Below are 57,671 nucleotides of genomic sequence, written 5' to 3' on the forward strand. Positions count from 1 at the left end.
AGACTCCATGGGAAATCCAGAATCGCTTCAGTTTTTCAAAGAATTAGCTCTCGAGTTGAATGAGAAAAAAATATTCTGACATCCCAGGCGGAGCAAAAAGCTCCGTCTTTTTTATAAGACTTTATGAGTTTATTCTCATAAGGTCTTTTTTTGTTTCTGGAGGTGATAAATTTCTAAATATAAAGGGAAAGACCAAGTTCAGCATATAGAAATTGCTAGAGATATTGCTGAAAGTTTCCATCATAACTATGGGGGAACATTCCTATTACTAGAGTACAAAATACAAGAAGAGACTGCTGTATTACCTGGATTAGATAGTCGGAAAATGAGTAAAAGGTATTATAATATAATTCCATCCATTGAAGAGCCAAAAAGTTACAAAAACTCATAAATAAAATCAAAACTAATTCATTACCAAAAGAAACACCAAAAGATCCCGATACATCTATTATATTCACATCTTATACTGAAACTGAAAAGATAAAAGAGCAAAATTTACAAGGAATTGGCTGAGGTGAAGCCAAAAAAGAATTGTTTAATGTAATGAATAGATTTAATGAAGTATCGCGCGAGAAATATAATGAATTAATGTCTTCTCCAAAAACTCTGGATAAAAATTTAAAAGAATGAACAGATAAAGCAATAGAAATTAGTGTACCATTCTTAAAAGACATTAGAAGTAAGATTGGTATCAGGTGAGAAATTTGACTTATAAGGTATTTTGGACAAATGTACTAAACTAGCGGTAGCTTTTCTTTATAAGGGGAAAGCTTATAAAAAGGCAGGTTAGTGAAACTTCCCTGAGTAATTGATAAACTTAAAACACATTTGAACTAAAGTTTACTCATTATGGAGAGCAGGGATAGATCATCTTCACTTTTATTTATTTGGAAGAGACACTGGAATAATCAAATTTACCTTAGAGATATTCAGATGCTTTTAAAAAAACTATTATCAATTAAAGGTTAAATTATCTAAAACATTCATTCTTGACATATGATCTTATCCTGAAAAAAAGACAAGTTGGTCGTGGATTTTATTCATTCCAATCAGGTATGTTATCACTTGGTTATTAGTAGCCGTGCTTGCGATGATTCGTGTTGAAGAGTAAAAATTACAAAATTTGGACTTGGAATTTAATATTATCTATTATCTATTATCTTTTTGGTGCCAAAAGATGCCGGTAAAACATCTAATGCTTCTAAAAAATCACCGCTGGTAGTAAGCGGAACCCTATTGCAGAATAATTAGCAGTTGGAAATGTAAAACGCTACATATAGTGGCGTTTTCAAAAAATAATGAAGGAATGAAGAGATTATGAGAAGTGAATTAATGGAAATTCTAGAATCCCGTAAAGAGGAAATGATTAAAATTCGTAGGCACCTACACGAAAATCCTGAGCTTTCTTTTAAAGAAGAAAAGACAGCTCAATATATTATTGATTTTTATAAAGAAAAGGACGTAGAAGTTCAATCTAATGTAGGTAATGGATACGGAGTTATCGTGACCATTAAAGGTGGAAAGCCTGGAAAAAACATCGGTCTTCGAGCTGATTTTGATGCACTTCCAATCGTTGAAGAAACGAATATAGCCTTTAAATCAAAAAATGAAGGCGTTATGCATGCGTGTGGTCATGATGGACATACTGCCTACTTATTAGTCTTAGCCGATTGCCTCATTCAATTAAAAGATGAAATTCCAGGTACAATCAAAATTATTCATCAGCATGCGGAGGAAGTTCCGCCAGGCGGGGCAAAGAGTATTGTAGAATCCGGGGTGCTTGACGATTTAGATAATATATTTGGCATCCATCTGCTGCCAATGGACGAAGCAGGAGTTGTTGGTTATCATGCTGGATATTCTTTTAACGGCAGGGCTTATTTGAAATTAAAAGTTCAAGGTAGAGGTGGACACGGTTCTTCACCACATCTAGCGAATGATGCCATTGTCGCTGGTGCTCATTTTGTTACCGCTGCTCAAACGATTATTAGCCGTCGATTAAGTCCTTTTGATATTGGTGTGATTACGATTGGATCTTTTGATGGAAAAGGAACATTTAATATAATTAAAGACAGCGTAGAGCTTGAAGGCGATATTCGTTATATGACTGTTGAAACAAGAGATAAAATTGAAAAAGAAGTTAAACGTCTTGTAAAAGGACTTGAAGAAGAATTTGGTGTAACATGTGATCTAACTTATACGAATGACTATCCACCTTTATATAATGATCCTGAATTAACAGGAAAGGTTGCCGAGTCACTTAAGAATGCAAATGATAAAGATATTAAAGAAGTAAAGGAATTTCCAGCAATGCCGCCATCTGAAGACTTTGCTTACTATGCTGAAAAAATTCCTTCCTGCTTCTTTTACATTGCTTGTACACCTAAAGGAGTAGAAAAACCTTATTTTAATCATAATCCTAAATTTGATATCGATGAAGATGCCCTTCTCGTGGCAGCAAAAGCAGTAGGATATGTTGTTTGTGGTTATTATGAGTTAGATTAGGAAAAAGAATAGAATATTTGTAAGACGTGGTACAGATGATGACATGCTTTGCTGTATTAGATAATTCTATTGATAATAAGCAACTGATACCGAGAAAGGCTAAAGAATGGGTTGTAGCTGATAGTCGGATCTCTCCGTGTGAAGGGAAACTTTCATGCATGGTGGATGGAGTGGCTAACGGGAAAAGGCAATGATAACTTCGAATTTTCACCTATTTTTATGAATGGGAATACAAATAAATCATCCCCTTTTATAAAAGAATGCTTCAATTGAATTTCTATAAGGGCGTGTTTTGATAAATCTAAACACGCCCTTATAATCTGTTATTTTATCAGGGTAAGGCATAGATTTGATCATACTTTATAGACATGTTTTAAAAGGTGCCTGCTAACCAAATTAAAGTCCCATTTTGACGCTGGTAAACAGTAATGGAAAATCGTTTTGTGAACACGTCAAGTATTGTAGAATAATTATTTACCTTTGGGTTTTTTGGCCGAAAAGATAGATGTGGTTCAATACCAAAAGTTATAGTTTCAGCTCCTAAATACTTGGTCTTTTCTTTTTAATCTGGACAAAACTGTAAACTATACTACTTAGGAGTATTCATTAACTCCCTTTCATGCGAAATTCCAAATAAAGGATTCTTAAATCCTCCTTTTTTGTATTTGGTTCGAATACATAATGATTTAACAAAGAAAGTGAAAATAAATACGTGATGATAAATATAAACCTTATTGATCTAAATTATGTTATTCTATTTCTGTTTACAACAGTCCGTCTGCAAAACTGAAATGGGGGTAAGAGGTAAATGGATAAGGAAAAGGAAATCAAACTAAAGAAACCAAAGAAGTCGTGGGTATGGGTTCTAGCAATTATCATCATTGCTAATATAGCAGGTGGTGGGGGCAAAGAGGAAGTTGCAAAAGAGAAAGCTTCTGCAACTACTGCTGAACTTAGGGAGGAAGCTTCTAACCAATCTTTACTGCTGCAAGCATTCTCGCGTGTCGCGAATTTTCTCTTTTTCCATACATCAATTATGTTAAAACTATAGACTTATGTAATTTCCTATCTTGAAAATTTAGCCTTATAGTCAATCGGAAAAATGTAAAAATGTTTCGCTTATACATAAGCTTGTTTGGATTCCTTGCAAATGGAAAAGCAGCTAATAAGTTTGATTTTTCGTAGCTAATAACTTCTAAAATATATACTGTTCATAAAGTTGAAAATTGTCTGTGGTGAAATTTCAGAAAATAAAGTTTTTTCAGATAAGCGTTGAAATGTCCATTAAAAACCGATAGTATACAACTATTAAAACAACTTTATATCAGCGGATGATGATTGTGGGAGAGACTAAACATTGTTTAGCACCGAAGGAGCAAACCCTAAAAAGCAGGGGACTAATCTCTCAGGTAAAAGGACTACAATAGGACGCGTCTCTGAAGAGAGCCATAGGCCACCGAAGGAGTTAAACTCTCAGGTAAAAGGACAGAGGAAGGTAGGAAAATCCCTATCTTTCCTCTGTCCTTTTTTTATTAGGAAAGATAAAAAGAAAGGAGGTGCATTAAGGTCTGTGATAAATGAGTCTATCTTTTGATTTGTACAATTAACGCTATATTTTCAAAAAGGTTGGTAGATCTATTTCACTATATCTAGTACCTATCCAAGAAAGCGCTTACAGTGGTGGACAGTTTCCCAGTACGCTAATAATTCACACTCATTGAAAGACAGACTCTTTATTGGGAAAAAATCCAAGTATCCTATAAAAGTAGAAAGTGGGAATTCGTATGCAGGAACAAAAGTTAGATAGAGGGCTAAAAAACAGGCACGTACAACTCATCGCTATTGGTGGGGCAATCGGAACGGGATTATTTCTTGGAGCAGGAAAATCTATTCATTTAGCCGGGCCATCCATTTTAATTGCTTACATGATTACAGGCGTCATTTGCTTTTTAATCATGCGCGCACTTGGAGAACTACTCTTATCTAATTTGCACTATCACTCCTTTGTCGACTTTGTAAGAGACTATTTAGGTAATATGGCGGCATTTGTAACCGGCTGGACCTACTGGTTTTGCTGGATTTCAATCGCAATGGCCGACTTAACAGCAGTTGGTCTTTATACTCAATACTGGTTTCCCTCTGTACCACAGTGGATGCCAGGATTAATTGCACTTGTCATTCTGCTATTTATGAATCTTGCAACGGTAAAACTTTTTGGCGAAATGGAGTTCTGGTTCGCATTAATTAAAGTCATAGCTATTCTAGCACTAATTGTTATCGGTATTTTCATGATTATTAAAGGCTTTTCCACTGATTCAGGTTCAGCAAGTTTCACGAATCTATGGAGTCACGAAGGTATCTTCCCAAATGGAATAAATGGTTTTATCCTCTCATTCCAGATGGTAGTGTTTGCGTTTGTTGGCATTGAACTTGTAGGACTAACAGCAGGTGAAACAGAGGATCCAGAAAAAGTTATCCCCAAAGCGATCAATAATATTCCTATTCGGATTATAATTTTCTACATTGGCGCACTTATTGTCATTATGAGTGTTTATCCGTGGAACGCAATCATCCCAACGGAAAGCCCATTCGTCCAAGTATTTGTGGCTGTAGGTATCGCTGGAGCTGCTGGTATCATCAATTTTGTCGTCTTAACATCGGCGGCTTCGGCATGTAACAGTGCAATCTTCAGTACAAGCCGGATGGTATACTCACTTGCCAAAGATAAAAATGCACCTGTACCGTTTGCAAAACTTAATGACCGTAAAGTACCTTCCAATGCATTGGTCTTTTCAACGGTTGTCATTTTAATTTCCGTTGTTTTGAATTATTTAATGCCTGAAGGAGTATTTACCTTGATTACAAGTATTTCTACAGTATGTTTCATTTTTATTTGGGGAATTACAGTCATCAGCCATTTGAAATATCGTAAAACAAGACCAGATCTAGTGAAAATGAACAAATTTAAATTACCACTTTATCCATTTTCCAATTACTTGATCCTTGCTTTCCTAGCGTTCGTCCTTGTTGTTCTTGCACTTGCGAACGATACTCGTGTTGCCTTAATCGTAACTCCTGTTTGGTTTATTATGCTGGTTGCGATTTATAAGATGCGCAAAACGCAGGTAGATCAGGCGAATCAGAGAGAGGCAGCGGGGAATTAGTGGCAAGAAACCCTTTGATTCCATTAACGGTGTTTGTCCAGATAGCTGCCGCTCCATATTTTCCAACTCGGTGAGTAAAAAATCTGCCCGTTATAAAAAGCTTAAGATATCTGGATGATCATATTAAAATTCAAAAAAATATCTCAGAATATCATTGTTAGCGCTTTCAAAAATGCTTGACATAATTATTATCAACAACTATTCTAAATGTATCAAATTGAATAAGCGGATGACAGTTGTGGGAGAGTGCAAAGCGACAAGCCACCGAAGGAGCAAGTTCCAAAAAGACCCTTGGAACAAATCTCTCAGGTAGATGGAACCACAAATGGACGCACCTCTGGAGAGCGCGTATAAACATTTACGCCACCAAAGGGGAAAGGCTCTATTAAAAATGGAGCTAAACTCTCAGGTAAAAGGACAGAGAAGGGTAGAGAACGCTACGACCCTTTTCTGTCCTTTTTTGCGTGCAAAAAAGGGTGTAAAGCATACTGTTATTAACAGTTTTCATAGAAAAGTAGGCCTGTAGCGGGAAAGAAACTTAATTGTCTAGTACCATATTGAAATTCAGAATTAAGTAAAAATTCAGAATTACGCGAAAACATTAGGAGGAAAATAAAATGAGTTTACAACAAAATGATTTTACCATTTTTGATGCGATTGAGAAGGAAGGACAACGTCAACATGAAACACTGGAATTGATTGCATCAGAAAACTTCGTTAGCCCTGATGTATTAGAGGCCATGGGAAGCGTGATGACAAATAAATATGCAGAAGGTTATCCAGGAAAGCGCTATTATGGCGGATGTGAATTTGTCGATGTGGCAGAACAAGCAGCTATTGAGCGCTTAACAAAGCTTTTCGGTGCCAAATATGCAAATGTTCAGCCTCACTCAGGTGCACAAGCCAATTTCGCAGTTTTTTTCGCACTGCTTCAGCCTGGTGATAAGGTGATGGGAATGAACCTTTCACATGGTGGCCACTTAACTCATGGAAGTCCAGTCAGCGTTTCAGGAAAATGGTTTGAAGTTGTGTCTTATGGAGTTAGAGAAGATACACAGCTAATTGATTATGATGAGTTGGAAGCTATTGCAAAGAAAGAAAAACCTAAATTGATTATTGCTGGGACAAGCGCTTATCCAAGAACGATTAATTTTGCACGATTTAGAGAAATTGCCGATCAAGTTGGTGCAAAACTTATGGTGGATATGGCTCATATAGCCGGGCTGGTAGCTACTGGTCTTCATCCATCCCCAATCCCATATGCAGATGTTGTTACAAGTACAACTCATAAAACATTAAGAGGACCACGCGGGGGGATCATTTTAACGAACGATGAAGTAATAATCAAAGCGATTAATAAATCCGTATTCCCGGGAATTCAAGGCGGTCCACTAATGCATATCATTGCAGCAAAAGCAGTTGCTTTCAACGAGGCTTTACAACCAAGCTTTAAGGATTATGCGAAACAAGTCATTGAAAATGCTACAACACTTGGCGAAACATTAAAAAATGAAGGTGCAGCCCTTGTTTCTGGCGGAACAGATAATCATATTGTCCTTTTGGATTTACGTCCGTGGAATTTAACAGGAAAAGAAGCAGAGAAGTTATTGGAAGACGCGGGCATTACCGTTAATAAAAATACGATTCCCTATGACCCAGAAAAGCCATTTGTTACTAGCGGTATCCGAATGGGGACAGCAGCTTTAACAACTCGAGGCATGAAGAAGGAAGAGATGGTGAAAATTGGCGAAGTGATTGCAACGGTTCTAAAAAGTAAAGGGAATAAAGCCGTTATTGAGAAAGCAAGAGTAACAACTAAAGAGATTTGCGGTGTTTATCCGTTATTTCAAGAGCCAACGACTGTGTGAGCAATTATGCCTTTACTGAAACCTGAGCAACAGCCATGGCAGCGAGATATGTCTTTTGGAATCATGGCAATGAAAGAAACCGGTAACAGGTGAAAGAACATCTATTTTACAAAAAATCATAATTGGGGGTAGATCATGGGTATTGAAACAGCATTAAAGCAAACACCGCTTTTTGAAGTATATAAAAAATACGGAGCAAAAGTTATAAATTTTGGTGGCTGGGCTCTGCCGGTTCAATTTACTAGCATTTTAGAAGAGCATGAAGCTGTTCGAACTGAAGCAGGACTTTTTGATGTTTCTCATATGGGAGAAGTACTTGTGGAAGGGAAAGATGCCGAGAGTTATATTAACTACCTTGTTACAAACGATGTAACAAAGCTTAGCATCAATCAAGCACAGTATACCGCAATGTGTTATCCAGACGGTGGAACCGTCGATGATTTATTAGTTTATAAATTAGGGAATGAAAAATATTTACTCGTCATTAATGCCGCAAATATTGAGAAAGATTACGAATGGATGAAGCAGCATGTAAAAGGAGAGATGGCACTCCAAAATATTTCGGAAGACATCGCTCAGCTTGCCATCCAAGGACCAAAGGCAGAAACCATTTTGCAAAAGTTAACGGAAATAGATTTATCAGAAATTGGTTCTTTTAAATTCGCCCAACATGTCAACATCTCGGGGATTACCGATGTACTTGTATCCCGTACAGGTTACACAGGAGAAAATGGATATGAACTTTATTTATCTGCAGACAAAGCGGAAGTACTTTGGGAAAAGATCTTAGAAGCAGGAGCCACGAATGGATTAAAACCATGCGGACTTGGTGCACGGGACACGCTTCGGCTGGAAGCACGTCTTGCACTCTATGGCCAGGAACTAAGTAACGATATCAGCCCGCTGGAAGCAGGAATCGGCTTTGTCGTAAAGACGAATAAAGAAAGTGACTTTATTGGAAAATCTGCTCTTACACAACAAAAAGAAACTGGATTAAAACGAAAATTAGTAGGGATTGAAGTAATAGGCCGGGGAATTCCGCGTCATGGTTACAAGATAATTTCTAAAGATGGAGAGGAAATAGGTATTGTGACATCAGGAACACAATCACCATCTTTGAAGAAAAGCTTAGGTCTTGCCTTGGTATCAGCCGATCAAGCTGAAGTAGGGACGCCGATACAAGTGGAAATCCGAAATAAACAGATTGAAGCCGTTATTGTTAATGCACCATTCTATAAAAGGTAAGCGGAAATATTTTAATAGAGTTATCGTGCAGTTTTCAGGAGTCGATTTCGGTTACCTTGCATGCAGCCTTGAAATCGGCTCATATGGGTAAAATCACCCAATCTATATTCTGGATTATGGCAATAGTGAAAAAACCAAAAGAAAAGGGGAAAATACAATGACGAAGGTAATATCAATTTTTAGATATAGCAAAGAACATGAGTGGGTACAACAATTAGAAGGAAATCGTGTACGTATTGGAATCACTGATTATGCACAAAAGGCGTTAGGTGATATCGTCTTTGTTGAAAACCCAGCGATTGATGATGAAGTAGCTGTAAATGAATCGATGGGAACGATCGAGTCGGTTAAAGCAGTTTCCGAACTTTACTCACCTGTTTCAGGTACGGTAGTTACTGTAAACGAAGAGTTAGAAGGCGCTCCAGAGACGATTAACGAGCATCCATTTGAAGCAGGGTGGTTAGTCGAAGTAGAAATGTCCAATCCAGAAGAGTTAGACTCGCTTCTAAACGAAGATGAGTATCAAGCATTTACTAATGAAGGAGAGGAATAATATGGCAGCCAATTATAGATACCTTCCTGATACTGAACAAGACCAAGACGAGATGCTCACATTTTTAAATATTTCTTCGATAGATGAGTTATTTGAAGATATTCCAGCTGAAATCAGATTGCAGGGTGAGCTAAACATCCCAAAGGCGGTTCCTGAACCTCTGCTTGTGAAAAGAATGAACCAGCTTGCTATCAAAAACAAAAATGCGAATCATTACCCGACTTTCCTAGGTGCGGGTACATATGATCATTACATTCCAAGTGTGGTAAACCATATGATTTCACGCTCCGAATTTTACACAGCCTATACACCTTACCAACCGGAAATCAGTCAAGGTGAATTACAAGCAATTTTTGAATTTCAAACGATGGTTTGTGAGTTGACAGGTATGGATGTGGCTAATTCTTCCATGTACGATGGTTTTACATCGCTTGCAGAAGCTGCATCACTTGCTGTTGCATCTACAAGACGTTCGAAAGTTCTTGTATCCAAAGCGGTACATCCTGAATCCAGGGCAATTTTACATACAGTAGCAGGAGGCCCGGGATATACAGCCGAGGAAGTAAACCTAGCAGATGAGGTTACAGATTTAGGGAAGCTGCAAGAACAAATAGATAAGGACACTGCTGCCGTAATTGTTCAATATCCGAATTTCTTCGGTTCTATTGAGGATATAAAAGCAATTAAGAAAATTGCGGAAGAACATGGTGCCCTTTTAATCGTAAGCGCCAATCCTCTTGCACTAGCACTCCTGCAGACTCCTGGGAAACTTGGGGCAGATATTGTAATCGGTGATATGCAGCCATTAGGAATCCCAATGTCCTTTGGCGGTCCGCACTGCGGCTATTTTGCGGTAAATAAAAAACTCATGCGCAAAATCCCAGGACGCATTGTAGGCCAAACAGCAGATGAAAAAGGACAGCGTGGATTTGTGTTAACACTTCAAGCACGTGAACAGCATATTCGCCGTGATAAAGCCTTATCCAATATTTGTTCCAACCAGGCATTAAATGCTCTTGCCTCTTCTATTTGTATGACATCACTTGGTAAGCAAGGGATTCGTCAAATGGCACAGCTAAACATTGAGAAAGCTGATTACATGGCGAAAACTCTAGAGCAGAAGGGCTTTACCATAATCAATGAGGCTCCATTCTTCAATGAGTTTGTTGTCGAGCTTCCTCGTCCGGTAAAGGAAGTCAATGCAAAACTTCTTAAGGCGGGTATTATCGGTGGATTTGATTTAGAAAGTGATTACGGTTTTGAAAATAAAATGCTGCTAGCTGTGACTGAGCAGCGAACAAAAGAAGAAATTGACCAATTTGTTGATGCTTTGGAGGCGATTGTAAATGGTTGAATATAATGAGTTAATTTTTGAAATAAGTCGTCCAGGACGGGTAGGTTCAAGTATTCCGGATAGTGACGTTGACTATGTTGATATAAATGAAAAATTTCCAAAGCATTTAATTCGTGACGAACCGGCGGAACTGCCAGAAGTATCAGAGTTGCAGCTTGTCCGCCACTACACAGCGCTCTCAAATAAAAACCATGGAATCGATAATGGATTCTATCCACTGGGTTCTTGTACGATGAAGTACAATCCGAAAATAAATGAAGATGTGGCACGGTTGGAAGGCTTTAGCCGCATTCATCCATATCAGCCCGTTGAAACAGTACAAGGTGCATTAGAAGTTTTATATGAATTACAGGAAGAGCTAGCCGTCATTACAGGAATGGATGCTGTAACATTACAGCCATCCGCAGGGGCTCAAGGGGAATGGACAGGTTTAATGATGGTTAAGGCGTATCATGCTCAAAAAGGTGAAACCAGAACGAAAGTACTTGTTCCAGACTCAGCGCACGGTACAAATCCTGCAAGTGCAAGTGTTGCTGGTTTTCAAACGATCACGATTCCATCCGATAAAAATGGATTAGTTGACCTAGAAGAATTAAAGAAACATGTGGGATCTGATACAGCTGCGCTAATGTTGACGAATCCGAATACCCTTGGACTTTTTGAAAAAGAAATTGTGGAAATTGCTCAGGTTGTTCATGAAGCAGGGGGCCTATTATACTATGACGGAGCGAATGCCAATGCCATTTTAGGTAAAACAACACCAGGTCAAATGGGCTTTGACATCGTGCACTTAAATCTGCACAAAACATTTACTACGCCTCATGGAGGTGGCGGCCCAGGGGCAGGTCCTGTCGGTGTGAAAGAGAAACTTATTCCTTACTTGCCAGTGCCTCGCATAGAAAAAGAATGTGATAAATATGTGCTGAACGCTAATTATCCGCACTCTATCGGAAGGGTAAAAGGGTATTATGGAAACTTCGGAATTCTCTTGCGGGCGTATACGTATATTCGCACGATGGGTCCAGAAGGGCTGCGCCAAGTATCAGAAAGTGCCGTGCTTCATGCTAATTACCTTCGTAAAAGATTAGAGCCATACTTTGAATCGCCATATTCACAAATTTGCAAGCATGAATTTGTCCTATCCGGATCCAGGCAGAAAAAGCTGGGTGTAAGAACACTTGATATGGCAAAACGTCTGCTGGATTTCGGCTACCATCCGCCGACCATCTATTTCCCGTTAAATGTAGAGGAATGTCTGATGATTGAACCGACAGAAACAGAGTCGAAAGAAACACTCGATGCATTTGCGGATGTAATGATTCAAATTGCCAAAGAAGTAGAAGAAAACCCTGGGGTTGTTTTAGACGCACCACATACTACGGTGATTGGGCGATTGGATGAGGTCCAAGCAGCTAGACAACCAATCTTGCGTTATTCCAAAGAGGAAGTAGTAGAGGAAGCAGCGATAACGTCATAAATGAATGATTGAACATGGACCACCAAGGATGGATTATAAAGAAAAGAATCTCAATATTTCATTCTAGGTGGTTTCATAAGCGTGTTTAAAAAGGATATTGAGAACTAAAAAGACAGAGCAATGGAGAAACTCAATCGGTCTTTTTTTTAGCCCTATTGACCAACCTATTTAAAGCTAAAATTACATCTGCTCATAGGAGTGAGAACTAAAATGTCCATCACTGATCTTCGTAAACCAGAATGGCTTAAAATTAAATTAAATACGAATGAACAATATACAGGCTTAAAGAAAATGATGCGTGAAAAAAAACTTCATACTGTTTGTGAAGAAGCAAGATGTCCTAATATTCATGAATGCTGGGCGGTACGAAAAACGGCAACTTTCATGATCTTAGGAAGTGTATGTACGCGGGCTTGCAGATTCTGTGCAGTTCAAACAGGGCTACCATCAGAGCTTGATTGGGAAGAGCCCGAACGTGTCGCAGAATCAGTAAAGCAAATGAACTTAAAGCATGCGGTGATTACCGCCGTTGCTCGTGATGATTTAAAAGACGGCGGAGCAGAAGTATTTGCAGAAACTGTAAAGGCAGTGAGGCGGCAAAATCCATTTTGCAGCATTGAAGTTCTCCCCTCCGATCTGAATGGGGAATATGACAACTTAAAAACATTAATGGATGCAAGACCAGACATTTTGAATCACAACATTGAAACAGTAAAACGCTTATCCCAAAAAGTTCGTGCACGTGCAACATACGAACGTTCATTAGAGTTTTTAAGGCGGGCAAAGCAAATGAATTCCACCATCCCTACTAAATCAAGCATCATGATTGGTCTAGGAGAAACAAAAGAAGAAATTATGGAAACAATGGATGATCTTCGAGCTAACGATGTAGACATCATGACTATTGGTCAATATTTGCAGCCTACTAAACGACATTTGAAGGTCGAAAAATATTGGAGCCCAGAAGAGTTTGAAGAACTGAAAAACATTGCCATGTCAAAAGGATTTAGTCATTGCGAAGCCGGTCCGCTTGTTCGCTCCTCCTATCATGCAGATGAACAAGTCCGTGCAACTAAGGTTAATGCGTAATCATTTTTCAATAAACCATTAAGAAAGGGGAGAATCAGATGATAGTCAAAATAAAAATAACAGAGGCAGCCATGAATAAACTGAAGGAAATGACATGTAAGGGTGCGCAAATTCCTCGCATTGACGCTGATATTGCCGGTGGCTGCGGGCTGTCGGTGAAGTTCTCCCTCTTATTGGATGAACCCCGCCGAAATGATGCAATTATTGAATATGAGGGACTTCAGCTTAGATTAGATCATTTTACAAAACGCTATTTAAATGAAGAAACACAAATTGATTATATAGAAGATAGTGGCTTTATTGTTGAAAAAAGCTTTGCATCCAGTGCATGTGCCATTGAAATAAATTAAAGAATCGTCACGGCTTACCTATTAATAGAATAGATCGTGTTTAATATGTTGTTTTTCTTACTCTATCCATATATTCATGGTTATGAAAACAAAAGGGGGATGTATTAGGTGAATCAAAAATATGACGTTGTTATCATCGGTGGCGGCACCGGTGGATATGTTGCGGCCATTCGTGCGTCTCAATTAGGATTAAAAACGGCGGTAGTTGAACAAGGAAAACTTGGTGGAACATGCCTTCATGCAGGTTGTATTCCAAGTAAAGCATTATTAAGAAGTGCAGAGGTATATTCGAATGCAAAAAATGCAGATAAATTTGGTGTTATTGCACCGGAAGTTGGACTGGACTTCTCAAAAGTACAGGCCAGAAAAGAAGAAATAACAGAACGCTTATTTAAAGGTGTACAACATTTAATGAAAAAAGGGAAAATAGATGTGTTTGAAGGGAAAGGAAGTATTTTACAGTCGAAAGATGTTTTAGTGAGACTGATTAATGATGAACGGGAAACAATATTAAACCCTCGACATATTTTAATAGCTACAGGATCTCGTCCAAGGACATTACCCGGCCTAGAAGCAGATAGCGAATATGTAATGACATCGGATGAAGCGCTATATTGGAATAGAATGGGCTTCGATGCTTATTGACTTTGGATTAGAAGTGACTGTGATTGAGTATGCCGAGCGCATTTTACCGACAGAAGATAAAGATATTTCAAAGGAAGTACAGCGACTAATGAAGAAAAAAGGTGTGAAAATCGTAACAGGGGCAAAGGTACTTCCAGAATCGTTAGAAAAAGGTGACGGTGTCTCTATAAAGGCGGTATATAAAGGGAAAGACACGACATTTTCAGCAGAAAAATTATTAGTATCTGTCGGAAGATTAGCAAACATAGAAGGCATTCACCTTGAAAATACCAAAGTTGAAGTCGAGAGTGTTATTCAAACAAATGAGTATTATCAAACGAATGAGCCAAACATTTATGCAATTGGAGATGTGATCGGAGGATTACAGCTTGCCCATGTTGCTTCACATGAAGGGATCATCGCAATTGAACATATGGCAGGAGAAAACCCTGTGCCACTTGATCAAACTCTTGTTTCAAAATGCATATATAGTAACCCAGAAGTAGCTAGTGTAGGCTTAACAGAAGAGGATGCGAAGGAGAAAGGATATCAAGTAAAAACAGGAAAGTTCTCCTTCCGTGCGATTGGAAAGGCTCTTGTTTTTGGTGAATCAGATGGTTTTGTCAAACTCGTTGTTGAAGAAGAGTCTAGTAAGTTGTTAGGAGCGCATATGGTTGGGCCACATGTAACAGATATGATTTCAGAAGTTGGTCTTGCACGAGTATTAAATGCAACAGCTATGGATATTGCGCATACGATACACCCTCACCCTACATTAGCGGAAGCAATTGGGGAAGCTGCCCTAGCTGTATATGGTAAGGAAATACACTCATAGATATAAAAATATTAAAAGAAGAGTTGAATACTTCTTCCTTAAGGGGAGGCGAGCCATATGATAGGTGGGAGAAGTTCGATATTAAGTATCAAGTAGTTTCACTATGAAAACCGGAGATGTTAAATTACGGAAGCGGAAGCGTCTGTCAGTAAAAAAATTTTAAGGTCTATCGTCCCTCTCACCGTAGTTCAAGATTGCTAGAAATGAAAGTGTAGTAACGGTTTTGTTCGGACACCTATAGCGGTAGAGTTTAGCCACCCTTTCTGAATTCGAAAGTTTTTACATATTTTAATTACAAATCTAAAGGATGGTGAGAGACCATTGTATAAAGAAGTGAATGTTAACCGTGCTAAATTATTAATATCTTGTCCAGAGAAACCAGGTATTATCTCAGCTGTATCTAACCTTTTATTAGAAAGCAGAGCAAATGTTGTTCATTTTGACCAACATACGACGGATCCACAAGCAGGTATGTTTTTTATGAGGATCGAATTTGATTTAAACGACTTTGATGCTTCCTATGCAAAACTTGAAGAGGACTTACATGTGCTGGCCCAGGCCTATGCGATGGAATGGAACTTAAGCGGTAATAATAAAAGAAAACGAATGGCTATCTTTGTATCCAAAATGGATCACTGTCTTATGGAGCTTATATGGCGTTGGAAATCGAATGAACTTCCAGTGGAAATTCCGATGGTGATCAGTAATCATCCAGATTTTAAAAAAATAGTAGAAAGTTATGGCATCCCTTATTATCATATTCCTTTAGCTAATGAAACGAAGCAACAAGCAGAACAGAAAGCACTGGATCTATTGAAAGGGAAAGCAGACTTTATTGCCTTGGCTAGATATATGCAAATTCTTTCCCCTACATTTGTATCGGAGTTCCCAAATCAAATTATTAACATCCATCATTCTTTCTTACCGGCGTTTGTCGGTGCAAATCCTTATGCGAGGGCCTATAACCGTGGTGTTAAGTTAATTGGAGCAACTGCTCATTATGTTACGAATGATCTTGATGAAGGACCCATTATTCAGCAAGATGTAAAGCGGGTTAATCATAGACATACAATCGAAGAATTAAAGGTTACCGGAAGTCATGTGGAAAGACAGGTTCTTGCCCAAGCTGTTTCTTGGCATATTGAAGATAGAGTTATTATTCATGGTAATAAAACAATCGTGTTTGATTAAATACAATATTATGATGTTCAATGATAGGAGATAACTTTAATTTTTAAAGATAATTGAGGAATTTATTATTTTTCCAATATCTTTAAAGATTTTTCTCTACTAATCTATTAGAGCAGACAAAATACTCGTCCTTGGTAGTATTTTGTCATATCTCAACGGGACATCATTACTATTTTTACCTATTCCTATATTAATGCCCACATCTCAATCTCTATTATAATTAAAATCAATTCCATAAAAGTTTTGCCACGTTTACTTAAACGAAAAACAGCTTGATTCATTTTGTGCATTTGCTGATTGAGGCGATTCACTGCTAATTTCTGAGCATTATAAATATAAATAAGCATCGTAAAATCGACATGTATTTTACCTTTTTAGCCTGTTCGATAACTGAAATTATTATAGTTAAAAGAACTCTTTTTAAGCATTGACTTGCTCAAGGGAAGTTCTCGTCTTGTAGAGCTTTTTCCATACTTTTTGAACATGTAACCGGGACGGGCCACACCAATCGCAGGGCTGGAAGTTATGTGTGGCTTCCATTATCCTGTAAAGGCAACGATCACATCTGGGCTATGTACAGTTGTGGGAGATGCGGTAGGTTTCCTTTGCTAATCGTGTTCAGAATTAAAAGATTAGGACCGTTTGACAAATAAGGGTGAATGAAGAGCAAAAAGCGGCATAATGAATGGCTGTTAAAAAAATCTATTGCCAGGAAAGGGGCATTGAACAATGAAATACAGATCTGCATTCGATATAATCGGTCCCGTCATGATTGGACCTTCGAGCTCACATACAGCAGGAGCTGCCAGAATCGGCAGAGTAGCACGGACATTATTCGAAAAGCAACCGAAGAAAGCCATCATTTCTTTATATGGTTCTTTTGCAAAAACATACAGGGGACATGGTACGGATGTTGCTGTCGTAGGCGGAATTTTGGATTTCGATACGGATGATGAACGAATTCCCACTTCATTGACGATAGCGGAAGAAGCGGGTATGGAAGTTACCTTTATAATCGAGGATACGGTGATGGATCATCCTAATACAGTCAAAATCAGACTGTTCGACGAAAGTAAAGAATTAGAACTTGTTGGGATCTCGATAGGCGGCGGAACGATAGAAATAACAGAGTTGAATACGTTCAAGCTAAAATTGTCAGGTGAAAACCCAGCTATTTTAGTGGTACATAACGATGTTTATGGAATTATATCTTCCGTTTCAACGGTTTTAGCCAATCATGAAATTAATATTGGGCATATGGAAGTTTCACGAAAAGAAAAAGGTCAAATGGCTCTCATGGTGATTGAAGTCGATCAGAAAATCAAGAGCGATGTCATGAAGGAAATTGAAAGTTTGGAAAACGTGTCGCAAGTCATAAGGATGGTTGAATGATTAAAAGTGTGGGCACAGATATGGAGGTAAAAACATGTTCCGAAATGTAGCAGAGTTGGTTGAACTTGCTGAAAGTAAAAATGTAAAAATCGCGGAAATCATGATTTTACAAGAAATGGAGTTCTCAAGCCTGTCGAGAGAACAGGTCATTGAAAAGATGGACAGGAATTTGACAGTGATGGAGCAAGCGGTTGAGAGAGGTCTTAAAGGGGTGCAATCCGTTACAGGTCTAACCGGCGGGGACGCCGTTCTTTTGCAAAATTATATCAAAACAGGCAAGGCACTCGGGGGCAACTTGCTACTGGATGCCGTCAGTAAAGCGGTTGCGACGAACGAAGTCAATGCAGCAATGGGAGTGATATGTGCAACTCCAACTGCCGGTTCTGCTGGAGTGGTTCCCGGTACGTTATTTGCCGTGAAAGAAAAATTACACCCAACCCGAGCTGAGATGATTGATTTTCTTTTCACTTCCGCTGCCTTTGGATTCGTGGTTGCAAACAACGCTTCCATTTCTGGAGCGGCTGGTGGCTGCCAAGCAGAAGTGGGCTCGGCAAGTGGAATGGCGGCAGCTGCGATAGTTGAACTTGCCGGCGGTACACCGAGCCAAGCCGCGGAAGCGATGGCGATCACATTGAAAAATATGCTTGGACTGGTTTGTGATCCAGTTGCTGGATTGGTCGAAGTTCCTTGCGTGAAACGAAACGCAATGGGTGCTTCCAACGCGATAACGGCAGCTGATATGGCACTTGCAGGCATTACGAGCCGCATTCCATGTGACGAAGTGATCGACGCCATGTATAAAATAGGATTGACCATGCCAGTTGCACTTCGTGAAACGGCAGAGGGCGGCCTAGCTGCGACTCCGACTGGGCGTAGATTGGCAAAGGAAATTTTCGGTTCATATAAATAAACCTACACCCTAAGCTCAGTTATGAAATCCTTGTCCTCAAAAGTTCTCTGTATTGCAATACATTGGAGAAATAACAAAGTCACCTCTAGGTACAAAATTGAACCCTGTTCATGACTAACCAGGGATATAAGGTGAACCCTAGCTTCAGTTACGGAGCCTTCAGGTTTCAGAGGACTCGCATTGTAGGACTGAAACCCTTTGATTTTCAAACCTTGATGACGGAATCCGATCAAAATCGTATTACTTGGTGGATGAACTTTTTCTGGTTTTGGACACTGATTAAATTTGTCCCTTTTTTATCATATGCATGGCCTCAGACTACTCAATATAGAGGTTACTGTTTGAACCCTAACATAGAACGCACGCGCTTCTTAATAAAACGAAGATTTTGTTCCACTTTAACTAACTTGCCCCATAAGTAAGTACGAGCATCTAAGTAAATGGTGCATAAAGAGCTTGTTCCTTAAACAGACTGCTTCCACATTCAAACCATCTTTTCACTTCAGTGGTAAGTGAATCGGGATAATATATTTTTAAAAAACGAGACAAAACGAGACAACAATCTCATTTTGTCTCGTTTTGTTTCGACTGAAAATAGAAAAAGTCCTAATTTACCGAACTTCCATTTTGGCACACTATTTGCAATATAGATCATTGACTCATTATTAATGATTGGGGGCTGAAATATGGAAACGGTTCAAAAGAATGAAATGAAGTTATCACAAGACAAAGCTTATTGGATGTACAAAAAAATGCTGGAAATAAGAAAATTTGAAGACCAGGTTCATGAATCATTTGCAAAGGGGATTTTACCAGGGTTTGTCCATTTGTATGCCGGGGAAGAAGCGGTAGCTGTAGGAGTATGTGCACACCTATCCGATAAAGACAGCATTACAAGCACTCATAGGGGGCATGGCCACTGTATTGCAAAAGAATGCGACCTAAACGGGATGATGGCTGAAATCTATGGGAAAGTGACAGGGCTATGTAAAGGAAAAGGCGGTTCCATGCATATTGCCGATCTCGATAAGGGGATGTTAGGCGCGAACGGGATAGTCGGTGGAGGCTTTCCGCTCGCATGCGGTGCAGCATTGACGGCCAAATATAAAAAGACTGATCATGTTAGTGTTTGTTTTTTTGGTGATGGTGCCAATAATCATGGGACATTCCATGAAGGCATAAATCTGGCGGCAATCTGGAAGTTACCCGTTATATTCATCGCTGAAAATAATGGGTATGGGGAAGCAACGCCTTTCAACTATGCTTCCAGCTGTAAAACGATAGCCGATCGTGCGATTAGCTACAATATTCCAGGTGCCCGGGTGGATGGGAAAGATGTAATGGCTGTGTATAAGGTTGCTGAAGAAGCCGTTCAGAGAGCTCGCAGGGGAGAAGGACCCTCATTAATCGAATGCGTTACTTATCGTAATTATGGACACTTCGAGGGAGATGCACAGAAATATAAAAATGAACTAGACAAAAAGGAGCATAAACAAGAGAAAGATGCGATTGCCCTGTTTCGGAATTACTTACTGAATCAGAATTTGCTGGGGGAAAAAGAATTGGTTTCTCTTGAGAGTGCCGTTGAGGAATCTATTAAAGAGGCAGTAAAGTTCAGTGAAGAAAGCCCGTATCCAGAGGAATCCGATTTATTAAAAGATGTGTATGTATCCTATTAAACCAAAAAAGGAGGAATTTTAGATGAGTAGAAAAATCAGTATGTCACAAGCGATAAATGAAGCAATGGCCATTGCAATGAGAAAAGATGAAAATGTCATCCTTATGGGAGAGGATGTAGCGGGCGGTGCTGAAGTTGATCATCTGCAGGATGACGAAGCATGGGGTGGCGTTTTAGGTGTCACAAAGGGATTGGTTCAAGAGTTTGGCCGGGACAGGATCCTCGATACACCCATTGCAGAAGCAGGCTATATGGGAGCGGCAATGGCAGCCGCCTCAACAGGTTTACGACCGATCGCCGAGTTAATGTTCAACGATTTCATTGGCAGCTGTTTAGATGAAGTATTGAATCAAGGTGCTAAGTTCCGTTATATGTTTGGGGGGAAAGCACAAGTTCCTGTGACGATCCGTACGATGCATGGTGCAGGATTCAGGGCTGCAGCTCAGCATTCACAAAGCCTTTATGCCTTGTTTACAAGCATTCCTGGATTAAAGGTGGTCGTTCCATCTTCCCCATATGATGCAAAAGGGCTCTTGCTATCAGCGATTGAAGATAATGATCCAGTCATCTTTTTTGAAGATAAAACGCTATATAACATGGTAGGAGAGGTCCCAGAAGGCTATTATACAATCCCGATCGGCAAAGCGGAAATTAAAAGGAATGGCGCGGATTTGACGGTCGTTGCCATCGGTAAACAAGTTCACACGGCAATGGAGGCTGCTGAAAAACTTGCAGCGAAAGGAATTGAAATTGAGATTGTAGATCCAAGGAGCTTGTCACCGCTGGATGAAGATTCGATCCTCTCCTCTGTGGCAAAAACAAATCGTTTGATCGTGATGGATGAAGCGAATCCTAGATGCAGCATGGCAACGGATATTGCCGCATTGGTTGCGGATAAGGGATTTGACACGCTCGATGCGCCAATAAAAAAGATTACAGCTCCACATACACCTGTACCTTTTTCTCCTCCGCTAGAAGATATTTACCTTCCAACATCGGAAAAAGTGATACAGGTCGTTTCGGAGTTATTGGGGGAGCCATCCATTCTTGGGGTGTAATTCAATAGTATGATGCTCCAGCTTTTTAAGCCGGAACAAGCAAACCAATAATGGACACAGAAACCAATCCGAAGGGAGAAAAAAGATATGGCGGTCGAAGTGGTAATGCCAAAATTGGGCATGGCAATGAAAGAAGGCACTGTTTCGTTATGGAGTAAGGAGGTTGGGGATTCGGTCGAAAAAGGTGAAGCAATAGCCAGCATCAATTCGGAGAAAATAGAAATGGATATCGAATCTCCAACGGAAGGTACCATTCTGAACATAGCTGTTCAAGAAGGACAAGGTGTACCCCCAGGAACCGTTATCTGTCACATTGGAAATCCGAACGAAAAAATTATGATCAAAGAACCTGTTGCTGAAAAAATCGATTTGGAAATTGATGAACAAGAAAAGCCGAAAACCAAAGAGTCACCCATTTTGCCACAGGGGGACCGATTATTGATCACCCCAATTGCACGAAAAATGGCACAGGCAGCCAATCTTGATATTGAGAAGATACAAGGTACAGGACCAGGCGGAAGAATCACTAAAGATGATGTACAGAAAGAAATGGAGAAAAGTGATTCCAAGTCAGTAAATAAAGAAGAAAGAATAGTGGACCCCCAACATCCTTTAGAAAGTCCACAGCAAATTCCAGTGTCAGGAATGAGGAAAATCATTGCCAAGCGTATGAAGGAGAGCTTGCAAAACAGTGCCCAATTAACTCTCACGATGAAGGTTGATGTCACCGATTTAGTCATACTGCAAAAACAAGCCAATGAAATCCTACAAAGACATGAATCAACTAAACTGACGATAACGGACTTTGTTGCCAAAACTGTCGTACTTGCACTAAAAGAGCATCCTAAAATGAATAGTGCTTATATTGAAGATAATATCCATTTGTATGAGCATATACATCTTGGATTAGCAGTGGCCTTGGAGAAGGGGCTTGTTGTTCCGGTCATAAGAAACGCCGAAAGTTGTACCATAAGACATTTATCGAAAAAGGGTAAGGAACTGGCTAGGCGTGCACGTGACGGTCAATTGCCTAGTGAAGACATGCAAGGGTCAACTTTTACCATCAGTAACCTGGGGGCATACGGAGTTGAGCACTTTACACCGATTCTGAATACACCGGAAACAGGGATACTTGGGATTGGATCTGCTTACGATACACCGCTTTATATTGGCGATGAATTGGAAAGAAGAACAATTTTGCCACTCAGTTTAACTTTTGATCACCGAGTACTCGACGGAGCACCTGCTTCTGCCTTTTTACAAACACTAAAAAGGTATTTAGAAGAGCCGATCACCGTGATTTTATAGAAAGGGAGGGAAAGCGCTTGAATCGTATAGCCATTATAGGCGGAGGTCCGGCTGGGTATGTAGCGGCAATCACTGCTGCCCAGCACGATAAGGAGGTCATATTGGTAGTCGACGGGCCATTAGGTGGAACCTGTTTAAACGAAGGGTGCATGCCAACGAAGTCACTATTGGAAAGTGCCGATACGTATGAATTGGTGAAAAATGCTGGCCAAATGGGAATTCGGCTCTCCCCCAATTCGATTGAAGTCGATTGGGAAACCGTTCAGGAACGTAAAAAAGATGTCGTATCTAAACTGGTGAATGGCATTCAATATTTAATGAAAAAGAATAAAATAAAAGTCATTCAGGGAAGAGCGTCAATCCTTTCGAGCCATCGACTGAGGATCGAGAACGGAAATAAGAATGAAGAGATTGAAGCTAGTAAGGTCATCATTTCAACTGGGTCTGAACCGATTCCATTACCTTTTGCGCCGTTTGATGGAGAATGGATCATCCACAGTGGTCAAGCCATGTCACTTCCTGCTATTCCCGCTTCGTTACTAATTATCGGAGGCGGAGTCATCGGATGTGAATTTGCCAGTATTTATAGTAGGATGGGCACCAAGGTAACCGTTATCGAGATGGGGGAAAAGCTGCTTCCAGAGGAAGATGATGATATCTCGAGCATCTTGCATAAAGAATTGAAAAGCCAAGGCGTGACAGTCCATACCTCCACATCTGTAAAAAATATCAATTCAACTAGTAAGACGGTGTTTTTGGAGAAAAGCAATGGGGAATTAGAAGATTTTCATGCTGATTACGTACTCGTATCAATAGGGAGAAAGCCAAGAGTCCACGGGATGAACCTAGAGGGAAACGGTATTGATTTTTCCCGAAATGGCATCTCGGTGAATGATCGAATGCAAACAAGCAATCCATCAATTTATGCCTGTGGTGATGTGATCGGGGGCATACAACTTGCCCATGTTGCTTTTCATGAAGGGCGGGTGGCGGCTCTGAATGCCTGTGGTCAATTTACACAAGTTAATTACCGGGCAATCCCTCGCTGCATTTACACCTCCCCGGAGATTGCCAGTGTAGGCTTGACGGAAAGAGAAGCGCGTAAAAAATATGGAGGGATTAATGTTGGGGAGTTTGCTTTTTCAGCAAATGGGAAAGCCGCCATTTCCAATAAACTGGCAGGAAAGGTCAAAGTCCTTGTAAACCCTCAATATAATGAGATTTTAGGCTTTTCCATCGTTGGTCAACATGCAACGGAATTGATCGGTCAAGGAACAATCATGCTGCATTCGGAAATAACGGCAGAAATGATGGAAGATTTAGTGGCGGCGCATCCAACCTTGTCGGAATCCATCCATGAAGCTCTTTTAAATGTTGTAGGTCAAGCAGTACATTCTTAAAACTATTCATGTAACATAAGGGGGATTTTGTATGGCTAGCGGTCATCGGACGGCGGTAGTCACTGGTGCAGGACGTGGTATCGGACGTGCCATTGCTTTAAGATTAGCTCAAGATGGATTGAATGTGGTGATTAACGACGTCAATCTGGAAACGGCAAAATCGGTCGTAAATGAGATCAGGGAACTTGGACGTGAAAGCCTTGCCATTAAAGCAGATGTAAGCAATAGACGGGAAGTATTCGAAATGGTTGATCAAGTGGTGGAACGTTTTGGACAACTGGATGTAATGGTTTCAAATGCAGGAATTGCTCAAATAAAGCCTCTATTGGAAGTAACTCAAGAAGACCTTGAACAGATTTTCAAGATAAATGTCAATGGTGTCCTTTATTGCCTGCAAGCCGCTGCTGAACAAATGAAAAAGCAAGAAGGCGGGAAAATTATTAGTGCTGCCAGCATTGCCAGTTTTAAAGGCTTTAGCTTGCTTGGTACATACTCAGCCACAAAATTTGCCGTGAGAGGCCTTACACAAGCGGCAGCACAGGAATTGGCCCAGTTTGGCATCACGGTGAATGCATACTGTCCAGGTATTGTCGGGACGCAAATGTGGGATTTAATCGATGAAAAAATGGGGCATTATATGAATCTTGAAAAAGGGGAAACATTTAAAAAGTTTACTGATTCCATAACCTTAGGACGCTCCGAAACCCCAGAAGATGTTGCCAAGTTCGTATCATATCTTGCTTCACCTGATTCTGATTATATGACAGGTCAATCCATCATGATTGATGGGGGTGTCCTTTTTTCATAAGCTAGCAAATAAAGGATCGATAGTGAAGCTTCATGTGAATAATCACATGAAGCTTTTTTAGTAAACTCAATCTATATATTGTAAGCGGATACATAATCTACTATAATTAAATGGACCTCGATTAACATCCTTTTTTATAACTCCATGGTATTTTCCCGCTAGATTTACTAAGTTTATTTTCATTTTTGAAGGTTCAAACCAAATGATTAGAGGAGGATTATATGCTGTCCACTAGTTGTTATCTACGTACATGGGAACGCTTTATCAGTGAAGGTGTTCTAGATTCAAATCGTCTGAACAAGCGAATAATGGAATCTTGGCATCGTTGCAAAAAAGATCAAGTCAACCCGTACCTTAATAAAGGCAAGCACATATTGACAAGTGAATTATTGGACATTCAAAAGGAAAAAAACTCATTCCTATTAGAATTGGCATCACCCCAATTATCAAGGATGAATCAATCTATAAAAGAATCGGGAATGATGGCTTTATTAGTCGATCCCGATGGATATGTCCTATCACTTTCCGGAAACGAGAAAATCCTCAATGAGGCAGGCAAAATAAATTTTGTGGAGGGTGTACGCTGGACGGAGGGTGAGGTCGGAACGAACGCAATTGGAACAGCTTTGAAAACGGGTGAAGCCGTCATGATCCAAGGTACTGAACACTATTCCATTGCTTCGCATAAATGGAGTTGCTCTGCTATGCCCATTTTAAATGAAGACGGGAAGATATTAGGCGTTTTGGATATATCGTGTCCAGTAGAATATTCCCATCCTTCCATGCTGGGGATGGTAGCCAATTTTGCGTATACGATCGAACAGGAAATGGGAGTGCGTTCCTATAAAAAGGAGCTGGAACTGATCAAGCACTCGATAGAACTTGCAGAAACCTATCCAGATCGTTTCTTTATCGTTTGTAATCATAAAGAAATGATCATATCCGCCAGCAAACTGGTTCGCAAAAAAATCCCTCAATCCATCGGCATGGCATTGGCCGATCTATTAAATCATGGCTATCGAATCGTTAAGGAAAACCTGCTTCTATCTAAAGAAGATAATAGGATTTCCGGTAAGTGTTTATTCTTATCTGAAAATCATGGTCATAAAACCAATAGGCTTTTTCCTGCTTCAATGCCATCTGAAGTGTTTGACTTCAAGGGAGAAAGCGGGATTAGCGAATCCTTTCAAAACACATTGCAGAAAATGAAGCTTGTTGCACCGACAGAAGCTAATGTGTGCATATTTGGTGAAACTGGGGTCGGAAAAGAGCTTATTGCCATGGCTATCCATGAAAATGGCTCTCGAAAAAATGGACCGTTCATCACTATAAATTGCGGAGCCATCCCTAAAGATTTAATGGAGAGTGAACTATTCGGTTATGTTGATGGTGCATTTACAGGGGCTAAACGGCAAGGGCACAAAGGGAAGTTCGAGCAGGCGAATGGAGGGACCATTTTTCTTGATGAAATTGGGGAAATCCCACTAGCTATGCAAGTTGCCTTACTACGTTTACTTCAGGAAAGAAAAATCGTTCCGATCGGTGGTACCAAAAGCATTTCATTGGATATTCGCATTATCACTGCAACACACCGTAATCTTGAAGAGCTTGTCAATGATGGGTCCTTTCGTCAAGATTTATATTATCGATTGAACGTTTACCCCATTCATGTACCCTCCTTAAGGGAAAGAATCGAAGACATTCCTTATCTAGTCAACTACTTGTGTTTAAAGAATGATTGGCATATTCCATTAACGGAAGAGTTATTGAAGCGATTAAAGGATTACAATTGGCCAGGCAATATAAGGGAGCTACAGAATGTACTCCAGCGATTGACCATCTTACTCGCGGAAGGACCTCTGGATTATATTCAAGTGTTGAATTCCATGCATTCACTGCCCATTGCCCGGCATGATGATATCCCTTCATTGAAGGAAGGCGGTAAAAAATGCATCAAGGGGAATGAACTGACGACCCGTGAAAAAATCCAACGGGATCTAATGTTAGAGGCATTACAAAGATCAAGAGGAAATGTCACCGCTGCAGCAAAGTTTATGGATATACCAAGAAGTACATTTTACAAGCGGCTCCATAAGTATGGTTTATAGACAGGGCAATGTACATTATGTAAGAAAGGATTAAGTAAATCCGTGAAAATTGAAAGGGGTCAATTAAACGAGAATGACTGAATTATTCTTTAATATTTTAATAGATGAAGATTTGAAAATTATCGAAACGGTTGAAGAAGTCAAGAGAGTTTAATGCCCAAACTCAATGAGCACGGCTTTACCTTGATACATAAGAGTGTCAAAAAAAGCAATGCCGGCAGAGAAGTTGGGGGTCGTTTCCAGTATTATTGTCGGGAATGAAACAGATGGACACCCTGTCATGCTCCCTTGAGCCATTGACACCTGTAATAGCAGGCGGGGGATTTTCGAATGGCAGAGGCCTTATTAGTGCCTTATCACTCGGGGCTGAAGGTATTGTCATGGGAGGAACTCGCTTTATGGCAACGTGAAGAACTGGATGGTACCAGTCAATGAAATGGATACGGTTGTCATTCAACGGAACATAGGCAGTCCTTAGCGTATAGCATTAAATACCGTCAGTAAAGTAGAGGACAAACTTGAAAGTGGGACTGATAAAAAAAGTAATGGCCGTCAAAGAATTTTTAAAACAAATCGTCCAAGAAGCAACAATCTCGTTTGAATTCATCCAAAGCCGGATCAAATCCATTTGAACATGAATTTCCCATATTTCAAAATGGAACATGAGATGACAAGTGATTCCATGTTCCATTTTTTTCTGATGTAGATTGTTCTTAGGCTTCTAACGACATACAGCTACGTAATTGATGTAATGAATGTGAAGGATCTACCAACAATCTTCACTACCTTAATGTAAAACATAACATTTATATGGAGACTCCTAAAAAGCATTAAATGTCGTGCAAATTCAATTTAAAAGCTTCTCAGTAACTTTACTGGTCCATAAATAAAAGGGAATATATTAATTATGCCAATAACCTTGCTATTTACTTAAATAAGGAGGTCCTAGTTATGTAACTGAGCTAGCTATGTATTAATCCGATGTATGCAAGCAAATATCTAGGCAAGTAAAGACCAATTGTAATATATAATCACTCACTTAAAAATAAATGGTGCACAGTTTAAAATAGCTGCCAATTATCATTTTGCCAAGATAAATGTGCTAGAACTTGTTAAGTTAATGGATCAAGACTGTCATATTAATCTTACTATGCTCTTTAAGCTGCTGAACTTTATCCTAAATAAAAAAATGAAATTAATCGTAACGGAAATACACGATATAAATTCCATTTGAGTAAGTATGGAATTAAAGCTGTATGTAATCTTATTAATAACAGAACGGATTCGATATTTAATGGCTAATTCTTATATTTTAACGACTGGAGGGAATCATGTGGCTATAGACGACCTTATGATTATTTTTGGTAGGAAAGCGGTACATTGGAGAGATTTGTCGTAAAATTAAATTATATTTGTATAATTTAATCAGAATGTAACCCCGTGATTTTTCTCATTTCTCCATTATATTTATATATCAATATAATAAAACGAGGAGCGGCAGGATGGTTATATAGGAAATGTACCGTTTGCATAGAATATGTAGATATTGAATCGTATTTCTCGGCTTAAAAAAGGGTCTATGAAAGAAAAGGATAAGCAAAATGAAGGAAAAGATTGGTTGGACACTAGCTATAGCTGCGCTTTTGATAGGTGGGGGAATAATTTATAATCTCATTAATTTATCACTATACGAAACTACAGAAGGTTTATATGAGTTCCCTGTACTGGAAAATGAACACGGGAAAAATTTATGAGTGGTCAAGGTCGTCGGAAAAAAACGGCATACCATATGGTTATGAATAAGTCCTTAAAGCGAATGGGTTGAAAAAGGGAGAAAGAGAAGGCGTTTCCGTTTTCTACACAAAGGGACAGCATAAAATAGATGTAATTTCTATAACGAAGCATTTAGATATCCAGAGAGTGAATTGACTTGTATGTATTAAATAATTCTTCGCGAAAAAATTACATTATAATATATCAATTAACAGAAAATTATAAGGAACAACTAAAAAATAGCCAATTAAAAGACATTGAATATAATTAATTTAATTCATTATAAACCGTCAATTTTTAATAAAGATTAAAAATCTTTTTAAATTAGATAAGATAACGACAGTCATTTAAATTTTTTTGCTAAATTTAATTCGTAATTAGAATAAGATGAAATTTGGATTGTTAGAATCGAAAATTCAATATTCGTCTCACTAAGTTAAGTATTCTTAAGATATGAGATACAAATAATAATTAAAATACAACTTCCTATAATATATATTATGTAAACTAGAAACAAACATAAAAGTACCAAGTGGTCACAGCTTCAAGTTCCCATAAGATTCATTCCTGTCCCCTAACTTGGTTCAAGTTGACTATAATATTCAATGCTATTTCTAATAACACTCGGGGATCTTTCTATAAGTCGGCTAGGTCTCATAATTAATGGTTTCGAACATACTTCCTTGGGTTGGACTGAATAATTCCCAGTAGGTCTGATAATTTTGAATTACGTTCAAGCTTCGGATGATTATCTCATGTACTTAGAAGTTGAGAAAAATTACTCCTTGAACACATTAACTAGTTGCGCATTCGATTTGAAGCTCTAAGGTGAGTTTTTAACTGCTAACAACCGATCATTGGACTTAGATGATCTCACATCGTCCAGTGTGCGGCGTTTTGTGCAAGATCAGGTCATTAATCATGGTATTAAGCCAAGAACGCTACAACGCCGCATTTCGTGCTTAAAATCATTTAGTGAATATTGTTTAAAAGAAAATTACATGAAGTCTGACTTCACAGCAGGTATTCAAGTACCTAAAGCAGATAAGAAATTACCTAAATATATGACCTTACAGGAGCTTCACAAATTATTTACCTATCTAGAACATGATTCGCGACCGCAAGAATTAGGAAGGAATTAATGTTTAAACTACACGCAACAACAGGAATGAGACGTCAGGAATTAGTGGATTTAATATTTAATATTTAATATTTAATATGGGGGCAAGTTAATTTAGAAAATCAAAGGGAGCCTCCTCCCCCTTCATCCTATTGTCTTACCGTTATTTCAAGATTATCAAGAAACCCTTTTGGAGCAGCAAAAACATTACAGTGAACCGATCTTTTCAAAAGGCTGTTTTCACATACTTTGTTCTATTTACCAGGTAGTGAGTTGTGGTGATTTCCCCTCCAGATGCTCGCTTTCCTTGGTGCGGGCGGTGAGCCTCCTCGGCGTAAACGCCTGTGGGGTCTCACCTGTCCCGCTGCACCCGCAGGAGTCTCGCACTTCCGCTCCAATCAGCCTTAAATAGTTTCGTTTTAAAAACAACAATGTTTACGAAAAGAACCTTTCAAAAAAATAAGCCTTTAAATCTTCGTGGATTGCAAATTATTTAAGGAGATTCTAGAACGTGCTGGCTTACCCGCTTACCGGTTTTCTCTTCATCATTAAGGCGTACTTTTCTAGAAACATTCATTCTAAACCATTCCCCGGTCTTGTTAAAGGCTCTGATATCTGCTTCTTACGAAGAATAATCGTTATCAAAGGCAACGTCAATTATCTTCCTGTTATTTGCTAATCTTCCGTGGATACAATCTTCTAAGAAGAATATAGCGCCTAATACTTATAGAGGTATCAATTTCTTTCTTTTGATATTTCTTGTGATATATAAAATTAAACATACACTACACTGCCACGATAGTTGCGTTGCATTAAGAAAAAGCTGTTTCCCCCTTATCCCTTAAAAAGCCCTTGATTCCATAAGCAAAGGCTGTTTTTTTACGAGTTTCTTCTATGCTACTCACTATTATGTAAACAAATTCGTGAAAATTGTTTACATAATAAGGACTTTAAATATAGGGAATTTTATAAAAAAGTAACCCGTTCGTAAAAGTGTATTTTTACGAACGGTAAATTTGTTCTTTTGATAGTTGATTTGAAGCTGCGGGAACTTTTCGTGTCTTATAATTAATCATTTCTGAAGAGTAAATCATGATACTTACCATTCCTCCTTGCGTTGTAGCTTGGATTAGAATAGGTTGATTGTACTTGTTTTTAAAACTAAAATCAGGACCATACCAGCTTACTGTAGCATCGCGGCCAGATGGAACATACGGAACGCTCCTAGTATGGGAATAGCGTTGAGTTGTTTGCAACCCTGCATTGTCGATAGCATTAAATAGGGTGGATGACACCTGACAGATCCCTCCACCAATCCCTTCAGAAAACTCTCCTTTAACGATAACTCGAGCGAGCAAATATCCTTTATCTTCTGATCTCTTGCCAACGGCTTGGTTAAAAGAAAACACCTCTCCTGGAAACACGACATAATTATTAATGGCTTCTGTAGCAAGTGAGATATTATTTGAACGATTTTTGTTGTTCACATTAAAATAGGTTCTATATTCACCTATCTTTTTTTCACGAATCTCCGCAAGTAATTCGCTGTCAACTTTTGGATGAATAGCAAGCAAAGGTACTTCTAGTTTATATGCTCTACTTCTGTACAAAAAGGAATAAAATTGCTCATTAAATGCTTGATGGTATAGCTTATAACCTACCCGCCCAGGAAGAATATTACCTTGTTTGTCTATTGTGGCATTTACAGGTTTTTGGTACACTTGTTGGTCTATTTTTTTGACAAATTGATTGTATTTATCCACGTCCATTATAGGAACATCTAGTAAGGGCATAGTAATATCAGAATGGTTGACACTGGCAATCGTTCGTCCTTCATGGGTTACCGATAAGCTTTCAGAAATATTCACTTGTTGAACGAATAGTAAAATTCCGGCAATCCATGTTAATCTCAATTGAATGCACCCCCATTATATTACTGCACCTTACTTCACAAATCCTATTTTAAGTCTTCATAGAGCAAATCTTGATCAATATACCAACGATCAGTCAAACTTTCCCTTCTGATCATAAAATGCATAACCTTTATTTCTTTGCCTTCTCTCTTCTTATAAATAGCTGCTTGAACGGGTACATCCACGAGAAAAAGCCCATTTAGTTGTTCAGGCGGTTGTCTTAAAGGGTCAACTACTCCAAAATATGTAATATCTTTAACAAGTTTATTGACACGATTAGGATGACTCGGATTTGATAAGGTCATTGCTAATAATTTCTGATTTTCTTGATTAATGGCAATGGTAAAAATACGTATAAGTTCATAGGGACTTACCGTTTGTAGATAATCATCAAGCTTACCAGCCGCTTTCAATACCATTAATTTATGAGAAAGATCTTCGTTTTTCAAACGATGCGTAATGCTTCCAGAGAAATGAACACAGAAATGACCTGAAAAACCATTTTGTAGAGCACCAGCACCATGTGGCATTCCGTGCATAGATGCAGCAATCATTTGATTATTGATTAATACAATAATGGCTCTTCTATTCCAACTCCATTTATTATTATAAATTTTCTTCATGATTTGAGTATCTTCTTTGGTTAGTGGCTGTACATCGGCATGATGGCTACCTGCTCTTCGTTGTACCTTAAATGATAAACCAGTTTCAATATCAATAATGGTAAAATTTGTTTTATTAGGAATAATGTTGTTTACAATTTCCCAAGGTAACATCTCAATTTTAAAGCTTATTGGTACTTCTTCATCTTCCCATTCGATTGCATAGACCGAGTGATCGACCATTAAGACAATTATAAAAATAGCGATAATTACTTGATACAATTTATTGTTTTTCATTTGGTTTCTCCTGCAATTTTTCTTATTATTTCAGGACATAATCATTTGAATACCTTTGAATATTTGGAAATTCTTCAAATTAACTCCTCCCTGTTAATTTATGTTCTAAACACTGGGTTTGGTGGAATCAGCTATAAAGGCTTAAAAAGGCTCAATCATATTAATGTTGATGGTCGAATAAGTACTTTTTGATATCCCTAATCTGAATAACAACTTAGAAACTACACAAGATGCCATGATTCAATCTTTGCAGAATAGCATTGAGCAAATTAAAAGCTAAAATGGTTTCACGCCGATTTTTTTGATATCTTGCTGTATCTCTAAAATCTCTATGTAGGAAATTATACTATTAACAACTAAGAGGGATAGTCAGTGAATAGAAACTGGAATGAAGAAGAACTGTATAGATTAAACTCCCAAGACCATATCCAGTCACAGAGGGCTTAAAAGGCCTATATATTACATGATGAAGTCTTACTTCGCAGCAGGTATTCAAGCACTTAAAGCAGATAAAATTCATCTTAATATAGCCCTTACAGAAGCATAAATTATTTACCCATTAGACATGATCCGTGATCCCAATGAATTAGTGGATTTAACATGGGGGAAATACATTTAGTTCGAGGAAAAGGGAAAAAAACACCCCTCTCCCTTAATCCCAATTCCTTAACGGTATTTCAAGACTATTAAGAAATTCTTATTGAGTAACAAACATAATAGTAAACCGAACTTTTATATCAAAAAACTAAGCCTTTAAATCATCGTGGATTGCACAAAATATTTAAAGAGAATTTAGAAAGGGGCTGGTCTACCCGCTTTCATTAGTACCTACATTCCATTTAATCCAGGCAACATAACACCCAATAAAATCAAGTCGATTCCAGATTACAATGAGGTTTCTATTCCTGATTTAACGTTATGTTCTACTATGACTTTATTACCCTCAAACTGAATTTCAGCCTCGAATACAGGAATATGTATTTTCAATTCAATACTTTTCTATTACAAGTCTTAACATTTCAAACAACAAGAAGATAAATGATATCCAGACACCGCCATATACATATCCACCCAAAATATCACTTGGAAGTAATTCGGTCGATGCAATATTTGCAATTGTTAACCACACTAATAATAATAACCCAATTAATGGAACGAATATGGAAGCATATTTTTTTTTCGAATGACGAATAAGTAAAAATAAGCATGTTCCATAAATGATTATTGTAATAGTGGCATTTAAATCAGGAAAATTTGAGGAATGATACTTCCCCACGAACCGTATTGATTGGAGATAGGAAAAAATCTGCATAATTGATTCATGAAACAGCCTAGCTCCTAAAATCGAAACGATAAGTAAAAGATACTCAAGCAGCCTATTCCTTCTCTTCCTCCAAATGCGGATGACCGTTACACCAATAATTACTCCAAGAACATAAGGGGATTGAAATACTAACAACCCTTTCATCCAACTCATATATATTGAAGAATCCACTATATATACAGCAATTTCATTAAACTGAGTAAACTCATTATATAAATAGTCTTGAGCCATCCCAAGCATCAAGGTCACCATACCGATTAAAACTAAAGTGAGAAAAATAAGAAAGATCTCTGTTTTTCTTATGGTTTTTAGTCGATTTGTTAACCATTTAATTACATGAATAAATAAGTTTTTAATTTGAACTTTATAAAACCGATAAGTGAAATACCCAACTAACAATACCCCGAAAATAATAATAAAAATAATGAAATATTTACTTGCTGAATGATGGAAGGCCTCCCAGCGAGGTCCCAATACTTTTCCTAGAGTTATAAAACAAAATCCCCATAAAAATGAACCTATATAAGCTGGAATAATAAATTTTCGAAACGGCATCCTAGAAATCCCTGAAATGTAACCACTGAAATGTCTAATTCCTGGAATGAAATAAGCAAAGACCAATAATTTTCTGCCTGAACGCTCAAACCAAGCGGAGGTTTTTTTATATCTTTCCGGCCCCATATGGATATACCTTCCATATTTCTCGATTAGTTTATACCCACCTGCCCTACCAATCCAATAGGTTGCAGTTATTCCCCCACCTCCTGCAACAAAGACAGTCAGGAGTGCCAAAGGGTAATTCATTGTTCCCTGAAAAACAAAATACCCAGCGTAGCTCATTAAAAATTCACCTGAAATTGGTAGAGCCATGAGTTCTAGAAAAATCCCAATGAATAATATCAGATAACTGTGCTGTTCATATACAGTTATTAAGTATGACATATAAATGCCTCCATCTTTTATTAAAAGAAACTTTAGTGTGAATTTTTTCTTCAACTTTAGATTACAAATAATGAAATCATTTTCTATGTCAATGAAATCCTAATCTTGTTTTAGGGGATCAAAAAGGTTATGGATAAAATAAAAAAGCTGTACCCTTTTCTAAAAAGGTTACTAGCTTTTTTACAAAGGATAACGAAATTATAGTTTTTTTACCCTAATTGGACTTACCATTAAGAACGCGAGTATTAAGGTAATCCACGCATTGCTATATAAAAAGAATCCCATGCCAGCCAATGGTAATCCAGCTGCTGGAATAGGCAATCCTTTAAAATACCCAATGGTTGGATTAACACTAAACTTAGCTAATCTTAATGCTCCCATAGTTGGGAAAAGGATAAATGCCAAAGACGTTAAAATTGATGGTGCTGCTATCGAATGAAATAAAAGTGCTGGAGCAACTCCGAAACTAATAATATCAGCCAAGGAATCCAATTCCACGCCAAATTCACTGTTCACTTTTAATTTTCTTGCAATCCTTCCATCAAGAAGATCTAAAAAAGCCGAAAAGAAAATCAAAACGGCGGCTATTTGCAAAAAGCCACTCATCATATAAGTAATTGAGAGTACACCACACAATAAATTTCCAATCGTAAATAAATTGGGTACAGCTTTAACTATCTGATTGAACAAGGAAGTCCCCCCTGACGTCGAACAATCTCCGCATTTATGTAGCATTTTCTATATATTCTTCCGCTATTCATAAATATTAGAGGAAAAACTATCCTGGTAAATACAGAAGCCAGCAAGTAACACACTTGCCTTAAGATTCGTAATAAAAAACAAGTTGAATTTTTTAACGGTTTCTGGAATTTTATTCTTTTAAAGAAGCGACTTTTATGAAATACCCCTTCATTATCGATTTCTTCTCTTCCATAAAAAATAACTTAATATTGAAAGGACCAATAAACTTGTAATTAAATAAATCCTGTATGTTGACAAATATTTTTCAACATTGGTCCAATTTTCCCCTAATATTCTTCCTAGAGTGATAAAAGTAAAACACCAAATTAATGCACCAGTATAGGCGTAAATAACAAATTTTCTAAATGGGAAGCGATTGACAGCCGCTATATACGCTGTAAGGTGCCGTACCCCAGGAATAAAATAACCAAAAAATAAAAAATAGGGTCCGAATTTCTTGAATAATTTCTTGGTTGCATTAATTTTTTGTTCGGTAATGTGAATTTTTGGTCCAAACTTTTCTAACAAAGGCAACCCAAATTTATTACCAATGAAGTAGCTAAGCGAAATCCCCCCTGTTGCTCCTACAAAGGCACTTACTATCGAAATTAAGTAAGATAATTTACCCTGATACACAGTGTAACCAATATATGTAAGAAGCACCTCGTCGGGTATAGGAAGTCCTACAATACCTCCGATTAAAGCAAATATTATTCCGAAGTACCCATAATGTTCTAGAAGGTAAGTAATATGATTTTCCACTTTTTTCACTCCACCTTTTAGGTGATTTCAAACAATCATTTCTGATCATTTATAATCAGCAGTATTTAAATAATAAAAAAGAAGAAGAAACTTTTAAAGAAATATATGCAAAATGTGTGTTTAAGCTATTTTATGTTTTGGTTAAATGAACGAAAAAATTCATTTTTAGTTTTCATAAAGTTTTTAACAAAAATAAAGAAGCTGCTAATCAAATAAAGGGTTTGGTTTAGAAGTACAAAAAAGTGACAGAAGTTTTGAAGAGGGTTGGAATAACAATGGCTAATCTTTCTATATTGAAAAATGGAAAGGCAAACGCTATTAGAAGTTCGACTTTAGAGGCAATATGTAAGGGGGTGGACTGTCAATCTGGAAGATATCCTAAAATACAGTAGTGAAGTATGAGTAAATCCTAAGTCCCAATGAAGACCACAATTAGTGGTATATTCTATTTAAAAATCTACAATAATGTTTAACAAAGCCTATTCAAAAGATACTCCATATAAATAAAGAGTATTGATATAAAAAAACCAGTCCGGTTCATCAGACTGGTCTTCTGTTTAGTGAAACACCACATTTTTAAAATTTCTAAATTGGGTATTGGTAATTATCAAAAGCCATGGCAACTATTGCACCCGTTCATTGAGAAAATAACTTTATTCAAGAATCGCACCCTTTAAATGAACTGTTAATATTATTTTATCGCCCGCTTTTTATGTTAGATAAATATCGCTTTTTTTTTGGCCCCTACTTCAACTTTCCTGATAGTTAATAATGAAAAATTTGAGTGCAAATATAGTGAGTAATGATTATTTTCTTTAAATTCTTCACTTCATATCCATTTTTTAAAAATTCATTTTCAATTAAAGGTAAGGAATTTGAATACCCTGTATCGACCAAATCAGTTCATTATTCAATATAATTAAGTTAGGATAAATGTGATTTTGTTGTTTATTAAATTCAAATTCGATTGGTGCTCTATTAGCTTCATTTTTCTTCCTCGATACTGCATGTGTATAAAAATATTCCATGGTTTATTATACATGATATGGAAAAGAAGGCATAAAACCAAAAAGCCCCGATTTTTAAACAAGCATTATGTTTTTTTAACGACTTTATTATTTCCATGGTAGTTTATTAGTTTTATTGTTTAATTTTATTTATACTCCAGTTGTTGATAATTGGAACTACTTGCTTTTTGCTATCGATAAAATCGTAATGGTGCTTATAATGCAAAGTGTGCCAAGCCATTCGGCAAAACCGAATGTTACATTCAGCCAGATAACGGATATAGAGGTTGCGGATAATGGCTCAACCGAAGCAAATAAACTTACCTCCGAAGCTGTGATGTATTTCGTACTTTCCAAATAAAAATAAAAGGCAATGATCGTACCGAAAATGATGATGAACAAAACCGCTGAAAAAGAAGGTAAAGTCCAATTGCCTTCAAATGCCCAAGGAGGATGGACCATACTAAAACAAATGCCTCCAATCAACATGCCCCACCCCACAACAATCATTGAACCCCATCTTGAAAGGAGTTCATAAGGTTGCAAAGTATAAAATGCCAATGCAAAGGCTGATGTTACTCCCCAAAATACTGCCCACCCGGATATGGAAAGTGTACGTATGCTTCCCCCCGTTACAAGCAAAAAAGTGCCTAAAATCGCTATGATCACAGCTACACTCACAGTAATGGTCGGAAAACGTTTGGAACGAATGGCTAAATAACAAGTGATCAGGGCCGGCGCTAAGTATTGAAGGACAGTGGCAGTGGCTGCGTTGCCATATTCAATTGCTGCAAAATATGTGTATTGAACGGCGAGCATTCCCAGAATGGCAAAAAGGATAATTTGAAGCGCATCTTTTTTAGTTTTCCAAATGCCAAAAACCTGTTTTCTTTCATTTTTAAAAGCAATCCCCAATAAGATTACGCCTGAAAGCAATAAGCGTACCACCGTGAGCCACTCAGGACTGAAACCTTGCCGTTGAAATAGATATTGGGCTGCCGTTCCTGATACTCCCCATAATGCAGCGCCGGTAAGTACTAGAGCGATCCCTTTATTTCTTGAAGATGATACATCGACTAAAGTATCATTACTCATTTTTTTCTTCCCCACCTTTTACACGATCCATATGGGCTTGAATCCTAAAATAACTTTCTTTCCAATTCTTTTCTATCATTTCAAGGGCCATCGAGAGATTTCTTTGTCTTAATGCCTGTATGATCCGATCATGCTCATTACCGGAAAGATGTACACCAATTACCTGATTGAAATAATACAGTTCTATTCGTATAAGTTTTTGTTTTAGTCCAGATAGAATCCGCTTCAATTCATCATTTACTGGAAGATTGATGTAAATGGAGTGAAAGTCATTATCCTTCTGGACGGCAGCTAATTGATTTCCTTCGACAATTGCTTTTTTCACTTCCTGATTGATGACTTCCATCTCATTTAAGTGTTTTTCTTCTAAGATATCAAAAGCCTGTTCCATAGCTAACTTTTCCAGTGTCCAAACAATAGAATATATATTTAATACTCCATCGAACCGAATAGGGGAAACAATGGTTGAACGGCTCGGCTTGGTCTCCACAAACCCCTCATCCTCGAGCCTTAATAGTGCTTCTCTTATAGGAGTACGGCTTACTCCTAATTGTTCGGCTAATTCTTTGTCACGTAATTGTTGACCTGGCGTAAGTGTTCCCTGGACAATCCAATCCCGCAAGATTATGTACGCTTCTTCACGTACAGAAGTACGTTTAATTTTTTGAGTTGAATCTGAATGTACCAACGGCTATTTCCTCCTCAAAATACCAATATGTAGTATGCAATATATCACATATTGCATGCCGTTGGAATGAATTTTAGAAATTTACCTATGTTCAGTTTTTAAATGATTTAGAAATTTACCTATGTTCAGTTTTTAAATGATTGTCTAAATGGGTCCTTAGATAAAACATACACAAAACTTAGTTCGCATGATAAAGTGACCCCATCCAAAGAAAGGGCCATTCCTTTTCTTTGGATGTTATCCCGCTTTTCCCATCAATCGCTGAAAAATCGCTGAAACCTTGTGCTCTACAACGATTCCCTGTATAAACTAAGCTTTTCGTTTATATCGGTAGTATGGAATGAATGCCTCTTAATTTGTTTCCAAAGTCTTAGAACCTATCTGAAATAAGTCCTGCGCCGTTTGTGATACCATCTTTTTTCAAAAGCCAAAACGTGGCTGGCATCGTTTTCCTGGGTCCTTCATAATTTTAAAACTTTCCACCAATTGGATCAATGAATGATTCAAGCTCCCTTCAAATTAATTGAATATTATTAAAAAAATGTTTTGTAAATCTCCTGGTGCCGATTGCATTCATTACATGAATATTCTATTTCTAATGCATCTTCCCTTACTGTGTGCACTGTCTCCTTTTTACATATTTCACAAAATCTCTTTTCGGATATTTCTTTCATTTATCAATCACTCTCCGAATTTCTTTGTTTTTTGGGGGCATGTTCAGTATATTTTGCGAATATTAACAAAAAAATACCTTTTTTCCTGAAGGTCCCCAAAATGAGAAAAAAATAATGATACTGGATTACTCATAATTCCTTAGGATTCCAATACATCAAAGCTGCATGAAACGGATATTCGTATTCAAAAACGCCTTCTTTTTCCACAACATATTTATTAAGGATTGTTTTTACTTCATCATAGGAAAATTGTTCATCGAGAATTTTTGTCGTATTATCACGAATCATTTCTTCATATGTGGAATAGATTTTTTTACTTTTCAATTTCACGATCTTGCAGTCCGCCAGTATTCCTAGTTGATACAATACATTCAAGATGTGTATGTAATCCCGTTTTCTTAAATTGATTGTATATCCTCGTTTCTCCAATTCCATATAATGAGGTTTTTCTGGTCCTGTCGTCATACCGACTATCACTAAACGGGTTGCTGACTCATTCATTTTTAATAAGGTGTGACCGATATCGATCATACGGTAATAACAATTAAAACCAAATACTACATCATATTTATCCCTTTTCGTCTCACTTTCCCACTTATCATGAATCAAATCCATGTTCTCGGTACCTTTTTCATTCGCCTGAGATGCCAAAAAACTGATAATGCTTTTAGAACTATCAATACAAGTTAGCTTCCTGACCTCTTTTGCAATATCAAAGGTGTAATTGCCCCAGCCAGGCCCGATTTCCAATACATGGTCTTCCCGATTTAATAATGGCAGTAACTCTTGGTTCACTTGTTTAGTATAAGGGTCCGCTTTATGTTGTTTTTTCCTTTCAACCATGGATGACCAAAAAGCTTCTTCTGCTGCATCATCTTTAAGTCGATTTGGGACTTTACCATAATGATCTACCATGGATTGTCTCCAAAATTCAATATAATCAAGATTATTAGTTTTCATCTGTTCTCTCCTCAAATTATATAATTTATGTATAATAACTTTCTTAAACCATTCTACCCCATAGTTGCAAAAGAAAAAGAGCTGCAAATCAGCTCCTGATAATGCACAAAGCCTTTTTCTATTATTATCTCTCAACATATTAGCATTGGTCATACTTAACTTCTCGCAGCGTTAATGTGAAAGACTCACTACTTTAGGGATTTGAAGTTATCAAGACTAAAATTTAAATATTATAGATAAAATAAGGGCTCATACATATTAGACATATATAATATGTATGAGCCCTTTAACAAACGCCCCCGTTTATTAAGGTACATTTCTTTACAATCTGGTCCCACGTTAGCAAGAACTTACTTAGCTATAAAGTAAATTATCTCAGGGTCTCCTTCATCTAAATTTTCAATAAATCCACTTTGTATGAATCCATTTGCTATAAAAACTTCTTGCATTCTTTCATTTGATTTATTGGTTGAAGAGAAAATTTTCTTTGTTGGAGAATTATTCATAAAATACTCAATAAGCGATGTAGCGTGTCCTTTTCGTCTTTCAGTTGGTTTAACAATTATTAGTGAAATGAAGCTACAATCAAAGAAATGAGTATCAAATATTAAAAAACCAACCATAAGATTCTTATTAATGGAAACTATACATCTCTCTTCCTCAATGGCTTTCCTAATGTATTTACATCTGCTTTTGTTACCGATTACTTCTTCATCAATCTTCACTATATCATCCAAATCAATTAATTGTGCCATTTCTATGGATGTCAAAATGTTCGCCTCCTTAACTTTTTAGATTACTAAACTCGCTACTTATTTTCACACTAAACTGCCGCTATTGTTGCATAAAAAAGCTACCCATCGTCAGTTAGTATCCATTTGTAAAAGTTCCATCTTTTGTTCCGGTTTACTGCTTTGGATAAGAATAAAAAATAACAATTATACCCTAATATTTTTGTGGAAATCTCAACAAATAACCATCTGGGTCTTGAACTAAAAATTCTTTTTGTGTAAATTCACTATAGGTGTTTATCATAACTTATTTAAACAGTATAATATTATGTTTCTTTATTCTATGTACAAGCCCCTCTATATTTTCTACTTCAATTTGGAACTTAATTCCCCTTCCATATGGATAATTAAGTTTACCAGTTTGCCAAAAGCCATTATATTGTTCAATCATCATCTGTGCTCCATTTAGTGATATAAATGCAAATAATACAATAAGATTATCCATAAAGTATTGTTACGTTCGAAAAGGGGAATGCTGATGTTTCATCCGCTTCTCCCCCTCTATATATCTTATAAAAGGTTTACACGTTTTTAAAATGCTGTTGGATATAAGCATTCACTTTATCAGGCACTTCGATTTGGATAAAATGCCCGGCATTTTGAATGATGTGAACCTGTGCATGTGGGAAGCCTTCTTTCTGGAGCTTATAGGCAAATTCAAAAGGTATATAAGGATCCATCTCTCCCCAAATTATTGTGACGGGTATTTTGATCTGATTTAGTTTTTGATTGTACGATTTTACCTTTTCTATATTTCCTGAACGGTATAGATCTAAGATGACTATACAAGATTCGGGTGTTCTAAAGACATGAAAGAAATCTTCCAGAATTTCGTCAACTATGTTCGGAATCGTTTTCTTCAATTCAGTTTGAGCTTGGCGATCATCTGACATGCGTTTCATTATTTTCTCTCCGACATTTGGTGTTCTCCAAATCTGAGCAAGTGAGTGCCACTTATAATCTACTGATATGGTTGTATTTGAAACAAAGAGACTTAGTATTCTCTCTGGATGATCACATGCCCATTTCAGTCCAATAAGTCCGCCCCAGTCATGTACAATAAGGTGGAATTTATCTAGTTTTAGTTCCCTTGTAAAATCCGATACAAACTGTTCATATCTTTCCCATGTTGAGGATTCATCAAACTGTTCACTTTGGCCGAATCCTGGGAGATCAGGTGCAATGGTTCTAAATCCACAAGACACAATGCATGGAATCATTTCCTTCCACAAAAGGCTGGACTCAGGTACCCCGTGCAATAAAAGAACTGGGGGATCATTAACATTGCCTTTCTCGATATAAGATACGACCTTTCCATTTAATACCAATTTTTTCTTTTCCACTTTTATCTACCTCCTGAATAAAGTATTTTGGAACCTTTTTTGCATTCAGCCAGGTCATAGTTCCTGGCTAGAAAGGGGATTTCTTCGGGAATAGACGATTGATAAATAAAACTAATAGAGAGTTTATATGGAATTACTATCAAATTCCCTCTCTCATTTCTATGTTGGTTTGCTATTTAATGCTTGTGTTTTTAGGTTTTTATCCAAAGTTTATTCAAAATGGATTTATCGTGGATATGGACTCCTTCAATTCTTTGTCCGAAATTTATTTGCTTCCATCTCTACCCTATATAACATCAAAAAGCACAACAAAAAAAGGTAAAGCTATAAAAAGGCCTCACCTCTGAAATGATAAAAACCTTTATTACTCTAAAAGTATCAAAGTTTTTAGACATCTGTGGACTTTTGCTGAGTGAAGAAAAATATGAAGATGATAATGGGAATGGCTATTAGAAAAGCATTGTTTCTCGAACTTTTAATTGTAGGAATATCTGTTAATGACATTTTTACTCATTCCCTTTTAATGTAGTTAATAATTCTGATGGAACATTATAATGCTTCTTTACAATCGTATTAAAAAAATTATAATCTTCAATTGGCAATGCGGGAACAACTTCAGGGTAACCAAAAATAGGACCGGAAACATTAATTGAAAAATCACCAGACGAAATAAATATTCCTGTCACATGTATGGCATCATTGATTAATAATATAGCTATAATGATGTCCAATATATCGATAAAAAGATTTCCCACTTGCGAGTGGTCCCTCCCTTCGATACGATGGCCCCCAAAAAGAGGCCCACCTAAAGAGAGACCAAACCTTCCTGACCTTACAAAAACGCCAATGATTGTAATTTGTCCAGTTAATAATAGGATGGCTGTTGTAATTTCGAGATTACGCTGAAAGGAGTGAAGTACTTTTTTTTCTGAATTAGCTACACAGGTTTCAATCAATATCACCACTCCCCATGTAGGCATTTTATTCATATAAACGGGCAAACGTCACTGATTTGTTTGATTTTTTATATTTACATTTTCTATTACTGAATATATTGCTTTTTCGATTTCTTTATATCCGGTACACCGACAAATATTCGAAGAAAGCCATGTTTCAATCTTTTCAGGACTTGGGTTCCTGTCATTAAGGAGTAAAGCCTGGCAAATCATTATAAATCCTGATGTACAATACCCACATTGAAAAGCAAAATGTTCCACAAATGCTCTCTGAATCGGGGTATTCTTGAGTCCCTCTATTGTAAGGATTTCTGAATCAATTGCTTCAATGGCTAACATTAAACAGGATTTCATTGGCTGTTTATTTATTATCACCGTACAAGCGCCGCAATCCCCATTTAAACATCCAGGTTTAGCTCCCGTGAGTCCAATTTTATCTCGGAGAACATCTAGCAATATATCCGATGCCAATATATCCCTCTCATACCGTTCTTCATTTATTTCTAATTGAATGGTAACTTTACGATCCGCCGAATGGCTATTCATGTTCCTCACCACCTATATATGACAAAATGTATGAAAGGGTATTTTCTAAAACAAATAATCTATATTCATTGGATCCTTCTATATCGTTTAAAACTGGAGTTGGTAAAAACTCAAAGGAGCTTAAAATTCGATCTTTAAAAGATAAACTCTTATCATTTAGTTTGTTTTCCATTTGAATTGACCGAAAAGGATATGGACAAACCCCGCTGAATGCAAATCGAATAAATCCTTCTTTTTTTAATGAGGCAACTGTTAAAAGCGGATATCCCGTTTTCCATTGCTGCCTCTTCTTTACACTAATGTGTTTAGCTTTCAGATATTCTTTTTCTGTTACAATTTGTACGAGAAATTCCCCTTCGTCAAGTCGTAGCTCTTTATGGAAAACTTCATTAATAAATTCTTTCCTCGTTCCTTTTGGTCCTGCAATAATGACAGTACTATCTGATAATAAAAATGGAAGAACTGACTCTCTATAAAAAATTTGACCACATATGTTTCCACCTATAGTGATTTTATTTCTTGATGTATAATCAGCAACTTCTTTTGAAGTATCCGATAATAGCGGAAATAGCTTATTTTCTTCGATTGCACGTAAACTCAATGTTGAGCCAATGATCAGTTCTTGGTCTTGAAACCCGAATGCACTGCATTCTGGAATCCCTTTTAAATCGATAATCGCATCGGTGTATATAAAATTTAAACGTCCTAATGTTAAAATTTCAGTCCCACCACCATAATACATAGGTTTTTTTTCTTGTAATTTTAATAGTTGATAAAGTTCAATCGCTTCTTTTATCGATTGAGGTTTATAATAATCAAAATTATAAGGTAACATTAATCTCTTCTCCCTCGCTTCCCCCTCCAAATGAGTTCAGGAAGTAATGGCAACTGGTTCAAAGGAATCCCCGCAGCCAAAGATAAACTGTTACCTAAAGCAGCTGGCATACCTAGGAGCCCATGTTCTCCAAGGCCCCTTGCGCCATATGGGGCTTCTAAATGTGGTGTTTCTACAAATTCACAAATATATTCAGGGTTTTCTCCATATCTTAACGGTCTATAGGTTCTGAGTTGAGGGTTCAATACTCTGCCAAGGTGATCGAAATAGAATGTTTCACGCCCGCCGAATGCTATGCCCATGCTCATTGCACCCATTATTTGTCCTTCGGCAGTTTTTTGATTCAAAACCTTTCCTGCATCAATGACAGATATTGCCCTTACTATCCTGTAAGTATACTCATTTATGTCATACTCTACTTCTACCCCTTGTGCGCCAACAGTCCATTCAGGACCTGGTCTGCCAGCACCTGTATCGGGATCTAAATTTGTTATATGTGGAATGGTATATTGCCCTCTACCGATGATTTGTCCTCCAATCGTGCTTCCGTCAGGATATGTATACCCATACACTAGCCGTTTGAAAGGAATTTCGATATTCGGTTCCCCTCTCATAAAGACCCTTTCCTTGCCAAGGACGATGTCTTCAATTGGGGCTCGTAATACACAAGAAGCAAGTTTCTTTATTTGTGAAAGAGCATCTTCCGCAGCTTGAATCGCAGCCCTTCCTGCCATTAATGTTCCGCGGCTTGCTACCGTTTTCCAATGTTCTGGAGTATTTTGTGTATTTACCTTCATCTGAACGTTTACACGATCAATTGAGACCTTTAATTTGTCTGATACAATCTGTGCTAATATCGTTTTTGTTCCTGTACCGATTTCTACTACTCCTGAAATAAGGTTTACACTGCCATCAGGGTTAAAGGTTAATATGACACCAGATCCAGCGTTGGTATCGATCGTTGAAGTTTTCCAGATACAAGCGATACCTTTTGCCCTGATTATCTTGTCGTTTATTTTTACTAACTGGCCCTCTTCCCAATTCATTTTTTTCTTAAGCACCTGTATGCATTTAGGGAGATTACCTACCGTGCTCGAATTCAATTTAACTTGTGTTGGGGTGGAGTTCCCTGGGAGTATCGCATTCATTTCACGAAGTTCAAGTGGATCCATTCCAAGCTTTTTTGAAAGAGAATCCATGGCCCGCTCAAAAGCAAACAGAACTTCTGAATGGGCAAAACCTCGATAAGGCGAGGCATATGGATGATTTGTATACATACAGAGAGAGTCGCACCAAATATTTTCTATATTGTAAGGACCGGTACAATCTACAGCTCCAGCACGGCTTAGATCTGTAGCTTTGTCAGCATATGCTCCCCCGTCCCATAAATACGTCAGCTCTGCGATCTTTAGCAAACCAGATTTTGTACAACCTAATTTAATGGTAGCGTCTAATCCAATATGACAAGGTGATGTCAGAATATCCTCTTCACGACTATTTTCAACTTTTACTAGCCTGCCATTAACGGCCTTTGACGCGATATAAGCTAATAGTTCAAGTTGGACCGAGGCTTTACCACCATATGCCCCTCCAACAAGTGGAGTGTTTACTATGACTTTTCCGATTTCAACATCAAAGTAATCACTTATCAAACGCTTGATCATGAAGGGCGCTTGAGAAGAAGAAGTGATAATGACCTTATCATCTGAGTGAATTTCCGCTAAAGAACATCTTGTTTCCATGGCTGCATGGTCGGAGGGGGAAAAAGAAAACTTTTCCTCAATTATGATTTCGCTCTCTTGCCAACCTGTTTTTCTATCACCTTTTCTGATTTTGGTTCGGTTTGCTATATTTGTGCCTGGCTCGGGATATACCTCGGATATTTTTTTATAAGTATCTAAATTTGGGTGGAGTAGGGGGGAATTGGGATTTAAGGCTTCCGTTGGTGAATTGACAACGGCTAAAGGTTCATAGATAACTTGAATATTGTCAGCTGCAATTTTTGCTTGTTTCGATGTATCAGCTACAACTAGTGCAACTACTTCTCCATGATAGCGGACTTTATCTAAAGCTATGGGGTACCGATCCCTGATTTCTTCTCCCGTAAGCGGTAAATTCCCACCTGTTATGATTGCACGAACGCCTGGAACTTTTTCAGCTTTGGTTAGATTAATATTTTTAATAAGGGCATGTGCATAAGGACTAATTACCTTTTTAACATGGAGAGTTTTTACTTCTTCGCGGTCCCCTGTGTAAATCGCCTGCCCTGTCACCTTTTCCCAGGCATCTTTTCGAGTTACCCCTTTTCCGATAATATCCATATAGTCTCCTCATTTTCATTATTATTCTTATTTAATTGTTATCTATTTTGTTTTTCCAAAAAAGGTATTCTTTCATATTATCAATATCAACAAACCATTTTTCCTCATAAAAAGGAACAAGTATCCCCTGTTCTTTCTTCGCCATTAGAATCTGTCTTGCTCCTCGGTCTCCTCGCAAAAGGTGAATGTCGGAAAAGAGGTCTTTGTCAATAAGTATGGGAGGTCGTATACAACCATGAAAACTAGAGGCAACAAAGGAGTAATTAGGGTTACCTTTGTATATTTCGATGAGTTTGTTTATCATATTTGTTGTTATAAAGGGCTGATCAGCAAGTAAAATTATTACGGCGTCCGAATGTATGTTGTTTGCTGATCGTATACCCGTTTGGAGTGAATGGGATTGACCTGCTCCAGGTTCTTTAGTTTCGACCGTAATTATTTTTTCAGAACAAAAACCTGATAAATCCAGGTGGTTTAAATGATTTGAAATTATGATAATATCGTTAAGTTCAGATAGAACCGCTTTTTCTAATCCCCATCTTCCCATTTCTTTATTTCCTAATGGCAAGGTTAATTTATTTGTACCCATTCGATTACTATTTCCAGCGGCCAAGTATACCCCAGTTATTTTCATTCCGGATGTTCCTTCATTCTTTTATGCTGAATTAATTCAGCTATAATGCTAACAGCAATCTCGAATGGGCCGTTAGCTCCAATTGATAAACCGATAGGTGAGTGTATATTATTAGGGATTTTCGTGTCAAATAAACTGGCTGTACGTTTTTTGGAACCTAAAATGCCTATATAGGATAATGAATGATCCATCATTAGTGAAAGTATTTCTTTATCTCTCTGAAAGTTATGAGTCATGATGATAACATAATCATCTTTTTTAAAAGATAATTGTTCCATAATTTCAGTTGGGAATCCTACAATATGGCTAACTGCGTCGGGTATATTATTTTCGTTACAAAGCTCGGACCTCCAATCGCAAACAGTAACTAAAAACCCTATTGAGGTAGCCATTGTGACAACTGGATATACATCACATCCAGCTCCAAAAATGATTAAACGAGGTTTAGGTATAATCTTTTGCATATAAATAAAGCTAACATCTTTATCTTTGGGTGCATTGTGATTCTCATCCTCTGGTCGGAAAGAATACCCCAATAAGTTCCAATCATCATCTAGCTCAATTTGATGAACGATTACCTTAGCTTCTTTAATGGAAGCCAAGACATATGAAAGATGTTCCTTTAATTTATGGTCCACATACTCCAGTAATATATATATAGTTCCGTTACAACCTGTTCCAATACCCCATTCTAGATCTTCATCACTTTCCATGTGATATACAAAGGTCTCTGTATTTTTCCTTTCGAACACTTTGCAAGAATGAAGAATAAGGTCTTCCTCGATACACCCAACACTAATTATGCCAAGAGATGAACCATCTTTTTTTATAAGCATGGAGGTACCTTCACGTAAGTATGCTGAACCTTCCACATGAATGATGGTAGCCAATACACACTCCATAGAGGTCGATTGAACCTCTTCAAGGATCGTATACATTTGATTCAATTGTCTTCCTCCTGGTCTCCTATGAGTTCATTCATTCTATTAATAACATTATGTTGATTTATAAAAAAAATGTGTTTATATAGGGAATAAATAGAATAGAATTATTCTAGCGCGGGCTGAGCACATGGGAAATGTGGTTTTTCCTGATTCATGCTTTAAAGACTCACAGTCATTTAATCTTTGTATGTAGAGAGTGTATCATTCGATGTTTAAATTAAAGGGGAGGATATAAGTGTATACCTATTTTATTGGTAAACAAAAAGGAGCAAAAATTTTGCTCCTTCATCCAATCTTATTTGTTTTCCTTTTGAATAAATTCTATCTTTTCGATAAAGCAGACCAAGTATTTTCAAGCCACTTATCAAAGTCTGCCCCTTTTTCACCCTCATAGGTGTCATATATATCCATTCTCATTTTCTGAAGTTTCTCTTTGAATTCAGCATATGAGTGATTTTCTGGTAAACTCTTCTTGATCCTAACTAAGATTTTGGTTAATCCTTTAACCAATTCGCCCTTTTTCCTTGGTGGCAATTGAACATCTTCGCCTAATCTTTTCAGTTGACGGTATGCGGACTCTTGAACTTTATATACAGAATCACTATTCATGATATGTTTGAGAATATCGATTACTTGATTATTTTTTGACTGACCTAACTCTTCGATCGCATCTAAACGTTCTCTCCAATTAGATTTGCGATTGGCAGATTTTTTTAATTCCTCATAGTTGGCAGGTAACTCGATACCTTTTATTTCTTTGTTATTCAAATGAATCATTTCTCCTTCTGTCTTTATGTAAATATCGGATATAGTAAAATTTAAATCCGACCCTACAATAATCCATTACCAAGAATGGTTTATTACATTACTTATTATACCCTTTTCCATATCTTAATATAGTTAAATTTCTTACCGGTCTGCTGTATTTTCAATTTAATGAACATAAATCGCTATTTTCATCTGCAGATATCCTCTGTATCATTTATCTACAAAGATATTTTCTCCTTCATCTTTAATGGAGAAAAATTAAAACATCAGTAATTCCCAATGAATCAGGAAATACTGATGTTTAATATTCTATAAAGTTTCAGTTTCTCTTTGGTCAATCCAAGCCGCAAGCCTTGGCAAGTATTTCAACAAGATGCATACTTTTGATTTGGTTTGCTGCTCCCTCCCTTTGAATGCCAATGCTCATTTGCATTTGGCAGCCAGGGTTAACGGTCACTACTGCAGTGGCTTTTGTATCTTTTAGGTTCTTCATTTTTTCATCCAGTATCTTCATGGATTCATTAAAGTGAAGAAGATTGTAAATGCCTCCAGATGCACAGCAACGGTCAAACCCTTCCATTTCCACATAGGAAACACCTGGTATGGATTGCAATAATAAACGAGGTTCCTTTTGGACCTTTTGAACATTGCGTAAATGACATGAATCTTGATAGGAAACGATGCCTTGCCATTCTTCAGTAATGGGAAGTGGCCCCAATTGATGAAGAATTTGACTGATATCTTTTGATTTTTCCGAGAATGCCCTTGCCGCCCCAGCCCATTCGTGATCATCAGCCAATAGGTGTCCATATTCAAGAAGCGAAGCACCGCAGCCTCCTGCGTTATTTACGATTACATCAGCATCTGATTGCATGAAGGCTTGGATATTCCTCTTCGCCAATGCTTTTGCTTGTTTTATTTCGCCTTGATGGGAATGCAGTGCACCGCAGCAATTCTGATTTTCAGGGAGAATGACCTCACAGCCCACAATGGTGAGCAGCTCGATGGAAAGACGGTTGATTCGAGACATCATGGATTCCATGATGCACCCAGCAAAAAATGCCACTCTTAATTTCGTTTCCCCTTTTGCCGGTATTATCGTTCCTGTCCGGATTCGTTTGGAGGACGACTCGATAGGAGGAAGTGCTTGTTCTAAATGTGCAAGGGCAGGGGAAACCTTTTGCAGTACATTCGATGAACGGATAAGTTTGGATAGCCCCGTTTTTTGATAGAGGTGGACTGCACTCCCAATCCTATTCATTCGTTTTGGATATGGAAAAAGATGAACCAATGCCAGTTTTTTGATTTTCGTCATTTTATTTTTTTCGTTCGCTGATGGGGAGGCTTCAATCGCTTCTTTTGCCGCTTCCAGTATATGTCCGTATGGCACACCGACTGGACATGCGGTTTCACAAGCACGACAGCCCAAGCAAAGGTCGATCGGTTCAGCTAAATCTTTTTGGAAATCTATTTTCCCTTCGGCTGCCAGTTTCACTAGATTGATTCGGCCGCGTGGAGAAGCGGACTCTACACCCATTGATTCATATGTAGGACATGCTGGTAAACAATAACCGCATTTTACGCATTGGTTTGTCCAATCATAGGCATCTGAATATAAATTTTGGACCGCTTCATTTGTCGCGTTGGATTTAACAGGTAGATTCATGTAACCAACACGACCCTTGTCTGGCCCTTATCAGGAAAAACCTTTCCTGGATTCATGATATTATTGGGATCCCATGCTTTTTTAATTTTTTTCATCATATTCACCCCTGTTATACCTAATTCCATTTCCATATATGGTGACTTTAATGTACCGATTCCATGTTCTCCGGAAAGAGTTCCCCCTAGTTCTATTGCAGCTTCAAAAATTTCACTGACTGCAAGCTCCACTTTTTTCATTTCCGTAATATTTCGTTTATCAGTAATGATGTTCGGATGTAAATTGCCATCGCCGGCATGACCAAATACAACCAAGTTCAATCCGTATTTTTCCCGGATTTGGTTTAATCTCTCCATCATCGCCGGAATTTGACTGCGCGGAACAGTTGCGTCTTCAGAAATCTTTGTAGGTCCCATTTGTGTAATGGCCGGGGATACCGATTTACGCGCACTCCAAATCGTTTGGCGTTCTTCCTCTGTCTCCGCAATCTTGACGTAGGAAGCACCCTCAGCCCGGCATAAATCGGCGCACTTATTGATTTCCTCCTCAATCGCCAAAGGGTGCCCATCTATTTCAATGATCAGAATGGCCTCTGCTTGAAGAGGCAATCCAGAAGGACGATAACTTTCAACAGCACGGATACACGCATTATCCATTAACTCCATGGCTGATGGTAGGATTCCTGACGATAAAATGCTGGTAATGGCATGACCGGAGTCGATCAAATGATTGAAGTGGGCGACAAAAGTATGTTTTGATTGCGGTTTTGGAATTAAGCGAATGATTGCCTCTGTAACGATGCCCAAGGTACCTTCCGATCCTACGATCAATCGTGTCAAATCATACCCTGTTACATTCTTTACAGTCTTTCCGCCAGTGCGGATGATTTCTCCCGTAGGTGTGACCACCTCCAGGCCTATCACATATTCTTTTGTCGTACCGTATTTCAATCCCTTTGGCCCGCTGGAGTTTTCCAATAGATTTCCGCCAATTGTGGCAACATTGGAACTGCTTGGATCAGGCGGATAGAACAAGCCGGCTTCTTCAGCCTTTTTATGGATATTTGCCGTTATCACACCTGGAGAGACAATGGCAAGCATATTTTCCCGATCAATGATCAATTTATCCCGTAAAAGGGTCATATCAAGAACCATCCCCCCTTTAACAGGTAAAGGGCCGCCACTTAGCGAAGTTCCGGATCCTCTAGGGTAAACAGGTATTTTGTGAGTATTAGCCAATTTAACCACCTCACTGATTTCCTCCGCGTTTTTTGGCTGTATAACGATTTCAGGTAAATATTCCCCAAAAGAAGCGTCATAGCTATAACAATACCTTTCTGCCAAATCAAGGTACATTCTATCACTTGGAATTACCTGACTAAGATCGTCCAGGGCTTCTTTCTCCATAATTCTCACTTCCTTTCATTGATGTAATATAATGGTATTCTATTATCCTGCTAGATATAATGAAATAAAAAAGGAGGGTTTTTATTGAAAATAGCACTTATTCACGCAACCACCACTGCACTAAAACCAATTGAAATGGCATTTCAAACAGTTGCTCCGAACATTGAACTCCTTCATTTCATGGACACGGGCCTTCTCGCCTTGATGGAAAAGAGCAGCAAGTTAACTCCGGAAATCATCCGCCGCTTTTCATCATTAGTGAGTTTAGCCTATGATTCTGGCGTTTCATGCATCCAACTTACTTGCTCTGCTTTTAATGACATCACTTCAATTTTACAACCTCTTTATTCTGTAAAGTTATTTCGTTCAGATGAGGCCATGCTTGATGAAGCACTTCGATATACTAGCATCGGCCTGGTTTCAACCGTAAAAGAAACGCCCGTCGCCCTTCAAAATTATTTATTGAATAAGAATCCGGACTGTTTGATCGAATCATTGGTAGATCCAGGGGTCATTCATTTATTATCTCAAGGAAAAAGAAAGGAACATGACGATCGAGTAAAAAAGATGGTGGAACAATTGGATGGAAAGACAGAAGTGATTTTGCTTTCACAATATAGTATGGAGCATGTCGCAAAGCAAGTTAACCCTTCTGTCCCTATCCTAACGGCACCACTTTTGGCTGCTAAAAGGTGCTTGGATCATTTGAATAGAACGTTTAGCTGATTTTTTTCTGGATAAAATCCGAGCTTGGTCAGCAGGATCGATTGTCACATCACTAAAATTCTTATTAACCGTTTGTATGATGGGAACCACCAAAAACTTTTCCAACACCCTGAATTTTTTCAAGTATGACGATTAGAAGGACTGATATGAAAATAACCACGCTTGACACGGATGCAACGATTGGATTGTAGGCATCCTGCATTTGCGAGAAAATCTCGATCGGCAGCGTTCTCATCTCAGGTGATACCATAAAGAGCGAGACCGTTACATTATCAAATGATGTCAAAAATGCGAATAATCCCCCTGAGATGGCCGCGGATCCAATTAGCGGCAGTGTCACTTTCATGAATACTGTTAGTGGATTCGCTCCAAGTATGGCCGCGGCCCGTTCGAGATTATAATCAAATCCACTTAAACCGGTTAATACGAGCCGCATAACATATGGTATGCAAATGACGATATGGGCAATTAAAAATCCTGTAGATGTACCGGCAAGCATCATTGGTGTAAAGTACATTAAAAGTGCAATCCCTAAGACTAATTGCGGCACACTTAATGGAGAAGTTAATAGGGCCGTAATATACGATTTTCCTGGTATATCATACTTTGCGATGCCAAGGGCTCCCAAAGTTCCGAATATGACGGAGAAAAGGGCAGCTAATGCTGCGAACTTCGCACTATTCAAAAATGCTTCCAAAAATTCAGGTCGCTCCAAGATTTTGGCATACCATTTCAGCGAGAAGCCTTCAGCCGGAAAACTTGGATAATTGGCACTTGTAAAAGAAGCGGGAATAACGACAATGAGCGGTATCAAGATATAGATAATGGCCAACACGGCTACGGCAATCCGAAGGCCTCCAAACGTTTTCATCATCGGAATACCTCCTTGAATTTCCCTTTTTCAAACGCTCTGGTAAAGACAGCTACTGATATGACAGTGGTTGCTAATAGAATATAAGAAAGAGCAGATCCGAATGTCCAATGTAGCAAATTATTTATTTGATCATAGATGACAACAGGCATCACGGGCACATTGGCTCCCCCCATTAATGCAGGCGTAACATAAGCACTCATTGACAAACTGAATACGAGAATGCAGCCAGATACGATACCAGGGATACTTAACGGCAATGTAATGGAAAAGAACCTTCTGAATGGGCTTGCCCCAAGTATCGCTCCTGCCTTATCCAGAGAAGGATCAATATTATAAAGACTTGCAACTATGGATAAGATCATGAAAGGAAGATAAGCATTGGAAAGGCCAATCACAACTCCGATTTCCGAAAACAATAGTTTCAATGGTGCATCTATTATGCCAAGGGCCATCAAGGTTTGATTAATCGTTCCGTTAGGCAATAGCAAGAGGTACCAGCCAAAATTACGGACGACTATACTTACCAAAAGCGGTGATACGATCAAGAGCGTGATATACCCTCTGATCCGCGCCGAGCTTTTCGCCATCGTCAAAGCTACAGGATATCCAAGAAATAAAGCAACCAGGACCGAATATAAACTGATTTTGACAGTCAGCCATAAAGAAGATAAATAGTAGCTATCGGAAAAGATTTGTGTATAGTTTTTTAGGCTATATACTGCATCAGCAGCTCCAAGATTATCAGTGGATATGAAGCTTAAATATAAAATGTATAACATCGGTATGACGAAGAAACCAAATATGAATAGCAGAATCGGCGTTAAAAGGAGTAATCCAGGCAGCCAGACCTTCCTTTTCTTGAATTTAGGTTCCTTTTGCGGCTCAATAGGATTCGTTTCCTGTTCTATTTCTTGACTAGCATAACTTCTGATGGGCTCCATCCAATCAACACCTCACTTCCATTTTGCCATGATGAATCGAAAGCAGAAGTCAATACTTGAATACTTTTCCCCTGTAATAGAACATTGATTTCCCATGAGGTACCAAGATAGTTAATTTGGCTAATCCTGGCACGATGGTAATCTAAAGGAGATAAGGAAGTTTCATCAATAGAAAGGATGCGCAGTTTTTCTGGTCTAATATAAATCTTCACCTCATCTCCGGTTTTCAAATCACTATCATTTCCCATGATATTATCTGCGTCGACATGAGTAATATCAGAACCGATCTTGACTGATACTTTCCGCTTGTCCACGGCAGACACTTTCCCTTCAAAACAATTCGATTTTCCGATGAATTGAAAGACGAATTCTGTCTTGGGATGATTGTAAATCTCAGTTGGGGTACTGATTTGTTCAATTTTCCCTGCATTCATGACCACGACTCGATCTGACATGGAAAGAGCTTCTTCTTGATCATGGGTCACAAAAATGGTCGTTACGCCAATTTCCTTTTGTAAACGCTTTATTTCGGCCCTTAGTTCATGGCGCAACTTTGCATCAAGGTTTGAAAGCGGTTCGTCAAGCAATAGGAGCTCCGGTTCCACTACAAGTGCCCTGGAAATCGCAACACGCTGACGCTGACCTCCTGATAATTCCCTTGGATAACGATTTTCCAAACCTGACATTTTCACTAATTCAAGCGCTTTACTTATCTTCTTTTTTTGCTCAGCTTTACCGACCTTGCGTAATTTCAAGCCAAAACTGAGATTTTCATAGACTGTCATATGAGGAAAAAGCGAATAAGTTTGAAAAACCATTCCTAAATCTCGTTTATAAGGCGGAACCTTCGTAACATTATTGCCCTTAATATGGACCTCCCCCCGATCTGCATCAAGGAACCCCGCAATGAGGTTCAAGGTCGTGGATTTTCCGCACCCCGAAGGCCCAAGAAGAGTGAGTAACTCTCCTTGTTTCACCTCCAGATCGATACCATTAAGGACGACATTCGCTCCAAATTGTTTAAAAGCGCCTTTTATCTCTACATCATTTTTATTTGACCCAACCGCCAGAACTGCCTTCAGGTGCTGCCCATTGATTTCCACATCGTTTTTTAATACTTCCATGTAATCAACACGCTCCTTTTTATTTGAGTTTTTTGCCTAATTCAGGAGTAACCTCTTTCGCCCATCTATCTGACACCTCTGCACGGATTTCGGCAAACTTGGCGAAATCTGGTTTGAATGTTTTATCACTTTCTTTAAGTCCGATTGACTCTTCGAACTTCTCTGGAATTTTCATGCCTTCTACCGTCGGATAAAATCCTTTTTCGGAAATTAATGCTTGCGCTTCTTCACTGATTACATAGTTGATGAATTCAAGGGCTTCTTTGCTATTAGGCGTATTTTTCACTAGACCAGCGCTGAAAGCTTGAAGTGGTACACCTTCTTTAGGCACGGCCATCTTGATGGGAATACCTGAAACGGCTAGTTCACCTATGGAATAACTTCCCATGACCGTTACGTCAGCAGCTCCCTGTTGTATGGCTGGCATCATTTGCGTTGAGTTTTTATAAAATGTATTGGAATACGCTGCAAGATCTTTTGCCTTTTCAAGACCTGGTTCCATGTCTTCCGTACTGCCGCCGTTTGACATCGCCAGTCCATTAAGTGTATTGAAACCCCAGTCATTCGTAATATCTGAAAATGCCGTTTTACCCTCGTAATCAGGTGAGACAAGATCATTCCATGATTCAATTGATTTTAACCCTTTCTTTTTAAAGGTTTCCGTATTATAAGCTGGTGCAATGACTAAACCGAATGCTGGCGCGGCAGCCTTTTCAACCGGAATGAAACGTGGATCCACCGATTTCATATTGGGAACATTTGACTCATCAATTGGTACGATCAGTTCCTTCTCCTTAGCGCGAATTACATCAACCGGTACAAACAGGGCAACATCTATTTGCGGAGCGTTCTTCTGTAATTCCACTTTAGAAAGGATTTCACCAGATAAACCGGAAATGTAATTTACGGTGATTCCCGTTTTTTCTTTGAACTTTGGAGCGATCACATCTCGGATGGCACTTTCGATGACTCCGCCATTCCCTG

The 57,671-nt window shown here is 38.2% G+C and carries 48 protein-coding genes, 4 pseudogenes and 3 riboswitches (2 of these 55 cut by a window edge); of the genes and pseudogenes, 26 read left to right on the forward strand and 26 right to left on the reverse strand.

Features of this window, described 5'->3' with window-relative positions; all coding sequences use genetic code 11:
• The 16 genes and pseudogenes from SB775_RS07415 to sdaAA form a co-directional block, all read left to right on the forward strand.
• A protein-coding gene (locus SB775_RS07415) for an acetoacetate--CoA ligase (protein WP_410861083.1) crosses the window boundary here: on the forward strand, nucleotides 1-79 show its 3' end. Its footprint begins 1,910 nt before the window's first position; 79 of the gene's 1,989 nt are visible here — the last part of the coding sequence; its start codon lies off the left edge, out of view; the stop codon is at nucleotides 77-79.
• A 144-nt stretch (nucleotides 80-223) separates the two neighbouring features.
• Nucleotides 224-391 carry a hypothetical protein gene (locus tag SB775_RS07420; protein WP_410861136.1) on the forward strand — a complete coding sequence of 56 codons (168 nt, stop codon included), beginning with the start codon at nucleotides 224-226 and terminating at the stop codon, nucleotides 389-391.
• A gap of 926 nt (nucleotides 392-1,317) precedes the next feature.
• Complete coding sequence (locus SB775_RS07425; protein WP_410861084.1) at nucleotides 1,318-2,505, forward strand: amidohydrolase; 1,188 nt, start codon at nucleotides 1,318-1,320, stop codon at nucleotides 2,503-2,505.
• An 808-nt stretch (nucleotides 2,506-3,313) separates the two neighbouring features.
• Complete coding sequence (locus tag SB775_RS07430; RefSeq protein ID WP_410861086.1) at nucleotides 3,314-3,556, forward strand: hypothetical protein; 243 nt, start codon at nucleotides 3,314-3,316, stop codon at nucleotides 3,554-3,556.
• Between the two features lie 280 nt (nucleotides 3,557-3,836).
• Nucleotides 3,837-3,936, forward strand: a riboswitch (glycine riboswitch).
• 3 nt (nucleotides 3,937-3,939) lie between these two features.
• A riboswitch (glycine riboswitch) is annotated at nucleotides 3,940-3,996 on the forward strand.
• A gap of 293 nt (nucleotides 3,997-4,289) precedes the next feature.
• Nucleotides 4,290-5,669, forward strand: coding sequence for an amino acid permease (locus tag SB775_RS07435; RefSeq protein ID WP_089362210.1), 1,380 nt, complete (start codon nucleotides 4,290-4,292; stop codon nucleotides 5,667-5,669).
• A gap of 327 nt (nucleotides 5,670-5,996) precedes the next feature.
• Nucleotides 5,997-6,100: riboswitch (glycine riboswitch) on the forward strand.
• A gap of 186 nt (nucleotides 6,101-6,286) precedes the next feature.
• Complete coding sequence (glyA, locus tag SB775_RS07440) at nucleotides 6,287-7,537, forward strand: serine hydroxymethyltransferase (protein ID WP_317777443.1); 1,251 nt, start codon at nucleotides 6,287-6,289, stop codon at nucleotides 7,535-7,537.
• Between the two features lie 135 nt (nucleotides 7,538-7,672).
• A complete protein-coding gene (gene gcvT, locus SB775_RS07445) occupies nucleotides 7,673-8,782 on the forward strand; it encodes a glycine cleavage system aminomethyltransferase GcvT (RefSeq protein ID WP_410861087.1) in 1,110 nt (369 codons plus the stop codon).
• Between the two features lie 157 nt (nucleotides 8,783-8,939).
• Entirely contained in the window at nucleotides 8,940-9,335 is a 396-nt protein-coding gene (gcvH, locus tag SB775_RS07450) for a glycine cleavage system protein GcvH (protein ID WP_061463194.1), read from the forward strand.
• 1 nt (nucleotide 9,336) lies between these two features.
• Complete coding sequence (gene gcvPA, locus SB775_RS07455) at nucleotides 9,337-10,689, forward strand: aminomethyl-transferring glycine dehydrogenase subunit GcvPA (protein WP_410861089.1); 1,353 nt, start codon at nucleotides 9,337-9,339, stop codon at nucleotides 10,687-10,689.
• The gene (gene gcvPB / locus SB775_RS07460) at nucleotides 10,682-12,166 is read left to right on the forward strand and encodes an aminomethyl-transferring glycine dehydrogenase subunit GcvPB (RefSeq protein WP_410861091.1); all 1,485 of its coding nucleotides are present in this window, start codon (nucleotides 10,682-10,684) and stop codon (nucleotides 12,164-12,166) included. Before gcvPA ends, gcvPB begins: the two co-directional genes overlap by 8 nt.
• A gap of 210 nt (nucleotides 12,167-12,376) precedes the next feature.
• A complete protein-coding gene (lipA, locus tag SB775_RS07465) occupies nucleotides 12,377-13,255 on the forward strand; it encodes a lipoyl synthase (protein ID WP_089362216.1) in 879 nt (292 codons plus the stop codon).
• Between the two features lie 38 nt (nucleotides 13,256-13,293).
• Nucleotides 13,294-13,605 carry an iron-sulfur cluster biosynthesis family protein gene (locus tag SB775_RS07470; protein WP_410861092.1) on the forward strand — a complete coding sequence of 104 codons (312 nt, stop codon included), beginning with the start codon at nucleotides 13,294-13,296 and terminating at the stop codon, nucleotides 13,603-13,605.
• A gap of 108 nt (nucleotides 13,606-13,713) precedes the next feature.
• A pseudogene (gene lpdA / locus SB775_RS07475) lies at nucleotides 13,714-15,064 on the forward strand (dihydrolipoyl dehydrogenase).
• Between the two features lie 321 nt (nucleotides 15,065-15,385).
• On the forward strand, nucleotides 15,386-16,255 hold the full coding sequence (purU, locus tag SB775_RS07480; protein ID WP_377384357.1) for a formyltetrahydrofolate deformylase: 870 nt from the start codon (nucleotides 15,386-15,388) through the stop codon (nucleotides 16,253-16,255).
• A gap of 729 nt (nucleotides 16,256-16,984) precedes the next feature.
• Nucleotides 16,985-17,647 (forward strand): L-serine ammonia-lyase, iron-sulfur-dependent subunit beta, encoded by a 663-nt coding sequence (sdaAB, locus tag SB775_RS07485; protein ID WP_317777452.1) that lies wholly within the window; start codon nucleotides 16,985-16,987, stop codon nucleotides 17,645-17,647.
• A gap of 34 nt (nucleotides 17,648-17,681) precedes the next feature.
• The gene (sdaAA, locus tag SB775_RS07490) at nucleotides 17,682-18,557 is read left to right on the forward strand and encodes an L-serine ammonia-lyase, iron-sulfur-dependent, subunit alpha (RefSeq protein ID WP_125160827.1); all 876 of its coding nucleotides are present in this window, start codon (nucleotides 17,682-17,684) and stop codon (nucleotides 18,555-18,557) included.
• Between the two features lie 229 nt (nucleotides 18,558-18,786).
• Here sdaAA and SB775_RS07495 read toward each other — a convergent pair.
• Nucleotides 18,787-18,954, reverse strand: a pseudogene (locus SB775_RS07495) (IS6 family transposase); the annotation flags it as partial.
• 289 nt (nucleotides 18,955-19,243) lie between these two features.
• Here SB775_RS07495 and SB775_RS07500 point away from each other — a divergent pair.
• The 8 genes from SB775_RS07500 to SB775_RS07535 all read left to right on the forward strand — a co-directional run bounded on the left by SB775_RS07500 (nucleotide 19,244) and on the right by SB775_RS07535 (nucleotide 28,671).
• Entirely contained in the window at nucleotides 19,244-20,236 is a 993-nt protein-coding gene (locus SB775_RS07500) for a thiamine pyrophosphate-dependent dehydrogenase E1 component subunit alpha (RefSeq protein ID WP_410861094.1), read from the forward strand.
• A gap of 22 nt (nucleotides 20,237-20,258) precedes the next feature.
• Complete coding sequence (locus tag SB775_RS07505) at nucleotides 20,259-21,293, forward strand: alpha-ketoacid dehydrogenase subunit beta (protein ID WP_410861095.1); 1,035 nt, start codon at nucleotides 20,259-20,261, stop codon at nucleotides 21,291-21,293.
• 87 nt (nucleotides 21,294-21,380) lie between these two features.
• Nucleotides 21,381-22,601 (forward strand): dihydrolipoamide acetyltransferase family protein, encoded by a 1,221-nt coding sequence (locus SB775_RS07510; RefSeq protein ID WP_410861096.1) that lies wholly within the window; start codon nucleotides 21,381-21,383, stop codon nucleotides 22,599-22,601.
• A 17-nt stretch (nucleotides 22,602-22,618) separates the two neighbouring features.
• A complete protein-coding gene (lpdA, locus tag SB775_RS07515) occupies nucleotides 22,619-24,001 on the forward strand; it encodes a dihydrolipoyl dehydrogenase (RefSeq protein ID WP_410861097.1) in 1,383 nt (460 codons plus the stop codon).
• A gap of 31 nt (nucleotides 24,002-24,032) precedes the next feature.
• On the forward strand, nucleotides 24,033-24,809 hold the full coding sequence (locus SB775_RS07520) for an acetoin reductase (RefSeq protein WP_089362224.1): 777 nt from the start codon (nucleotides 24,033-24,035) through the stop codon (nucleotides 24,807-24,809).
• A 221-nt stretch (nucleotides 24,810-25,030) separates the two neighbouring features.
• On the forward strand, nucleotides 25,031-26,917 hold the full coding sequence (locus tag SB775_RS07525) for a sigma-54-dependent Fis family transcriptional regulator (RefSeq protein ID WP_410861099.1): 1,887 nt from the start codon (nucleotides 25,031-25,033) through the stop codon (nucleotides 26,915-26,917).
• Between the two features lie 266 nt (nucleotides 26,918-27,183).
• Nucleotides 27,184-27,327 carry a nitronate monooxygenase gene (locus SB775_RS07530; RefSeq protein WP_286140772.1) on the forward strand — a complete coding sequence of 48 codons (144 nt, stop codon included), beginning with the start codon at nucleotides 27,184-27,186 and terminating at the stop codon, nucleotides 27,325-27,327.
• Nucleotides 27,328-28,518: 1,191 nt separating this feature from the next.
• Entirely contained in the window at nucleotides 28,519-28,671 is a 153-nt protein-coding gene (locus tag SB775_RS07535; protein ID WP_410861101.1) for a hypothetical protein, read from the forward strand.
• A 2,140-nt stretch (nucleotides 28,672-30,811) separates the two neighbouring features.
• Here the strand turns inward: SB775_RS07535 and SB775_RS07540 are convergent.
• From SB775_RS07540 to SB775_RS07560, 5 genes are all read right to left on the reverse strand, one after another.
• Nucleotides 30,812-31,723: a VanW family protein gene (locus SB775_RS07540; RefSeq protein ID WP_286140773.1), complete on the reverse strand. Its 912-nt coding sequence runs from the start codon at nucleotides 31,721-31,723 to the stop codon at nucleotides 30,812-30,814.
• Nucleotides 31,724-31,767: 44 nt separating this feature from the next.
• Nucleotides 31,768-32,622 (reverse strand): hypothetical protein, encoded by an 855-nt coding sequence (locus SB775_RS07545; protein WP_089362227.1) that lies wholly within the window; start codon nucleotides 32,620-32,622, stop codon nucleotides 31,768-31,770.
• A gap of 988 nt (nucleotides 32,623-33,610) precedes the next feature.
• Nucleotides 33,611-34,888: a VTT domain-containing protein gene (locus SB775_RS07550; RefSeq protein WP_410861102.1), complete on the reverse strand. Its 1,278-nt coding sequence runs from the start codon at nucleotides 34,886-34,888 to the stop codon at nucleotides 33,611-33,613.
• A gap of 198 nt (nucleotides 34,889-35,086) precedes the next feature.
• Complete coding sequence (gene pssA, locus SB775_RS07555) at nucleotides 35,087-35,578, reverse strand: CDP-diacylglycerol--serine O-phosphatidyltransferase (protein WP_410861103.1); 492 nt, start codon at nucleotides 35,576-35,578, stop codon at nucleotides 35,087-35,089.
• A gap of 222 nt (nucleotides 35,579-35,800) precedes the next feature.
• Nucleotides 35,801-36,391: a DedA family protein gene (locus SB775_RS07560; RefSeq protein ID WP_410861138.1), complete on the reverse strand. Its 591-nt coding sequence runs from the start codon at nucleotides 36,389-36,391 to the stop codon at nucleotides 35,801-35,803.
• A gap of 242 nt (nucleotides 36,392-36,633) precedes the next feature.
• On the opposite strand from SB775_RS07560, the pseudogene SB775_RS07565 reads away from it, so the two are divergent.
• A pseudogene (locus tag SB775_RS07565) lies at nucleotides 36,634-36,793 on the forward strand (helix-turn-helix domain-containing protein).
• Between the two features lie 390 nt (nucleotides 36,794-37,183).
• Here the strand turns inward: SB775_RS07565 and SB775_RS07570 are convergent.
• The 16 genes and pseudogenes from SB775_RS07570 to SB775_RS07645 form a co-directional block, all read right to left on the reverse strand.
• A pseudogene (locus tag SB775_RS07570) lies at nucleotides 37,184-37,379 on the reverse strand (MBL fold metallo-hydrolase); the annotation flags it as partial.
• A 196-nt stretch (nucleotides 37,380-37,575) separates the two neighbouring features.
• Nucleotides 37,576-38,493, reverse strand: coding sequence for a DMT family transporter (locus SB775_RS07575; RefSeq protein ID WP_410861105.1), 918 nt, complete (start codon nucleotides 38,491-38,493; stop codon nucleotides 37,576-37,578).
• The gene (locus tag SB775_RS07580) at nucleotides 38,486-39,181 is read right to left on the reverse strand and encodes a GntR family transcriptional regulator (protein WP_410861106.1); all 696 of its coding nucleotides are present in this window, start codon (nucleotides 39,179-39,181) and stop codon (nucleotides 38,486-38,488) included. The genes SB775_RS07575 and SB775_RS07580 overlap by 8 nt, the downstream gene beginning before the upstream one ends.
• A gap of 803 nt (nucleotides 39,182-39,984) precedes the next feature.
• Nucleotides 39,985-40,815 carry a methyltransferase domain-containing protein gene (locus SB775_RS07585; RefSeq protein ID WP_410861108.1) on the reverse strand — a complete coding sequence of 277 codons (831 nt, stop codon included), beginning with the start codon at nucleotides 40,813-40,815 and terminating at the stop codon, nucleotides 39,985-39,987.
• Nucleotides 40,816-41,165: 350 nt separating this feature from the next.
• Nucleotides 41,166-41,570: a GNAT family N-acetyltransferase gene (locus tag SB775_RS07590; RefSeq protein ID WP_410861140.1), complete on the reverse strand. Its 405-nt coding sequence runs from the start codon at nucleotides 41,568-41,570 to the stop codon at nucleotides 41,166-41,168.
• Between the two features lie 283 nt (nucleotides 41,571-41,853).
• On the reverse strand, nucleotides 41,854-41,997 hold the full coding sequence (locus SB775_RS07595) for a hypothetical protein (protein WP_410861110.1): 144 nt from the start codon (nucleotides 41,995-41,997) through the stop codon (nucleotides 41,854-41,856).
• Between the two features lie 130 nt (nucleotides 41,998-42,127).
• Nucleotides 42,128-42,949: an alpha/beta fold hydrolase gene (locus SB775_RS07600; protein ID WP_410861112.1), complete on the reverse strand. Its 822-nt coding sequence runs from the start codon at nucleotides 42,947-42,949 to the stop codon at nucleotides 42,128-42,130.
• Between the two features lie 506 nt (nucleotides 42,950-43,455).
• Nucleotides 43,456-43,911 (reverse strand): hypothetical protein, encoded by a 456-nt coding sequence (locus SB775_RS07605; protein WP_410861113.1) that lies wholly within the window; start codon nucleotides 43,909-43,911, stop codon nucleotides 43,456-43,458.
• Between the two features lie 42 nt (nucleotides 43,912-43,953).
• The gene (locus SB775_RS07610; RefSeq protein ID WP_410861115.1) at nucleotides 43,954-44,451 is read right to left on the reverse strand and encodes a (2Fe-2S)-binding protein; all 498 of its coding nucleotides are present in this window, start codon (nucleotides 44,449-44,451) and stop codon (nucleotides 43,954-43,956) included.
• Nucleotides 44,444-45,286, reverse strand: coding sequence for an FAD binding domain-containing protein (locus SB775_RS07615; protein WP_410861116.1), 843 nt, complete (start codon nucleotides 45,284-45,286; stop codon nucleotides 44,444-44,446). The genes SB775_RS07610 and SB775_RS07615 overlap by 8 nt, the downstream gene beginning before the upstream one ends.
• Complete coding sequence (locus SB775_RS07620) at nucleotides 45,286-47,607, reverse strand: xanthine dehydrogenase family protein molybdopterin-binding subunit (protein WP_410861117.1); 2,322 nt, start codon at nucleotides 47,605-47,607, stop codon at nucleotides 45,286-45,288. Before SB775_RS07620 ends, SB775_RS07615 begins: the two co-directional genes overlap by 1 nt.
• 31 nt (nucleotides 47,608-47,638) lie before the next feature.
• Nucleotides 47,639-48,241 (reverse strand): nucleotidyltransferase family protein, encoded by a 603-nt coding sequence (locus SB775_RS07625; protein WP_410861118.1) that lies wholly within the window; start codon nucleotides 48,239-48,241, stop codon nucleotides 47,639-47,641.
• Nucleotides 48,238-49,179, reverse strand: coding sequence for an XdhC family protein (locus SB775_RS07630; RefSeq protein ID WP_410861141.1), 942 nt, complete (start codon nucleotides 49,177-49,179; stop codon nucleotides 48,238-48,240). The genes SB775_RS07625 and SB775_RS07630 overlap by 4 nt, the downstream gene beginning before the upstream one ends.
• 327 nt (nucleotides 49,180-49,506) lie before the next feature.
• Entirely contained in the window at nucleotides 49,507-49,953 is a 447-nt protein-coding gene (locus SB775_RS07635) for a HEAT repeat domain-containing protein (protein WP_176431848.1), read from the reverse strand.
• 334 nt (nucleotides 49,954-50,287) lie between these two features.
• A complete protein-coding gene (locus SB775_RS07640) occupies nucleotides 50,288-51,619 on the reverse strand; it encodes a (Fe-S)-binding protein (protein WP_410861119.1) in 1,332 nt (443 codons plus the stop codon).
• Nucleotides 51,616-53,022: an FAD-binding oxidoreductase gene (locus SB775_RS07645; protein ID WP_377383210.1), complete on the reverse strand. Its 1,407-nt coding sequence runs from the start codon at nucleotides 53,020-53,022 to the stop codon at nucleotides 51,616-51,618. The genes SB775_RS07640 and SB775_RS07645 overlap by 4 nt, the downstream gene beginning before the upstream one ends.
• Nucleotides 53,023-53,106: 84 nt before the next feature.
• On the opposite strand from SB775_RS07645, the gene SB775_RS07650 reads away from it, so the two are divergent.
• Nucleotides 53,107-53,748: a hypothetical protein gene (locus SB775_RS07650; RefSeq protein WP_410861121.1), complete on the forward strand. Its 642-nt coding sequence runs from the start codon at nucleotides 53,107-53,109 to the stop codon at nucleotides 53,746-53,748.
• Nucleotides 53,749-53,812: 64 nt separating this feature from the next.
• Here SB775_RS07650 and SB775_RS07655 read toward each other — a convergent pair whose 3' ends face one another.
• The 4 genes in view from SB775_RS07655 to SB775_RS07670 are tightly spaced (at most 19 nt apart) and all read right to left on the reverse strand, a layout consistent with a single transcriptional unit that may run on beyond the window.
• Nucleotides 53,813-54,619, reverse strand: a complete 807-nt coding sequence (locus SB775_RS07655; RefSeq protein WP_089362330.1) for an ABC transporter permease — start codon at nucleotides 54,617-54,619, stop codon at nucleotides 53,813-53,815.
• The gene (locus SB775_RS07660) at nucleotides 54,619-55,563 is read right to left on the reverse strand and encodes an ABC transporter permease (RefSeq protein ID WP_061463230.1); all 945 of its coding nucleotides are present in this window, start codon (nucleotides 55,561-55,563) and stop codon (nucleotides 54,619-54,621) included. Before SB775_RS07660 ends, SB775_RS07655 begins: the two co-directional genes overlap by 1 nt.
• On the reverse strand, nucleotides 55,527-56,687 hold the full coding sequence (locus SB775_RS07665) for an ABC transporter ATP-binding protein (RefSeq protein ID WP_410861122.1): 1,161 nt from the start codon (nucleotides 56,685-56,687) through the stop codon (nucleotides 55,527-55,529). The genes SB775_RS07660 and SB775_RS07665 overlap by 37 nt, the downstream gene beginning before the upstream one ends.
• A 19-nt stretch (nucleotides 56,688-56,706) precedes the next feature.
• On the reverse strand, nucleotides 56,707-57,671 hold the 3' portion of the coding sequence (locus tag SB775_RS07670) for an ABC transporter substrate-binding protein (protein WP_317777506.1). The gene runs 136 nt beyond the window's last position; the window shows 965 of its 1,101 coding nt (coding positions 137-1,101); the start codon falls outside the window, past its right edge; it ends in the stop codon at nucleotides 56,707-56,709.

It is taken from the genome of Peribacillus sp. SIMBA_075 (assembly GCF_046534585.1).

Coding starts and splice junctions, on each gene's coding strand:
- SB775_RS07425 (WP_410861084.1), top strand. CDS start 1,318: ATGAGAAGTGAATTAATGGAAATTCTAGAATCCCGTAAAGAGGAAATG.
- SB775_RS07430 (WP_410861086.1), top strand. CDS start 3,314: ATGGATAAGGAAAAGGAAATCAAACTAAAGAAACCAAAGAAGTCGTGG.
- SB775_RS07435 (WP_089362210.1), top strand. CDS start 4,290: ATGCAGGAACAAAAGTTAGATAGAGGGCTAAAAAACAGGCACGTACAA.
- glyA (WP_317777443.1), top strand. CDS start 6,287: ATGAGTTTACAACAAAATGATTTTACCATTTTTGATGCGATTGAGAAG.
- gcvT (WP_410861087.1), top strand. CDS start 7,673: ATGGGTATTGAAACAGCATTAAAGCAAACACCGCTTTTTGAAGTATAT.
- gcvH (WP_061463194.1), top strand. CDS start 8,940: ATGACGAAGGTAATATCAATTTTTAGATATAGCAAAGAACATGAGTGG.
- gcvPA (WP_410861089.1), top strand. CDS start 9,337: ATGGCAGCCAATTATAGATACCTTCCTGATACTGAACAAGACCAAGAC.
- gcvPB (WP_410861091.1), top strand. CDS start 10,682: ATGGTTGAATATAATGAGTTAATTTTTGAAATAAGTCGTCCAGGACGG.
- lipA (WP_089362216.1), top strand. CDS start 12,377: ATGTCCATCACTGATCTTCGTAAACCAGAATGGCTTAAAATTAAATTA.
- SB775_RS07470 (WP_410861092.1), top strand. CDS start 13,294: ATGATAGTCAAAATAAAAATAACAGAGGCAGCCATGAATAAACTGAAG.
- sdaAB (WP_317777452.1), top strand. CDS start 16,985: ATGAAATACAGATCTGCATTCGATATAATCGGTCCCGTCATGATTGGA.
- sdaAA (WP_125160827.1), top strand. CDS start 17,682: ATGTTCCGAAATGTAGCAGAGTTGGTTGAACTTGCTGAAAGTAAAAAT.
- SB775_RS07500 (WP_410861094.1), top strand. CDS start 19,244: ATGGAAACGGTTCAAAAGAATGAAATGAAGTTATCACAAGACAAAGCT.
- SB775_RS07505 (WP_410861095.1), top strand. CDS start 20,259: ATGAGTAGAAAAATCAGTATGTCACAAGCGATAAATGAAGCAATGGCC.
- SB775_RS07510 (WP_410861096.1), top strand. CDS start 21,381: ATGGCGGTCGAAGTGGTAATGCCAAAATTGGGCATGGCAATGAAAGAA.
- SB775_RS07520 (WP_089362224.1), top strand. CDS start 24,033: ATGGCTAGCGGTCATCGGACGGCGGTAGTCACTGGTGCAGGACGTGGT.
- SB775_RS07525 (WP_410861099.1), top strand. CDS start 25,031: ATGCTGTCCACTAGTTGTTATCTACGTACATGGGAACGCTTTATCAGT.
- SB775_RS07530 (WP_286140772.1), top strand. CDS start 27,184: ATGGACACCCTGTCATGCTCCCTTGAGCCATTGACACCTGTAATAGCA.
- SB775_RS07535 (WP_410861101.1), top strand. CDS start 28,519: ATGAAGGAAAAGATTGGTTGGACACTAGCTATAGCTGCGCTTTTGATA.
- SB775_RS07545 (WP_089362227.1), bottom strand. CDS start 32,622: ATGAAAAACAATAAATTGTATCAAGTAATTATCGCTATTTTTATAATT.
- SB775_RS07550 (WP_410861102.1), bottom strand. CDS start 34,888: ATGTCATACTTAATAACTGTATATGAACAGCACAGTTATCTGATATTA.
- SB775_RS07575 (WP_410861105.1), bottom strand. CDS start 38,493: ATGAGTAATGATACTTTAGTCGATGTATCATCTTCAAGAAATAAAGGG.
- SB775_RS07585 (WP_410861108.1), bottom strand. CDS start 40,815: ATGAAAACTAATAATCTTGATTATATTGAATTTTGGAGACAATCCATG.
- SB775_RS07590 (WP_410861140.1), bottom strand. CDS start 41,570: ATGGCACAATTAATTGATTTGGATGATATAGTGAAGATTGATGAAGAA.
- SB775_RS07595 (WP_410861110.1), bottom strand. CDS start 41,997: ATGATTGAACAATATAATGGCTTTTGGCAAACTGGTAAACTTAATTAT.
- SB775_RS07610 (WP_410861115.1), bottom strand. CDS start 44,451: ATGAATAGCCATTCGGCGGATCGTAAAGTTACCATTCAATTAGAAATA.
- SB775_RS07615 (WP_410861116.1), bottom strand. CDS start 45,286: ATGTTACCTTATAATTTTGATTATTATAAACCTCAATCGATAAAAGAA.
- SB775_RS07620 (WP_410861117.1), bottom strand. CDS start 47,607: ATGGATATTATCGGAAAAGGGGTAACTCGAAAAGATGCCTGGGAAAAG.
- SB775_RS07625 (WP_410861118.1), bottom strand. CDS start 48,241: ATGAAAATAACTGGGGTATACTTGGCCGCTGGAAATAGTAATCGAATG.
- SB775_RS07630 (WP_410861141.1), bottom strand. CDS start 49,179: ATGTATACGATCCTTGAAGAGGTTCAATCGACCTCTATGGAGTGTGTA.
- SB775_RS07640 (WP_410861119.1), bottom strand. CDS start 51,619: ATGAATCTACCTGTTAAATCCAACGCGACAAATGAAGCGGTCCAAAAT.
- SB775_RS07645 (WP_377383210.1), bottom strand. CDS start 53,022: ATGGAGAAAGAAGCCCTGGACGATCTTAGTCAGGTAATTCCAAGTGAT.
- SB775_RS07655 (WP_089362330.1), bottom strand. CDS start 54,619: ATGAAAACGTTTGGAGGCCTTCGGATTGCCGTAGCCGTGTTGGCCATT.
- SB775_RS07660 (WP_061463230.1), bottom strand. CDS start 55,563: ATGGAGCCCATCAGAAGTTATGCTAGTCAAGAAATAGAACAGGAAACG.
- SB775_RS07665 (WP_410861122.1), bottom strand. CDS start 56,687: ATGGAAGTATTAAAAAACGATGTGGAAATCAATGGGCAGCACCTGAAG.